Genomic DNA, 57,671 nt, shown 5'->3' on the forward strand with positions numbered 1-57,671 from the left:
TTCACGGTGCGAGCTATCGACAACATGAAGAATTAAATCAGCCTCAGCAAGCTCTTCTAGTGTAGACCTGAAGGCTGCCACTAATGCGGTAGGAAGATCACGAATAAATCCTACAGTATCTGATAAAATGACATTGAGACCTGACGGCAACCGCAAATGCCTTGTTGTTGGATCAAGCGTCGCAAACAGCATATCTTCTTCTAATATATCTGCCTCCGTCAACCGATTTAATAATGTTGATTTTCCTGCATTCGTATAGCCAACTAATGCCAGCTGAGTCACGTGATTATCTTTTCGGCGTTCCCGGTACCGCTTGCGATGCTCAACGACTGTTTTTAATTGGCGCTCGATGTCTGTCATTCGTCTTTTAATATGTCGACGATCGGTTTCAAGCTGCGTTTCACCAGGGCCTTTACTTCCAATTCCTCCACCTTGTCTTGAAAGAGCAAGGCCTTGTCCCGCTAGACGAGGAAGCAAGTAACTAAGCTGAGCAAGCTCAACCTGTAGCTTTCCCTCTCTGGAATTTGCGCGCGTAGCAAAGATGTCTAGGATCAACTGAGTCCGATCAATCACTGTTACATCTGTTTCTCTATGGACATTACGAACTTGACCAGTAGTCAATTCATCATTAAAGACAATAAGATCTGCCTCAAGTTCCTCTGCAAGTGCTGCTAGCTCTTCCACTTTACCTGCTCCAATATAAGTAGAAGGCTCTACTTTTTTACGACTCTGCGTTAATGTCCCTATGACTTCTCCATCAACAGAACGAACAAGTCCAGCAAGTTCTGTCATTGATTGCTCAAATCGTTCTTCATTTCCATCAAACTGGCATCCTACCAGAATGACTCGTTCTTTCTTCTTGTTTGCTGACAATTGCATTCTTCCTTCCTGACACGCCTAAGAAGCAGAATCTTTGTTCTGCTTCACTTTACACTCTCAAGTTAAAGTTTATCATGACTTTCACTAAATTTAAAATCCTCAGCTACCAAAGTGATAAGGGCTTGTCGTTCATACTGGTGAAACTTCATTAGTCTAACAGCCTGCTGACGAATCGCACGCTCAATAAGATTACGAATATATCGTCCATTACTAAATGTCGCTTCATGTTCATTTCTGTGAAGCTTAATGTGCTCTCTGACTATAAGATCAGCATCTCTTGAGAGCTGATAATCACGATCCTTTGCCATGGTGTGAATCATTTCCATCAATTCCTGAGTGGTATAATTAGGGAAGGATATCGTAATCGGAAAACGCGAAGGAAGCCCGGGATTTAACGACAAAAAATGATCCATTTCTTTTGAATACCCAGCTAAAATCAACACAAAATCGTGTAGTTTGTCTTCCATTCCTTTTACTAATGTATCAATGGCTTCCTTCCCAAAATCCTTTTCGCCACCTCGGGCAAGGGAGTAGGCTTCATCTACAAACAGTACGCCTCCATTTGCCTGCTTGATTAAATCTCTTGTTTTCTGAGCCGTATGTCCAATGTATTCTCCAACTAGATCTGCTCGTTCTGCCTCAATAAAATGGCCCTTTGATAATACATTCATATCATGAAAGAAGCGCGCAATGATTCGAGCTACCGTCGTTTTTCCGGTCCCTGGATTTCCCTTAAAGATCATGTGTAGAACTTGTTTATTCGCCTTTAAACCTTGTTGCTCTCTACGTTGATTCATGTATAACCAAGCATAAATTTCCTTTACAAGTCGCTTGACCTCATCTAAGCCTACAAATTGTTTAAGTTGATCCTCAAATCGTACGAGAATATCATGAGTTTGTTTCTCCTCGTCCGTTTGTAGCCATTCCTCAGTAGAAGGCTGATGGGTCTGCTGATTTAACACAACATTGATTCGAGCATTTTTCTTCACATTAGTTGGGTGATTCATCACACATCCCCCTTATCAATCTCTTCAGTTCGAAACTGTGTACCCTACTATACGCAAAGGATGAAAAAGCGTGACAATTGCCTAATTTTTAACTTGATTCAGTTGGGTGTATTGATATACTTAACAGAAAAGAGAGGGACTAACTAATGTCTGATTTGTATACACATCCTTCATTTGTTACTAATTTTTTAGATTCATTAGCTGAAAAAGGGCGTGCTGAATCAACAATCAAACGCTACAGCTACGACCTTGAAGATTTTTTTAAATGGATGACGAATAATCAAAAAAAAGATGCTTTTACCGTTTGGTCTTCATTAACCCACGAAGAGCTTGATACGTTTTTCTTATATCTTATGGAGAAAAGAGCATACAAAGTACGTACAATTAGAAGAATTATTTCTGTGACAAAGCAGCTGGCTAAATTCTCTATTACAAATGGCTTGATTAGTAAACATCCAGCCACTGTCTATGAACCTCCTAAACTAACGGTTACCCCTTTGACAAGAGAGGAGTGGCTTTCAGTTGAGGAAGTGGATACACTCTATGCTTCTGTTTCGTCTGATCAGGGACTAACAGAGAATCAATTGCTCGCTCGTCCTATGCTCACAACTCGAAATACGTGGCTGCTAACATTATTTCTTTCATATGGCCTTACATTACAGGAAGTTACTCGTGTCACAATGTTTGATATATTGTTTGCTCAAAATCAATTACGGATTCCCACTTCTCAAGATCCTGCGAAGCCGAGAATGATTTCACTTTCAGAAGAAGATAAGGTGAAAGCATATGCGTATTACGAACACATCCCAGAGCCTGTAAGACCTAGACTACATAGCAAAGATCCGTTTCATATCGCCTTTGACTTTCAACGAAAAACGTATCACTGGTCATATGAGCAGGATCATCCAAAGGCCTTAACAGAGATTGCCATACAGAAAATGATTCGTACAGAAGTCAAGCGTGCAGGCTTACGAAAAGGTACCTCTGCTCAGCATTTAAGACATACGTATATTTTAAGACAACTGTGCTTTGGAACCCCCGTTGAAGAAGTACAAAGGTATTTAGGTTTCTCTAGTGCCCTATCGCTCGACCGCTGTTTGTTAACACTTGATCACTTATCTGACTCTGAGCGTTTGTTGTTGATTCCTTAATCTTAAATCGACAAAAGACTGATGATTCATAGAATCATCAGTCTTTATACGTGATATTCGCTTCTTATTACTCGTCTGCTTCAGTTTTTAATTGCACATTACGTTGTGGTGCAAATGTAGAGATCGCATGCTTGTACACAAGTTGCTGCTTTCCTTCGGTTTCAACAATCACTGTAAAGTTATCAAACCCTTTTATAAGACCACGCAATTGAAATCCATTCAGTAAAAAGACTGTAATTGGAATTGAATCTTTACGTAGTTGATTGAGAAATTGATCTTGAATATTTATGCCTTGTTTCATGTGTATAGACCTCCTCTATTTATCTTTATATATTTTCGGCACTCACACTTGATTTCCTTCAATGAAATTCTTAATTTGACGAAAAAGTACATCTTTCTCTTCTATTCCTGCATCAAACCAATTAATGTCCATTTTATTACGGAACCATGTTAGTTGGCGCTTGGCATAACGCCTTGAATTTTGCTTAAGTTGATCAATCGCTTCCTCCTTGGAACACTCCCCCGATACATGCGATATGATTTCCTTATATCCAATGGCTTGTGCTGCCGGTTGATTGCGCAGGCCCTCACCCATTAAGGAACGTACCTCATCAACTAAACCTTGCTCAACCATGAGATCGACTCGTTTATTAATACGCTTGTAGAGGCGATCGCGTTCAAGATCAAGCCCAATCCCTAGAAAGGGACGTGTTGGCTTTTGAACCTGTTGCTTTGAAAAAGGTTCCCCCGTTACATGAAACACTTCTAATGCGCGAATCACTCGCCTCACATTATTAGGATGGATCTCTTTTGCGGCTTCAGGATCAACCTCGTATAGTTTTTGATGTACGTATTCGTTTCCTTTTTGTGATGCTTGTTCTTCTAATTCTTTTCTAAACGTCACATCTTCCGGCTTATCTACAAATTGGTAGCCATGAGTGATGGAATGAATATATAAGCCTGTACCCCCAACAAGAATGGGTTGTTTGTTGCGTTGTTCTAAGTCTAGGAGAATATGTGAACATCTCTCTTGAAACTCAGCAACCGAAAATGGTTCATCAAATGTTTTAATATCAATTAAATGATGTGGGACACCCGCCATCTCTTCTTTTGTTACTTTTGCTGTTCCAATATCCATCTTTTTGTACACTTGCATGGAATCTCCGCTAATCACTTCTCCATCAAGCTCTTTTGCAAGCCTGATTCCTAAATCTGACTTTCCAACAGCGGTTGGCCCTGCTATAACAAGTAGTTTTTTCAATGCGATTGCCTCACTTCTTCTCGTCATTCACTTCGATTAGTCGAATACCATATTGAAATTCAACAGGTCGTTTTCGGCTTATGATAAAGCCTAACTCACTGAAACGACTGCTTGTCCAGTGGTCTTTTAAAACCACTCGTTTTCTTGCAACACGCATGGCTTGTTGGATCGTTTGCTGCGTGAGTGTCTCATAATGTGCAAAGGATTTTAACGCTTCGAGCCCTGATGATTGGATCGTTTGCTCAAACATCGGATCAAAATAAACAACATCATAGGAGCAATTCGGCAAATTCTTTAAGACCTCATAGTGATGTCCGGTTAATACTTCAACAGCTTGCATCGCAGTAAGTAGCGTGGGATGGGCATCTGTCCACGTTCGTAGACCTTTTCTTACAATATAAGCCATGACCGGATTCTGTTCGATTCCTGTCACATGACCAGACTGCCCAATTGCAAGTTGCGCCATCACCGCATCTGCGCCTAAGCCAAGCGTACAATCAAGAAAACGATCTCCCACCTGCAGGTCACAGGCTTCAATCAAGGCATCATACCCACTTGCTAAAAATGACTTTGCCCGTATCTGAGCCGCATTCGGATGATAAAAAAATGGAGCCTCTTGTCCTTGCCGGTACAGACTAAGTCGACTACTTGCAACAACTAAAAGATTTGCTTGCTTTTCCTCTAAAAGTTCGTTTACCGAGCGATCATTTCGTTTTTGATAAGGTACATGTAATTCATCAGCTACCACACGCGCAAGCGGCTCTAGTTTATCTGCTCGCTTTCTTGCCGTTGTCACTACAACTTTCACGACTGTTCCTTCTTTCTACATAACCCGTTTAAACATTTTTTCCATTTCATAGGTTGTAAATTGAATAATTACCGGTCGACCATGAGGACATGTAAATGGATCTTCACATAAACGCAATGTATCAAGCAATGCTTGGATTTCATCATCACGCAAGTGTCTATTTGCTTTAATTGCTGCCTTACATGCCATTAAAATCGCAGCATCTTCTCGTAACTTCCCAATATCAATTCGTGCATTTTCAAGCAATTGGTCAAGTAATTCTCGAATCGTTTCTTCCTCTAAACCGTCTGGAAACCAAACGGGATGAGATCGTACTCGGTACGTTTGCTGACCAAACGAATCGAGGAATACACCAACAGCTTCAAGTTTTTCTAAATTTGTATCAATGAGTGCCGCTTCCTGAGCGGTACACTCGATTGTAAAGGGTGTTAAAAGCTCTTGAACATGAGGCGTTTGCTCCGCTACTTTCTCACGGAAAAATTCATAGTTAATCCGTTCCTGAGCCGCATGCTGATCAATTAAATATAAGCCTAGCTCGTTTTGAGCAAGAATATACGTACCATGCATTTGGCCAATCGGATAGAGCGCAGGGATTAGGTCCGTTTTGTCAGTCACTTCTGACTCAATTAATGGTTGATTCGAGGACTCAACGCTTTCTGATGGATCCTGTTCCTGTGGCTCTTGTGTTACCGGTGGCTCTTCTTTTTGGATAGGTTGAGTATCTATAAACGTTTCTCGTACTTGGGTAGCAGGTTCTGTTACTTGTTCGTTAAACGTATTGGTTTGAGGCTTCGGCTTTTTTTCTTCAAAGCTTAAAGAAAGCTGAGTCGAATCCGGTACCAAAGTACTCTTCTTAGGCTGTTGTTGCTCCGGTATTAACTGCGTTTGCTGAAAGGCCTTTTTAATCGACGAACTGATTAAAGCACCTAATTCTTGCTCCTTACTCAACCTAACCTCCATTTTTGAAGGGTGTACGTTCACATCAATGAGTGTAGGGTTCATCTCAATTTGAATGACAGCAATAGGAAAGCGACCAATTGGAAGTAAGGTGTGATATCCCTGCATAATCGCCCCGGCGATTGCGTAATTTCGAATGTAACGCCCATTGATATAAACGGACAAGTATTGCCTCGAGGAACGATTTACTTCTGGACGGCACACATATCCTTTTACTTGATAATCAAGCGATGATTCCTCAAATGAAACAAGCTTTGTGGCAACAGATCGTCCGTATATTTGAGCGATAACCTGACGAATATCTCCATTTCCTGAGGTTTTTAATACTTGCTTTTCATTATGAATATATTCAAATGCCACAGACGGATTAGACATAGCCAAACGGTTCATGACATCACTTGTGTGACCTGCTTCAGTATGGGATGTTTTTAAGTATTTTAGCCTGGCAGGAGTATTGTAAAAAAGGTTGGTAATCAACAGCTCTGTACCTTTTCTTGTTGGAGATGCCGTTCGACCTACAATCTTTCCCCCTTCAAGTTGAAGCTCGACTCCTGCTCCTGTTCCCGTGCTTGTTTTCATCGTTAGATAAGAAACAGAGGCGATACTCGGGAGGGCTTCTCCGCGAAACCCTAGCGTGTGAATATTAAATAAGTCACGATCAGTTTGAATTTTACTTGTTGCATGACGTAAAAAGGCTGTCTCTACATCCTCAGCAGGAATTCCACTTCCGTTGTCAACAACTCGAATGGAGTTGAGACCTGCATCTTCTAATTCAACGAGGATTGAGGTACTCCCTGCATCAAGCGCATTTTCAACTAATTCCTTCACTATGGAGGCAGGGCGTTCCACAACCTCACCTGCTGCTATTTTGTTTGAAAGCGCATCATCTAGCTGCTTAATAGTGGGCATGATCACCCTCTCCTTCCTACTCTATTTCTTCACTTTTTGCTGCCATGTATGAATAAGCTGCATTGCCTCAAAAGGCGATAGATGCATAAGGTCAACCGCACTAATTTCTTGGAGTAATGCTTCTTGATGTTTATTTACCGCGTTAACTTGCTTTGTAGGAGCTTCATCAACAGCAAATAATGATAATTGTTGGTCCTCATCCTTAACGTCGGGACCAGGCTCTTGAACCTGGATGGTGTCTGCTTTTGCAGCCGCTGTTTCAACTTGTCCACCTTCGAGCTCTGTGAGTAACATTTCCGCCCGTTCAGTCACTACACTCGGTAATCCAGCAAGTTCCGCCACGTAAATTCCATAGCTTCGATCAGCAGGACCATCAATGACCTTGTGTAAAAAGACAACATGTCCATCTTGTTCAGCTGCTGACACGTGAATGTTCTGAAGCTGACGTAACGACTGCTCCATGGTTGTTAGTTCATGGTAATGTGTTGAAAACATCGTTTTAGCTTGAATACGCTCATGAATAAACTCCATGATTGCTTGAGCTAATGCCATCCCGTCATACGTAGAAGTTCCTCTACCGATTTCATCTAAAAGCAATAAGCTATCCTGCGTTGCTTTTGTTAACGCATGTTTTGTTTCAAGCATTTCAACCATAAATGTACTTTGACCGCTTGCTAAATCATCCGCCGCTCCAATACGTGTAAAGATTTGATCAAATACAGGGAGTTCCGCTTCGTCTGCTGGTACATAGCAGCCAATTTGAGCCATCACAGCTGTAAGCGCCAATTGTCTCATATACGTACTCTTACCACCCATATTTGGACCCGTTAGAAGGAGCATTCCTCTACCGTCTCCCATCGTGACATCATTCGGAACATACTGCCCTCTAGGGATAACGGTCTCCACAACAGGATGGCGGTTATTTCGAAGATGGATGTCGCGATTCTCTGAAAACATCGGTTTTACATACGTTCTCTGCTCACTAACAGTCGCAAAGCTAGCATAGACATCTAACTCACTCATTTGACTGGCAAGGCTCTGTAGCTCAGGTACGAATTGCTTCACTTGCTCACGAATTTGAACAAAAAGCTCGTATTCTAGCTTTTCTGTTTGATCATTGGCTTCTAAAATTAAGGCTTCCTTTTCCTTTAATTCTGGTGTTACAAATCGCTCCGCATTCGTTAATGTTTGCTTTCGTTCGTAACGTCCTTCCGGGATGGACGAAGCATTAGCGCGGGTAATCTCGATGTAATAACCAAACACACGGTTATAGCCGACTTTTAACGTCCGTATGCCCGTAACTTCTCTCTCTTTAGCCTCAAGCTCAGCAATCCACTGCTTTCCGTTTGTACTCGCATCCCGGTATTTATCTAGTTCCTCTGAATAGCCTGACTGGATGATCCCACCTTCTTTTAAGGAAATAGGTGCATCTTCAATTAGGCTTGTCTCAAGTAACGTAGCCAGTCCCTCAAACGTATCTAACTCTTTAAACCAGTTCTGTGCAAATTCTGCTTGCATCGTAGATAGAAGATGCATAATCGCAGGTACACGCTGTAACGATTTCTTTAATTGCACAAGCTCTCTTGGACTCACACTGCCGTAGGCCACTCTAGCAGCAAGGCGCTCGAGGTCATAGACTGCTTTTAATTCATCACGTAGCTCCTCACGCTCAAAAAAGTGAGTTAAAAATGTCTCCACTGCACGTTGCCGCGAGATGATATGTTCCTTATTCACAAGCGGTCTTTCTATCCATTGTCTAAGCATTCTGCCACCCATTGCAGTGACCGTATGATCAATAATAGAAAGTAGAGATCCTTGTTTTCTTTTTTCGCGTAGGGTCTCCGTCAACTCAAGATTCCGTTTTGTATGCTGGTCCATCTTTAAATAAGAACTTGATGTATAATACGTCACTGGTTGTAAGTGAGATAACGATCGTTTCTGCGTACGAACGAGGTATTGCACTAACCTCGCGTATGTTTTTTCGAGTTTATCTTGCTTTAAATGTTGATAAACAGCTGCATAATCGTCTTGTGCATCAAACTCATCTTCATATGAAATCGTGAGTTGTTTTTGTTCAGCTAATCGATTCATCAATGCAGGGTTTGCGGTACTTGCAACAATCACTTCTTTGGAATTGGCTGTAACAATTTCTTGAATGGCATCCTCTAGCTCATCACCTGTGATTGTCACACGTCCTTCTCCAGTTGACAGATCGACAAAGCCTACACCGTAAGAACCATCCGCGCATTCATGAATTGTAGCCAAGTAATTGTTTTCTTTCTCTTGTATAAAGTGATCACTCATCATCGTTCCAGGGGTAAGAAGCTTTACAACTTCTCGCTTCACTACACCTTTTGCCGTCTCAGGATCTTCAACCTGTTCACAAATGGCAACCTTATACCCTTTTTCAACCAACCGTGTCATATACATATCCGCTGAGTGATGAGGAACACCACACATTGGAATTCGAGTTTCTCCTTGTCCTCTTCCAGTAAGGGTAATTTCAAGTTCACGTGATGCTTGAACCGCATCATCCTGGAAAAGCTCATAAAAATCACCTAAACGAAAAAATAAAAAAGCATCCTGGTACTGTGCTTTTATCTCTAAATATTGCTTCATCATTGGGGTTACCTGTGCCATACTTTCCTCCAACCGTACATTCATCTTTGCTCATATTATAGCATAGTGAATCACACCCCTGCACTTGGAATGAACAAGAAAAAAAGAGCGATGCATCGCATCACTCTCATACCTACTTATCTAGTTCTTCATGTAAAAAATGCGGATCAAGATTTTCTAATTCTTCATCTGTGACCTGATCAACATAATCTGCAATTGGGTATTCATTGATAATTCCTTGTGGATTCACGGCAACTGCGACCTTTGTCTCCCCAATACACTCAACAATAAACTCTCGTTCCACTTGCACATCAACGGTTGTTCCATTGTCTGAGATAATCGCTTCTAATGTATTTGGTTGTTGGACCGCACGAGCCACAACATCTAAGTCTTCCGTTAACACGTTTTCATCCTTCATTGATAAAGGAACAATGTCTGTGTAAGTCACCGTTTGTGTTGCGACATCTGTTTTTGTGTTATTTGTGTACGAAAACCAGACGTTAATATCATAAGAACCTTGCACCTCAACGGTATCCCCACGCTTTTCTGCATCGTAGGTATGATTAATAATCCAGCACCCTAAAATACTTGTTGGTCGATGAGCCGGCGTGATGTGGTGCGTGGCTTCAGAAAACTTCCTTCCCTTTCCACAAACCGCTTTCGTGATAATTTCTCGGTAACTCATTTCATTTTCAGCCATTTGCTGACCCTCCTATTCTCATATCCTGGCTGGATAATGTGTCGGCTCCTGCCTACCGTTCCGCCTAATCACCCTCATCCTATGCAGAGAGTAAAACGGATGTGATTGAAGATTAGGTAGGGCAAACCGTTTCTATAAAGGATATGAAGCGAGAAATTGGATTAGTACAGCAATCTTTATTCTAAGGTTCTTCCAATTCATCAATGTTAGATGGGAATTGATCAAACAAACTTGGTGAAAAAATGCCGCTTCGGGAGAATACTCGCTGATCCCATAAAATTAAAAAGGTGGAGGGGACATTACGTTAATGTAGTTAGCAAAAACGAACATAGCACAATATCCGCTACAGGAGAATCCCTCGCACCTGCGGGAACGGCCTCAGCCACCTCCGCGGGAAAAGCACCGCTACAGTGTCTTCACCGCGTTCTGTTCCGTAGGAGTCTCGGGTTCTCCTTCCACTCGTCATTCTAATATATGAAAAACACGAATGGCGAATGATTCAATCGTAGAATCATTCGCCATTTTTTAGTTATATCCAGTTTTGTTCCAGTCTCTCATAATTATTCGTATTGCACTAGCTTTAATATTAAAACGGGCTTTTAACTGTGCGTCCTTTTAATAGATCTCCATCAGTTGAGATGATAATTTCATCTGTCACGGTTTTGGAAATTGTATTTGTGATCATCTGTAGCAAGTAATTTACTTCTACTTGACTTCTTTTAAACTCTTGTACAAGCGGGATTTCGTCAATTTCGTTATGAAGGGAGTCAATTTTCTCTTCCACTTGTTTAAGAGCTTCTGTTTTGCCATAGTGCTTTAAGTTGACAGCTTCTTTTTGTTGCTTTTTAATTTGAGCAATCAGTTCTTGAATTCGGAGATGGTCGTTGACTTGCTTTTCTGCGCGTTTATAGAAGTCTACTTCTTCTGTTCCGGCAACCATTTTTGCAAGTTCTCTAGCTTTCTCTCTGACATCTTCCTTTGAATAAAGATTTGTCATTGTCGATTAGACCTCCACTGTTTCTGTTATTTCACCATTTAGTGACCACGTCTTTGCCTCTGTGATCTTCACATGAACAATTGTTCCTATGATTGATTCAGAGCCTTTAAAATTAACCATGCGGTTCGTGCGTGTACGTCCAGCTAACACATTCGGATCTTTTTTACTTTGACCTTGTACAAGAACTTCAACGACTTTGTCTTGATATTCAAGATTTTTCTTCGCCGAAATGTCATTCACAAGTGCATTCAAGCGCGCTAAACGTTCTTTCTTCACTTCCATCGGCACATTATCTTGCATCTTAGCAGCCGGTGTACCTTCGCGTGGAGAATAAATGTACGTGTATGCACTATCAAATTCAACCTCTCTCATAAGGGAAAGAGTTTCCTCAAACTGTTCATCCGTTTCATTTGGGAATCCAACGATAATATCCGTTGTAAACGATGCGTTAGGAATGGCTTGTTTGATTTTGTGAGCAAGCTCCAAATAACTCTCACGTGTGTACTTTCTGGCCATTAGCTTTAGGATGGCTGAGCTTCCATGCTGAACAGGTAAATGAATATGTTCTACAAGGTTTCCTCCTTGAGCGAGCACCTCAATTAAACGATCATCAAAATCACGAGGATGGCTTGTCGTAAATCTTACACGAGGGATATCAATCTTATGAATCTCGTCCATCAAATCACCAAGACCGTACTTCATATCAAGATCTTTACCGTAGGCATTTACATTTTGTCCAAGCAGAGTGACTTCTTTGTAGCCTTGGCGAGCAAGGTCACGAACTTCGGCAATAATGTCCTCTGGCATACGGCTACGTTCTTTTCCGCGCGTATAAGGAACAATACAATACGTGCAGAACTTATCACAGCCATACATGATGTTAACCCAGGCTTGTGTCTTACCTTCACGCTTACGAGGCATGTTTTCAACAATGTCGCCTTCCTTAGACCAAACCTCAACGACCATTTCTTTACCAAAAATCGCATCACGTAACAGGTGTGGCAAACGATGAATATTGTGGGTTCCAAAAACAAGATCAATGTGTTGATGTTTTTGGAGAATGCGATTGACGACGCTTTCTTCTTGCGACATACAGCCACACACGCCGATGATTAACTCCGGCTTTTCAAGCTTAAGAGGTTTTAAGTGACCGATTTCTCCAAATACCTTATTCTCCGCATTCTCTCGAATGGCACAGGTATTCAATAAGATCACATCAGCCTCTTCCGTTACATCTGTTGATTCAAAGCCCATTTCAGTTAAGAGTCCAGCCATATTTTCTGAATCATGAGTGTTCATTTGACAGCCATATGTACGGATGAGAAACTTCTTGCCTGCACCAAGTTGTGTTAACTCAAGTGGAATCACATGGTCAGGTCTAATTACTTGAGTCGTTTCCTTCCCGCGGCGTTTACCCTGCTTGTAATCAGGCTGTTCGTGAATCGTGATGTCCCGACCATTGATACGCATCACTTTTTTGTTTTCATCTTCTGAGATAATCTTTGCTTTTGAAAAATCAAAGTATTGACTGTAGTCTTTTTTAGGTTCCTGCTGTTGATTCTTTTTTATATGGGTATTCCCTTGTTGTCCTAATCGTTGTTCTTCGTTCATAGTAAAGCAAACCCCTTCCAAAACATACCGTTCTACTAATCGTATATTATACGTGCGAATGGTCATAAACACAATCCATGTGTGATGATGAATCCAAAGAAAAAAAGTGTTTATCTGTTCTTTGAGCAACAGATAAACACTTTTCTTTGACTTGCGTTAACGAGGTTCAATGATTAACTTAATAGCAGTACGCTCTTCTCCATCAATCTCAATATCAGTGAAAGCTGGGATGCAAACTAGATCTATTCCGCTAGGTGCTACAAATCCTCTGGCAATCGCAACGGCTTTAATCGATTGATTTAATGCTCCTGCTCCAATGGCCTGAATCTCTGCTGAACCATGTTCTCGAATGACCCCAGCTAAGGCACCAGCTACAGAATTTGGGGTAGATTTTGCTGAGACTTTTAAGACATCCATTTTTTTAGAACCTCCTCTGTGCATGAGTCATTAGCGTGTTACAAGTGAGTATAAAATGGGTGACAAGCACAACTCACAACAAACCGATTAAATGGCCCAACCGTTAACGCTCTATATACGGATGGTCCTCATTAATAAGTATGCGCTTAATCGATTTAGCCTGTCCTGATTTATCGTCCACATCAATAATCACACCACTCAACTGTTCCCTGCCTGATGCGACTTCAAACCTTACAGGAAGATTTGTCAAAAATTTATGCAACACCGGTTCTTTTTCCACACCTAAAATCCCATCATAAGGTCCGGTCATCCCAACATCTGAGATATAAGCTGTTCCTTTTGGAAGAATTCGCTCATCGGCTGTTTGTACATGCGTGTGCGTTCCAACAACTGCCATCACTCGTCCATCTAGATACCAGCCCATCGCGATCTTCTCACTCGTCACTTCCGCATGAAAATCAACAAAAATGTATGGAGTTCGTTTTTTTGCTTCTGCAATTAACTCATCTGCTTTTTTAAACGGACAATCATTGGCTGGAAGGAATGTGCGGCCCATTAAATTAATAACGGCAATTTCTATTTGATTAATCGTTACAAAAACCATGCCGACTCCAGGCGTTCCTTCAGGATAGTTAGCTGGCCTGACAAGCCATTTAGCTGTATCAATAAAATCAAAGATCTCTCGTTTTGCCCACGCATGATTTCCTAAAGTGACAGCTTGTGCGCCTGCATCGAGTAAGCCTTTATAAATCTTTTCATTAATTCCTTTTCCAGCCGCCGCATTTTCTCCATTAATTACAGTGAGCGTTGGTTTGTAATCTTTCTTCAATCGCTTCACATATTCCTCTACCATTGCCCGTCCAGGGGAGCCTACAACATCTCCAATAAATAAAATCTTCATGAAACATAACCTCTTTCTTTTTCATAGAAACAAAATAAAGCGGCATCAGCCGCTTTATTTCGCATACTCAACTGCCCGTGTTTCTCGAATAACGGTTACTCGAATATGTCCTGGGTAGTCAAGCTCGTCTTCAATTCGTTTGGTGATGTCACGCGCCAGCTTATGGGCAAGTGTATCATCAACAAGATCTGGTCGAACCATGATGCGAATTTCTCGGCCGGCTTGAATGGCGTACGTTTTTTCGACTCCTTCAAACGACTCTGAAATTTCTTCTAGCTTTTCTAAGCGACGGATGTACGTCTCAAGTGTTTCTCTACGTGCTCCTGGACGGGCTGCAGATAATGCGTCGGCCGCGGCCACAAGTGTAGAAATCACTGATGTGGACTCCGTATCACCATGGTGAGAGGCAATGGCATTAACAACAACAGGATGTTCCTTGTACTTTGTTGCCAGTTCTACACCAATTTCAACATGACTTCCTTCAACTTCATGGTCAATTGCTTTACCGATGTCGTGCAGGAGACCAGCTCGTTTAGCCAGCTTCACATCTTCACCAAGTTCAGCAGCCATCAATCCACTTAGATGGGCAACTTCAATGGAATGTTTAAGAACATTTTGCCCATAACTTGTACGAAATTTTAGACGACCTAAAATTTTGATTAAGTCAGGGTGAAGTCCATGAATGCCCATTTCAAATGATGTTTGCTCACCATATTCGCGAATTGCTTCATCAACTTCACGACGAGATTTATCAACCATCTCTTCGATCCGCGCCGGATGAATTCTCCCGTCTTGAACTAACTTCTCAAGGGCGGTACGCGCAATTTCACGGCGAATTGGATCAAATCCAGAGAGGATAACAGCTTCAGGTGTATCATCAATAATGAGATCAATTCCTGTTAAGGTTTCAAGCGCACGAATATTACGGCCTTCACGCCCAATAATTCGACCCTTCATTTCATCGTTAGGTAAGTTCACTACTGAAACCGTAGTTTCAGCTACGTGATCGGCTGAACAACGTTGCACAGCAAGAGAAAGAATTTCCTTCGCTTTCTTATCAGCTTCTTCTTTCGCTTGAGCTAAACGCTCTTTTGCAAGTAGAGCTGTCTCGTGTGCAATCTCTTCTTCCACTTCAGCTCGAACAGATAGTCTCGCTTCCTCACGACTCATACCAGATATGCGCTCCAACTCATGCTGTTGCTTCGCTATGAGCTCATCCACTTTACTGTTCATCTCTTCAATTTGTCGTTGTTTTTTGGTGAGAGATTCCTCCCTTTTTTCCAAAGACTCTTCTTTTTTATCAAAGGTTTCGCTTTTTCGGTCTAGAATCTCTTCTTTTTGTACCAAACGATGCTCTTGTTTTTGAATCTCATTTCTACGTTCACGAACTTCACGCTCTGCTTCTGTACGAAGGGTATGAACTTCATCCTTTGCTTCAAGGATAACTTCCTTCCGATTCGCTTCCGCATTACGTTTTGCATCTTCTACGATTTGATTCGCAGCATGCTCCGCGCTTACGATCTTCGCTTCTGCAATGGATTTTCGAACAAGATATCCAACAACTGCAGCTACTGCAGAGACAACAAGTATAATGAGGATGAGCATATACAATGGTATATCCATATTTTCACCTCCTCTTGCTATCTAATTGTTGGTTCCATAACTCTGTTTTGCATAGATCTTTTTTATAGTAATCTTAAGTTCCATACATGAAAGCGGAGTAAAAAAGGAAAAATAAAAGCCGCTTCACCTTTTAATTGTAAAGTCACCAACCGTTGATGTCAAGCTGTGGAAATGGGTGTGACTTCGCTTATTCCGTCGCGAATGGAAACCTCAAACGCTTGATCTGCAGACTCTGTTAAATGATGATTATGTGTAACCATGATAATTTGTCTACCAAACATCGTGCTTAATGATTTCAAAAACTCATATAAGTAGTAAACATACTCATTCGATACGTGTTTTCCAGGTTCATCTAATATTAAAGGTCCGCTTACTTTTGGTTGTACCGTTTCCATTAACGCTACTCGTAATGCAAGTGTCACAATATCAACTACACCACCACCACGTGAATCCTGAGGTTTGGTTTTCACTTGAACACCCTCATACTCCGTTGTTACATAAAACTCAGCAACCGTCCGATTCCCATGGTCTTCTATTTCAATCTGGAACTGAAACAAAGGTCCAAATACGTATTGAAGTGCATTGGTTACCAGTGTCTCCATTTGTTGACGGGCTTGCTCGCGTGCATACTCAGCTGATTGCTGCAGAAGAACGCGCGCTTTTTCATAGACATCAATTGTATCTAAGTATTCATTAAGCTTTGCTTCCGCTTGTTCTAATTGATCAACTAGCACTTGACGCCTGGCATCCAGTCTTGTCCATGTATCGCGCGCGTGCTTAATGGTTTCTTCGAGCTTAACTAGTTCCTCACGCATCATTCTTAATCAGCTCTTTTGGTATAAGCGACCATGTCTCACTCATCGCTTGCTCAACTTCTGATTCCAGTTTTTTAATTTCACTTTCTAACTCATCTGGACCAACGCCTAGCTCCTCTAACTCTTTTAAAATACGATCGCGTTGATTTTGTAGCTCCTCAAGCTTTGCTTCTGCCCGGTACCTCATATCTCTCGCCTGATCAATCGCTTGCTTCATCTTTGTTAAATCTTGCTCAATTGTACTCATTTGCACGCACTCCTTTCGTATTTACCCGTGGTTATGACTAGCCTGTATAACTTGACCACAGGTCGGACAAATGCCGTCTTTCTTAGCTAGCTCCTCATACTGAAGAGTTAAGCGTTTAAGCTCTTTCTTCTTCATTTCGATAAATTGTTTTCCATCATTCATTCGCTTAAGAACTTCTGTATATTCTTGTTTCTTTTCAAGCATACGCAGGTATCGGTTATATGTCTCGTTTATCGACTGTACTTTAGAGGTTACATTCTCTATTTGCGCTACACTCTCTAATTGTTTTTCTTGTTTTATGCGTTGGTTCTCTAAAGCCACATATTGATCGTTAAGAGAAGTCAATCGCTTTATCCGTTGTCCCGTTTGTTTAATTGATTCTTCCCAGTTAGAAGAAATGTGAGTAACAAACGTTGTCTTTTCAATCACTTGAGAGGCTTTTTGCTCAATCACTAATAACTGAGTGTATTGATCGTGTAATTTGACTAATTGAGCACGTTTTTGTTCAAGAGCCTCTGCGCGCCTTTCCGTTTCGGCTGCCTCTTCAATAGACTCCGTAAGTCGTAAAAATCTCTCGACTTTTATCAGCTGACCCATATAGGTTTGTTGCTGTTCATAAAGCTTTTTTAGCATGCTTTGTCGTTGGATCTTTAATTCAAGCTGATACACCATCGATTCAATGTTAGGTAATTCTTTTAGAGAATCTATCTTACCTTGGGCTTGATCCATCAGCTGTTTGTTTGTTTGTAAATCTCGATGACTCGCTTGCAAGCTTTCAAGCCTCGATTGCTTACCCTTTATCTCTTCAAACAGTCGAGATGCCCTCTCAAGCTGTACACCTGATTGAATCACTTTTTCGTAAGGCTCAAGATCTTTCTTTAACTGTTCTGTTTGCTCCTCGCTCCATCTTTTACTTTGATTAAGCGAATGAAGGTCTCTTGAAGTGTCTCGAATGGCCGCATCTAAATAATGCGCCCCACTAATGCGTCCGATTGTTTTTGCACGCATGGATCCGGGTTGTTCAAGCAAAAAAGGTCCATCTAGCTGTTGCGCAAGATGAATCGTTAATTCATGATCCCGGTCAATACGTAACGGTCGCATCCCGTGTAGATCGAGTACCTCTTGGGGAACATGCTGACCAAAGCTCTCAAAAACTTGTTGATCTTGTCCATTTTTCTTTATGATGTACCGGTTCTTTGAAGCCGTTCGCTCACGTATCAATCTGTCTCCACTTTCAAATTGAATCGTTACCCTTACAAAGTCACTGCCCGCACGAATAAAATCTGTACCCCGCGGCTGGTTAAATAGAGCCCAGCGAATTCCACGAATTACAGCTGTTTTCCCGCTATCAGATTGACCAATTAAGACATTAAGGCCATCTGCAAACGTAAATTGAGAGTCAAGATGAGATTGAAAGTTTTCCAGTCTTACGTCTAGGATGTTATTCATCTACCTCACCTCCCCAGCTTTCCTCTACTTGGGTCATTCTCCGAAGCGCTTCCTGCTTTACGCGTTCTTCTACTTCTGATAATGATGCAAGTTCGCGAATGATATCATTCATGTGTAAATTCTTGAAATCACTTTGAGCCTTCACTTGCTGGACAAATTCGTGTAGCTTCTCTTCTTGATGGACCGCTTTTTCTACATAGGTTCGATCGAGCACTTCCTCACCCTTTTGAGCAGTTTCAAGCACTTGTTCTCTTAAAGTAATGCCTGATTTAGTAACCTCACCAATCACAACCTTAGGCATCCTGTTAAGCTCCATCCAGTGATTATTAATGCGAGAAAGGGCACCGGGATTGCAAATAAACTTCCCGTCCTGCTCCTTAATTCCAAAACCACCATGAAAATGACCGGTTAAAACCACATCAGCAGGTGTTGTCCAAATATGATCGACAAGTGTATGAGGAATTCCCTCTGGCAGTGCCTTTTCAACTAACATACTGTGTACAAGGTGAATCATATAATCTGCTTGGTGCTGATTTATAGGATAATAATCTAGTTTCACATCTCGTTGATCTAAATCATAATGATAAGGTTGTCCAGAAATTTGAACAGACACATCTTCTTTTTTAATAAGCAGAGGTTCGTCAGGATGTATGATAGTCATGATTCCAAACGAATCTAATAAGCCTAGCATCGTCCTAGAAATGGTATCAGGATTATGACCGAACGTGTCATGGTTTCCGGATATTGCATAAATAGGGATATTCGTTTCACGAAAGAGCTTGGCAAATTGTCCAACCACATTTGGAGATAAGTCCGGCCGATCAAATACGTCTCCTCCATGAAGCATCAAATCTACCTTTTCTGTTTCCGCTATTTGCATCACTTCTGTTAGTTTACGTTTGATCGTCTCTGAAAAGGAATCTAATCTGTTTTTTGGAGTCGTCCCTCGAATATGCGTATCTGTAAAATACAGAAATTTAATCACTGTAATCACCTCAAACTGAAAAGAATAAGCACCATACGGCGCTTATTCAGCTACGATTTTATTTAAGATCTAATGGAACGTCTTCAAATTCTTTTTCATCTGGTACTGGTACCTCTACTTGACCATCTAAGCCATGATGTGCACGAATTAGTCCTTCAATTTCAGCCATCATTTCAGGATGCTCTTTCAAGAAAATCTTAGAGTTCTCACGTCCTTGACCGATCCGCTCTTCTTTAAAGGAATACCAAGCTCCACTTTTCAAAACAATATCCAAATCTGCCGCAATATCAAGAACAGATCCTTGTTTTGAAATTCCTTCTCCGTACATAATATCCACTTCAGCTTGTTTAAACGGTGGTGCTACTTTATTCTTCACAACTTTAATTCGCGTTTTGTTCCCAACCATGTCGTTCCCTTGTTTTAATGTTTCGGCACGACGTACTTCAAGGCGAACAGAAGAATAGAATTTAAGCGCACGGCCACCTGGTGTCGTCTCAGGGTTTCCGAACATTACACCGATTTTCTCACGAATTTGGTTAATAAATAATGCAATCGTTTTTGATTTGCTGATGGCACCGGAAAGCTTACGAAGTGCTTGAGACATTAGGCGAGCCTGAAGTCCTACGTGACTATCACCCATGTCACCCTCGATCTCTGCTTTTGGTACAAGTGCAGCAACACTGTCCACTACAATAATATCAACTGCTCCACTTCGTACAAGTGCTTCAGCAATCTCAAGTGCCTGCTCTCCTGTATCTGGTTGAGACAATAATAACTCTTCTACATTTACACCTAGTTTTTGAGCGTAAACTGGATCAAGTGCGTGCTCGGCATCGATAAAAGCAGCTGTTCCACCATTAGCTTGTACTTCTGCAATGGCATGAAGGGAAACGGTTGTTTTACCAGAAGACTCTGGTCCGTATACTTCGATGATACGGCCGCGAGGATACCCGCCTACTCCTAGTGCAATATCTAGTGCAAGAGATCCACTTGAGATCGTAGCGATACGCTGATCTGTTTGATCTCCTAGTTTCATAATTGAACCTTTACCGAATTGCTTTTCAATTTGGCGAAGTGCCATATCTAGTGCTGCTTTACGATCGCTCATTTAAATCTCTCCTCTATTTTAATACTCAATGTATAGTAAACGTAACGTTTTGGTTCGTTGTTTCTACTGTTCTATCATAACTTGTTTTTTGAGATTTGCCAAGAGAAAACCGAACATTTATTCGCATTTTTTTAAGGCAGCAAAGTGGGGGGAGGTTAGCATATGGAAATCGTTTAAAAAAAGAGGAGTAATAGGATAAAGAAATGCAGCAGTACGTGTATACGCTGCATTTCCTTCATTATGAGGTCGTACCACGTTTAGGGCGTTTAGGACGTGGTTTAGCGGGTTCAAGATTTACCCTCGCACCGTTTATACGTGAGTGACGAAGGGCTTCGTACACAAATGGAGCTGACTCTTCAGGGACATCTACAAATGTAAAGTTATCAAAGATATCCATTCGGCCTATGCTTGATGCTTGAATCCCTACGAGTCTAGAAATCTCTTCAGAGAGAATCTTAGGAGTCAAATTCACATTACGGCCCACATTAATAAAGAAGCGAATCATACCTGCTGCCCCGCCTGTTTCTCCAAATTGGTACCCTGAATCATCAGAGGTTGAATCCGTTGAAAATTGAAGGGTTAGTAATGCCTGCACAACTTCTTCAGCCGTGTAATCAGATAAAAGTTCTTGTACAAGAGGTTCAAACAGATCCGATCTCGCAACATCAGTATCAATTGTATCTGAAACAAGCTTTTTCCATGTACTTTGTTGTTTCAAAACAACTTCTTCAAGAGTTGGTACAGAATAAGCAGGAATGGACATTTTAATTTCTTGTTCAATTGAACGAAGGTGTTTCATTTCTCTAGGCGTAACGAGTGTCAAAGCAAGACCTGTGCGTCCGGCTCGACCTGTGCGTCCGATGCGGTGAACATAGCTTTCAGGATCTTGTGGGATATCATAGTTAATGACATGACTGACGTTCTGAACGTCAATCCCGCGAGCCGCTACGTCTGTTGCTATCAAAAAATCAATCGTTGCATCTCTAAACTTTTTCATCACGACATCTCGTTGTGGCTGAGACAGGTCCCCGTGCAAGCCATCTGCTAAGTAGCCACGAGCTTGCAAGGCCTCGGTTAATTCAGCCACCCCTTTTTTGGTACGGCAAAATAAAATCCCAAGTTCTACATGATCACTGTCGATAATCCGGCATAAAGAATCAATCTTATTTCGTTCGAGCACCTTGTAATAACGTTGCTCAACAAGAGGTGCTGTTACTTCACCTTTATTAATAGTTACCATAGATGGTTCGTTCATGTACTTCTTAGATAGCTTACGGATGGCATACGGCATCGTAGCTGAAAATAACAATGTTTGTCTTGTATCGTTTACATGGCTAAGAATGGTTTCAATATCCTCAACAAATCCCATATCAAGCATTTCGTCTGCTTCATCAAGCACAACGGTATGCACACGATCGAGCTTTAATGTTTGACGTCTGATGTGATCGAGTACTCTCCCCGGCGTCCCAATGACAACATGAACACCTTGCTTAAGCGCTCGAATCTGATGGCCAATGGACTGTCCACCATAGATAGGTAATGTGCGAATTTGCTTGTAGACAGACAGCTTTTGTAATTCACCCGATACTTGAATAGCCAGTTCTCTAGTTGGAGTTAAAATAAGCGCTTGAACGTGCTGTTCATTTGTTACCTTATTTACAACTGGTATACCAAATGCTGCTGTTTTCCCTGTTCCAGTCTGTGCCTGACCAATGACATCTCCACCACGGAGAATGGGTGGAATGGCTTTTTCTTGAATGGGAGAGGGCTCCTCAAAACCCATATCCCGAATGGCTTGTTTAACCGGATCAGATAAGTCAAAATCGGTAAAATAAGTCATGTTGTTGCATGCCACCTTTTTAATTCATTCAATAAGTAGAAGCAGCAATACTTTACAGCGCGTTCACGAATCGCTTGACGGTTTCCGCTCAGGCTAAGTGGATACACGGTCACATTTGAATCTGGACCACTTATTCCAATGAATATAGTACCTGGTTCTTTTCCTTCTTGCGGATCCGGACCAGCAACTCCTGTAAATGACACTCCGATGTCTGATTTAAACATCTTACGAACAGAGCTCGCCATCTCACTTGCACATGGTTCGCTTACTACCCCACTTTGCTTAATCGTATCATTCGACACTTGCAGGATATCTTCCTTCACATTTGAAGAATATGCTGAAATTCCTCCAACAAAAATCGACGATGCCCCTTTGTAAGAGGTTAAACCTGAAGTGAAAAGTCCACCTGTAAAGCTTTCAGCTGCAGAGAGGGTTAACTTGGCTTCTTTTAATTGGATGGATAATTGCTCCATCAACCCAATTTCACCATAGCCATAGAAGTATTCTCCTACCCGTTTTTGAATGGCAGCTTCCGTTTCATCTAAAAGACGTTCTGCTTCCGTTTCATCCGAATGCTTCACGGTTAAGCGTAGCTTCACTTCCCCGTTACCTGCGAGTGGCGCAATCGTTGGGTTTGTCTGTGCATCGATTAAGTCTTCAAGATCTGTTTCAAGCTGTGATTCACCAATCCCAAAGTAACGAAGAACTCTAGATGTGATGGCTGTACCAGATCCATCTATCAGGAGCGGCTTTAACTCAAGCTCAAACATTGGCTGTAACTCTCTTGGAGGTCCTGGCATAAGGACAAGCTTACATTTGTCTGATTCTACATACATTCCTGGAGCCATTCCTGTATGGTTTTTTAGAACCGTCGAGCCTTCAATCACAAGTGCTTGCTTTCGATTATTCGGTGTCATTTGTCGATTACGTTTTTCAAAATACGATTCAATAGAGCGCAAAGCCGCTTCATCATGGACTAATGTACGACCACAGAACGTTGCCGCCGTTTCTTTTGTTAAATCATCTTTTGTTGGACCAAGACCACCTGTTAAGATTACAAGGTCGGCTCTGTTCGCAGCGAGCTCCAACGACTCCGTTAACCGTTTCTCATTATCTCCAACCACGGTATGTACGTAGACATCTATTCCAAGCTCAGCAAGCTGTTTGGATAGATATTGAGCGTTCGTGTTTAAAATTTGACCTAACAATAATTCAGAACCAACTGCAAGAATTTCTGCGTTCATGTTTCATTCCCCCATATTATTTTGATTTTAGAATGACATGCTTACTCTTTATGAAATAGTCCACACCTGAGATAATCGTTAAGATCGTCGCAATCCAGATCATGATTTGATCAAACGGAATGGATAATGCAGCAAACGGAACATTATGTAACAAACAAGCAGCAATCGCAATGATCTGTGCAGTTGTTTTCCATTTAGCCAACTGACTTGCTGCAATGACATCCCCATCTGCAGCTGCCACTAAACGTATCCCTGTTACAGCAAATTCCCTACTTAGTATAATAATAACCATCCATGCTGCAACAGCTCCTGATTCAACAAGTCCGATCAGTGCAGCCGTTACGAGTAGCTTATCTGCTAGCGGGTCAAGAAACTTCCCGAAATTAGTGATTAGATTAAGCTTTCTTGCAAAATAACCATCCAGCCAATCAGTAGCAGAAGCAAAAATAAAAATGAGCGCGGCTATAAGGTCTGAAATAGCAAGCTCCGTTCCGTAAAACGAAAGCACTCCAAATGGCCAATCAACTAAAAGGAAAAGCATAAAAATCGGAATTAATAAAATGCGTGAGATTGTAATCTTATTTGGCAGATTCAACTTAGCCCCTTCTTTCTTAAACAATTTCTGGTCTTCATCCTTTAATTCTTATCACTTAAGGGGTAACCGTTTCATTATTGTATCATAACCTTTCTGCAAAGGTTAAAACATAGCCTTTTCAGCAAACGAAAAAAATCGTTTTTGCCATCATGACAAAAACGATTTTTTCTTATGGCTGATATGAGATCTCAAGCTTTTGATGTACCACATCAAGTGGAAGCTCTACTTCTTCATCATTAATGAACACAGTTGCATTTTGAGAAGCACCAAGGTTGATTAGAATGGATTCTTCATCACTATAGTCTTCTGTAATATCATCACCATCTTGAAATAGAGAAGAAGCAATCAGGAACTCACCATTACCATCTTTGATGTCTGCATATGAATCACCAGCAAACTCAATTCGAACGTTCATTGTATCCGCTTCGAGTGTAAAGAAAGATGTATTACCAGTGCTTTCATCAAGCGTTAGCTCGCTAACTGATTCTTCTGGCTCCGCCTCTTCTTCTTCGGCGTCTACAGATCCTTGATTCTCATCTTCTGCTTGTTCTTCTTCTGACGGTTCCTCGTTTTCAGACTCATCTTCTGATTCAACAGGATCTCCGTATTCTGCATCAATTGGATTGTTATCCGTTTCTACAGGATCATTATTGCCACTCAAGTTGGATTGAATTAAGAATATTGCTGCTACAATCACAATGACAAAGACAATAATAGAAATGAGTGGAATAAACGAGACAGCACGTGATTTTTTAGCAGGTGCTTCCGCGACTGTTTTCCGTCGCTCTGATCTCGATGGAATACTTTCCTCACTTTTACTTGGCTTAGGCAATTCATTCTTGTGGGTTTCTAATAATTCTGTAGAATCAAGCCCTACAGCATCTGCATACGTCTTAACAAACGCTCTTGCATAAAACATACCTGGTAGAGAGTCAAAACGCCCCTCTTCAATAGCGACTAAATATCTTTTTTGAATCTTTGTTGTACGTTGTAGATCTTCTAGAGATAGCTCCTTATCCACACGTGCTTGCTTTAATTCGTTTCCGAGTTCTGACATTCTTACACCCACCTACACCTTTAGCTAATATCAAAGGAAGAGAATCCTGGTTCGACTACATCATAGGTGATCTTTTCATTTTCATCATTACGCAGTTCAATAATGCAGTCAAAATCCTCAAGTTCATATTCCGTTTCCCGAACAAAAATGTCCGGATGCTCCACAACTTTTACAACAGGCTGTCTCATGACTTCTGATACTAAGGTTCTATGTTTTTCTGTAGACCTCATCGTAGAGACAATTCCATCAATAATAAAGATATGATCTCCACTTAATTCATCATCAGCCAATTGGCTGCGTACTGTTTGTCTAAGTAACGTAGAAGAGATAAAAGACCAGCGTTTATTTGCACACACACTTGCGGCAACCACTGACTCCGTTTTTCCAACACGAGGCATTCCACGAATTCCAACTAAGTAATGCCCATCACGTTTGTAAAGCTCTGCCATAAAATCAACCAATAGACCTAGCTCACGACGAATAAATCTGAACGTCTTACGCTCTGCGGCATCTCTCTCAATATAACGCCCGTGTCTGATCGCTAATCGATCACGAACCCTCGGCTCACGAAATTTCGTTACAGACACACTGCCAATCGTATGTAAAATCGACTTAAATCGCTCTACTTGGTCATCGCTTTCACTACTAAGTAGCATTCCTCGCCGACTATCATCAATACCATTAATGGTCATAATGTTAATTGAAAGCATCCCAAGCAATGAGGAAATATCTCCAAGAATCCCAGGCCTGTTTTCTAATAACTGGTATTCGAAGTACCATTCTTTCATATACGACACCGCCTTGTCCAACAAAATGTTATGGAGCATGGTTCTGACAAATTCAGCTAAAAATTTCACTACTTTTTTTAATGATAATGGATTTTACACTCAATTGAAAGGATTTTTATAGTTGTCGTATATATTATTCGGTTTCCACCCACATATTCATGAAAAAGGCACCGCTTCAATTGAAGTGGTGCCCACACATTATTTGTGGTCGACTAGCTTTACCATCATATTGGCAATAGCGTGTTGCTCTTCTTCACTTGCTACTTTCCATAAATCAGCAAGCACACGTTCTTGATCATTCTTTGGCTCAACTTGGCCAGCTAGATATTCGCCAACCTGGTAAGCCACATCTGATACCACTCCATCAGACAAGCCTTTATCTTGAGCTTCGTCTAAACGAGAATTTAAAAACTCTTTCCAGTGATCCCAATTATCTACTACAGACATTGTTCATTCCTCCCTTAAATTGTACTGCATGATTAGGTTTTGTCATTCGTACAATTTTATGCAGGGAAAATGAAAGTCTTAATGCCAGGCTCCATTTATTTCAATGATCTGCCCGTTAATATAATTTGATTGATCACTCACTAAAAACGAAACCGCATCAGCTATTTCGTCTGGCTTGCCAAGTCTTCCGGCTGGAATGTCATCTTTAATCTGTTGTAGCTCATCTGGTTCATACCCGGACATCATGTTTGTTTCAATCGCACCAGGTGCAACCGCATTTACTTGAATGCCACTTGGAGCCACTTCTTTTGCAAGTGCTTTAACAAAGCTGTTTAATCCACCTTTAGCAGAAGAATAAGCCACCTCGTACGAAGCACCCGTCACTCCCCAGATAGAAGAAATGAGGAGTATTTTACCCGCTTTTCTTGAGATCATATGGGGCAAAAGTGCTCTTGTTAGCTTAATGGGAGATAAAAGATGAACCGTCATCACATCCATTAATTCGGGATCTGTCAGATCTGTGACTAGCCCTTGTAATGAATGACCAGCAGTATTTACAAGTACGTCTACAGGCATGACTAACTGCTCTACAAGCTTATCTACACCAGCAGAAGAACGAAGATCACTTTGAACAAAATACACATCTGAACCACGTTGTTCACACATTTGTCGAACGTATTCTGCTTTGTCTTTATTTGAATGATAATGGATACTTAATAAAACATCTGGAGAAGCCAGTGCAACCGCTATAGCCGCACCAATTCCTCCAGTAGCTCCTGTAATTAAGATGTGTTTCTTCCCACTCATTCTTCTGGTCGTACCTGACAGACCGTAGACCTGGACAGATCAAAATGGTCACGCATAATCGTTTCAAGATCTTCTTTTGTTAAAGACTCAAGCATTGGAACCACATCAAATAAATTCATGTCATTAAACTCATATCGCGTAAACTGAGTGGCTATAAATTCTGGTGAATTTAATGAACGCATAAACGATCCAATTTTCTTTTTAATCGCTCGGTCCATATTTGTTGAGTCAATTTCACCCGCTACAAATTCTTGGATCATGGACTTTAACGTATCAGCTAGTTTATCAGGATCCTCTGAGTCTCCTCCAACAATGGTAAAACCAAAACCACGTTCACCTGTGTAGTCATAAGAGAACGTATCATCAATTAATCCAGAATCATATAACGTTTGATAATGCTTGGAGCTTTGACCAAACATAAGATCAAGGATAACTTTAATAGCCAGCTCTCTTTTTAATAAATCATTTCCTGTGCGATCCGTTCCGGTTTCTTTAATACCAACCAAGCATTTAGCAGCTTGAACCGGCATATGGATCACGCTTTTTTCTTTCGCTACCTGATCCGGTTCTTCTTCAAAAAAGCGTTGAATATCCTCAGGTGGTGCAAATGATTTACCAGCTTGGTTCGCTTTAATTTGCTGCATAACCTCGGTTGGTTCGACCGCACCTACAACAAATAAGAGCATATTACTCGGGTGATAAAAGGTGTGATAGCACGTGTACAGCCAGTCAGAGGTTATATGGGAAATGGATTCGATGGTACCAGCAATATCAATTCGAACAGGGTGGTTTTTATACATGTTTTCAATTACTCCGAAGTACAATCGCCAGTCTGGATTGTCATCATACATGGTAATTTCCTGATTAATGATCCCTTTTTCCTTTTCTACACTCTCAGGTGTAAAATATGGGTGCTGAACAAAATCCACTAATGTCTCAAGATTTTTTTCGACATTTGATGTACTTGAGAATAAGTAGGCAGTGCTTGTAAAGCTAGTAAACGCATTAGCAGAAGCTCCTTGCTTACTAAACTCATGAAACACGTCTCCTTCTTCACTCTCAAACATTTTGTGCTCTAAAAAATGGGCAATTCCGTCTGGAACTAAACGCTCTTCTGACTCATTTAACGGAACAAAGCGATTATCGATCGATCCGTACTTTGTTGTAAATGTCGCAAATGTTTTATTAAACCCTTCCTTTGGAAGGATATAAACATGAAGGCCATTTTCAAGTATTTCTTGATAAAGGGTTTCGTTTAGTTGGTTAAATGGAACTTGTTTCATGTTCGTCTTCTCCCTTCAAAAAGAAAATCGTATCAAGCTGACATTTGTTTGCACACGCTTGTATGTCTTCTTTTGTCACCTGTTTAATTTGCTCAATTAACGCTTCAACCGATTGTTTGGCTTGGCTTAATTGTTCACGGTAATGGAGTTCAATCTGCCCTGAAGCGGAATCAGCGGTTTCCAGAAGCTGATTAATGAGCATGGATTTTGTCTGTTCAATCTCATCCTCCGTGAAGTCACCCTGACCCATACCTGCAAACTGTTCTTTGATAATCTCAACTGCGCGTTCGTATTTATCGAACTCAATTCCAGCCATAACCATCAGAATCCCTTTATGACTCTCCAGTCTGGAGGCCGCATAATACGCTAAGCTTTCTTTCTCACGTACATTAATAAATAATTTGGAGTGTGCAAACCCACCATACAACCCATTAAATACTTGCATCGCTGCGTAATCTTGATCTCCGTAAAAAGTGTGAGTACGGAATCCCATATTTAGCTTACCTTGCTTGATTTTTTGTTTTTCTGAGAGGACCTTTACTTCCTTTACAGAAGGAGTCTCAACACGAACGCTTGCCTCGTGAGGTGTAGTTTTTGGCAAAGTGAAGGCTTGATGAATGGAGTTTGACACTTCATCCTCATCTACATCTCCTACTACATAAAGATCAATTTGATCTGATTGGAGCATCGTCTTGTAATAGGTGTATAGAGTTTCGGCTGTGATCGCTTCTACTCCTTCTATATCACCAAATGCCGGGATTGCATATGGCTCTCCCTCACACATTAATTCGGTTGCTCTCATATTTGCATAACGCATTTTATCATCATACACCGATTCAATTCGTTGTTTTAATGTTCTTTTTTCCCTCTCGACCACATCACTCATAAACGCTCCATTTTCAGTCACAGGGTTAATGAGTACATCAGCTAAAACGTCCAAGGCTTGTTGAAGTAAAGGTTCTGAGTCTTTTAAATAACGTTCATTGGCCACGTCCATAAAAAAGGTCATCACATGTTGCTCCCCACTTTTACGAACATCCCCGCTAAGTCTAGCTCCGTATAAGTCATCTAAATGCACACGAAGCTTTTGTCTTGTAGGCCATTTTTCAGTTCCGCCTTGAAGAACGTGAGGCAAAAGCGCACGCAATGAGACGGTTTCCTTTGATAAAGGCGCACGAAGCATAACCATAAACGTAGTTGTTTTAAATTTGTCCGATTTCATCACATGTACATTCATACCTTGATGTGTAAATTGCTGTTCTGATTGTTCCATCGTTGGGACTCATTCCTTTCTATATGTCACTTCATTTAGCCACTAGCATATCATTCTAGTATACCATAATTAGGAATCATTCATGCCTCGGGACGCTTGATTTTAATTAAAATAGTAGACCATTAAGAGTTCCTCTACAACAAAAACGGCAAAATGATCCTGTTACTGAATCACTTTGCCGCTTTTGATTTGTTATTTTTAATGATTATGACATATACCTCTTCCGCAAGACATGGAACTTAAATTTATCTGCTCGAAAATAATTTTGAGAATATAATATAGGTTGATCATTTTGATCATAATGTGTTTGGTTAAGTAGAAGTAAGGCTGATCCAGCATCCGATTCAAGTAATTCTGATACTTTTTCATGATATCCAATGGGTTCAATGTAGGTTACAGCATGCGTAATAATCTTTCCGATGTCCGTTAAAAATTGAAAAAGTGATTTTGTTTCAAGAACGGAATGATTGCTAAGTAACTCATACGGTACCCGGTCCAAACAATACACTACGGGTACGTCATCAGCTGTACGAAGTCGTTCAATTTGAAACACTTGATCTAGTTTTGGTAATCCAAATAGCTCTTGATCCTCTTCCGTCGCTTCTAGCACGGAATCAGATAAAAAGATCGTACCAGGCTCCATGTTCGCCTTACGGATCATATCTGTTACGCTAGATAACTCTTCAATGCCTGCAGTGAGCATTGGTTTTGCATTCACAAAGGTTCCCACTCCATGTCTACGAACGACCAATCCTTCATCTTCTAAAAGTCGTAGGGCTTCTCGTAAGGTTGCACGACTGACACCTAACTGTTTCGCTAGCTCAAATTCTGATGGAAGCTGTTTTCCTTCGTCATATTTCTCTATATCTTGCCGCAACCTGTCAATCACTTGTAAATACAGTGGTCTGTAATCTGTTTTGATCACAGTCTCTCCCCCCATTCTCTTCTTAACAGCTTATGAGGAAGATGCTTCATCCTCAGGTTTTGCAGAAATTAATACTTCACGCGGTTTGCTTCCTTCATATTTTCCAACAATTCCTCGCAGCTCCATCTCATCAATTAACCTTGCTGCCCGAGTATATCCAATTCTAAATCGACGCTGAAGCATTGAAACAGAAGCGGTATTCATTTCAACTACTAAATCAACCGCTGATAAATACAACTCATCTTGCACTTCTTCTTTTGGTGCTTCTGCTTCTTCTGTAGGTGTCATTTCTTCTTGATATTGTGCCTTTTGTTGAGAGATGACAAAGTTTACAATTTCCTCTACCTCTTCATCCGATAAAAACGCACCTTGAATTCGAGTAGGCTTGTTTGCGCCAACCGGCAGATAGAGCATGTCTCCACGTCCAAGTAACTTTTCGGCTCCACCGGAATCGAGAATAGTTCTTGAATCCGTTTGCGATGATACACCAAATGCGATACGAGAAGGAATGTTTGCTTTAATTACACCCGTTATAACGTCAACAGATGGACGCTGTGTCGCTATAATCATATGAATACCTGAAGCTCTGGCCATTTGTGCCAAACGAGCAATGGAATCCTCTACATCTCCAGAGGCAACCATCATTAAGTCGGCAAGCTCATCGACAATAACTACAATGTAAGGTAAGAACGGTTGCTTAGCATCTCCAGTTTCATTTTGCTTTCTAATTAATTCGTTATAGCCTTCTAAGTTCCTTGTTCCACTATGTGAGAAAAGGTCATACCTTCTTTCCATTTCTGCAACGACTTTCTTAAGAGCCTGTGACGCTCTCTTCGGCTCAGTTACAACAGGTGTTAATAGATGTGGAATTCCATTATATACATTTAACTCAACCATTTTAGGGTCAATCATCATTAGCTTTACTTCATGAGGCTTAGCTTTCATTAAGATACTAGTAATGATTCCATTAATACATACACTTTTTCCGCTTCCCGTCGCTCCGGCTACAAGCAAATGCGGCATTTTATTAAGTGGAGCAAGGACAGGTTCACCAGAAATATCGCGCCCAAGTCCAACAGATAACACATGCTCGTCAGCCTTTGAAGCTGTTGAATCCAAAACTTCTCTTAATGAAACGATCGCCACTTCTTTGTTTGGAACCTCTATCCCTATGGCCGACTTGCCCGGAATAGGTGCTTCAATTCGAATATCCTTTGCAGCAAGTGCTAAGGCAAGGTCGTCCGCTAAATTGACGATCTTACTCACTTTCACCCCGATGTTCGGATTTACTTCATATTTAGTAACAGCTGGCCCTAAATGTACCTTGGTCACTCGTGCTTTTACACCAAAGCTATCTAACGTTTGCTCAAGCTTCCTAGCATTTGATGTAAGTAATTGCTTTTCTTGATGCTGTCCTGGTGAAGAAGCTGCTTTTAATAGTTCGTAAGAAGGTAATATGTATGATTCGTTTGTTTCCCCTGCTGTGACAAGCGAACCTGTAGTAGATTCTTCTTCCGTAGAGTCTTCACTCTTACTTATGTCATCTTCTGCTTTTACAGGATCTTTTGTTGTCTTACGCTCAACTGGCTGTTCTTGATACGCATTTTGAGAAAAGTCCACAATTTCAGGGATTTCAGCTTGTCCTGATTCTTCTGTCACTTCCTCAGTCACTTTACGTGACGTTCGAGTTGGACGGATTTGTTCAGGTGTAGCTTCTTGTTTCTGTTGTTCTTTTTTCTTTTCTTCTCTTTTTGCGCGTTCTTCTTTCATCTTTTCTTTAGACTGTTTACTCCACTGCATGCCTTCTTTAAATAAAGAGCTCACAAAGTCGATAAAGCCAAGATACGTTTTTCTAAATCCTTTTCCAAGTAATTCAGCAACGGAACGGCCAGTGATAAGAATAACTCCAATAATCATTAGGATTATACATAAAAATACCGTCCCACCACTTGCAAAAAGGAAATGGCTCACCGCAAAGGCAACGGCTCCAATCATTCCTCCGCCGAGCTCTCCGCCCGTTTGGTTACCACTTGCTTCAAGCCAAAAGAGGTGCCATGTATTTCGTATGACTGATGTATCAGAAAACCCACTTTGTGCTCCAAGAGATTGAAATAAACTCCAATGTCCAAGTAATGCTAGAGAAAGCACAATAATATAAAATCCTGCCATCCTCCTTGACCAAAACGCTGGCTTCGCTCGCTTAAACATGATATACAATGAAACAACAAGTAGCCCGATGGCCAAGAGAAAGAACCATTCTCCTAGAAAAAAACGAAACAAACGAACAAAAGCCTCGCCTACACTGCCTAACCTCGCCAGTGTTACTACGGCTACTACGAGTAAACTCAGGCCCACAATTTCGTAGGTCAGCTGCGACTTCCAATTAGTCTTCTTTCGTTTTTTGCGTCTTGCCATAATACGGTCACCCTTTTATTCATTCATCTAACCTCATATGAATAAGCAGCCCTAAGGCTGCTTTTCATGTATTCGATGGCTATTATTATAGCATAATCCGTTCGACGTACGAGCAATTAAATTAGATGATTTGCGTCAATTATTGCTCCAGGTGTAAATTGATCTTGCAGATAGAGACCGACGTCACCTGCAACAAGACGAACTACCCTATATCGTCCGTCTTGAAGTGGTTCCACAACAAGCTGCCCCCCTTGAATCGGGATGGTTTGTTGCTGAGTAAAATCCTGATTGGTTGGTGGAAAAATCTCATCATATGGAGTCATTGTGTATAGGATCATTGCACAATCTCTCCTTGTTTATTTTCCTCAATTAATTGATTTAGCTTTTTCATCGCCTTCCCAATACCACCTACTTCATTGATCAGACCATATTCTACCGCATCCGTTCCAATCACATTTGTTCCAATATCTCTTGTTAAATTTCCTTTAGAAAACATAAGCTCTTTGAATTTCTCTTCAGTAATATTTGAATGTGCGGTTACAAACTTAATCACACGTTCTTGCATTTTGTCTAAGTATTCAAAGGTCTGTGGTACACCAATAACCATTCCTGTTAAACGGATAGGATGGATCGTCATCGTCGCTGTTTCGGCTATATAAGAGAAGTTAGAAGCGGTAGCAATTGGAACACCGATGGAATGTCCTCCACCAAGAACTAATGTCACAGAAGGCTTCGACATGGATGCAATCATCTCTGAAATGGCCAGTCCAGCTTCAACGTCGCCTCCAACAGTATTTAAAATAATGAGTAATCCCTCAATCTTAGAATTTTGCTCCGCCGCAACAAGTTGTGGAATGATATGCTCATATTTTGTTGTTTTATTTTGAGGAGGTAATTGCATATGTCCCTCTATTTGTCCGATGACTACAAGACAATGAATATTGGACGCTTCCATCTCGGGAACATTTGTCTGTCCTAGCTCTTGAATCTTTTCAACTAATGACGATTTCTTTTCTCCTTGCTCACTTGGCTGTTGTTCAGATCTGTTGTTCATAACATCCACTCTCCTTATTCTTCACATAAACGTAGTATGTTCCCAAGAGAGAATGCTCATGCGCTTACGATTGGTAAAAGAAAAGGCAAATGATCCGATGCGAATCATTTGCCTCTCTTAGTACCTTATTTAACTATACCATTACACTTCCATAATAATCGGAAGGATCATTGGACGTCTTTTGGTTTTCTCGTATAAGTGTCTGCTTAACCCTTCTCTAACGTTACTTTTCAGAGAAGACCATTCACTTACTTTTTCAGACATACATTTCTTAAGGATATCACTTACAAGTTCATTTGCATCTTCAAGTAACTGTTCGGATTCTCTTACATAAACAAATCCTCTAGAAATAATGTTTGGACCAGATTCAATGGTACCTGTTTTCTTATTTAATGTAACAACGACAACAAGAATTCCATCTTTTGATAGTAGTCGACGATCGCGCAGAACGATGTTTCCAACATCCCCAACCCCTAGGCCATCAATTAAAACGTTTCCTGAAGGAATTTTGCTTGCGCGACGTGCTTGTTTGTTCGTAAATTCAATCACTTCACCTTTTTCAATGATAAAGATGTTCTCTTCAGGAATACCTACACCTAGACCTAATTGGCGGTGAGCATGTTGCATTCTGATTTCTCCATGAACAGGTAGGAAGTATTTTGGCTTCATCAGGTTTAACATCAGCTTTAGTTCTTCCTGACTACCATGACCTGACGCATGAACTTTTGATGAACCATACACTACGTCCGCTCCAATGCGGTGTAGTTTATCGATGACAGCTGAAACGGATTTCTCATTACCAGGAATCGCAGAAGCAGCAATGATAACTGTATCATACGCATTGATGGTAATTTGACGATGAGCTCCTTTTGCCATACGCGTTAGCGCAGACATTGTTTCTCCTTGACTACCTGTTGTTAAGATAACAATTTGTTCAGGCTTGTACTTGTTAACTTCATCTAATTCAATAATTAAATCCTTTGGAGGACTTAGGTACCCTAAACGAGTAGCAATCGAAATCACTCGAATCATACTTTTACCAACGATCGCAAGCTTACGGTTCGCTTTTGAAGTGGCTTCAATGATTTGTTGGATTCTGTGTACGTTTGATGCAAATGAAGTTACAATTAAACGTCCTGTTGTTTTTTGGAATACTTCCGTAATTCCAGCACCAACTTCTGACTCTGATTTTGTTGTACCTGGACGCTCTGCATTTGTACTATCTGAAAGAAGGCAAAGTACACCCTTATGACCGATATTGGCCATTTTCCCGATATCAGCTTGTTTTCCATCAACCGGCGTTTGATCAAATTTAAAGTCACCAGTATGTACAATCGCACCTTGTGATGTTTCTACGCATACGCCTACGCAGTCCGGGATACTGTGGCTTGTCCGGAAAAAGGATACGGATGTTGATCCCACTTTGATTCTGGACTTAGCATCAATGGTTTTTAATTTTACAGAACGTAAGATTCCTGCTTCTTTTAACTTTTCTTCAACAAGTCCAAGCGTTAGTTTTGTTCCATATACGGGTACGTTTACTTTTTTAAGTACGTATGACAATCCGCCAATATGGTCCTCATGGCCGTGTGTTAAGATAATTCCCTTCACTCGATCCGCTTGTTCTGTTAGGTAAGAGATGTCAGGAATCACAATGTCTACACCCAGCATATCATCATCTGGGAACATTAAACCTGCATCAATTATAATAATGTCTTCGTCTACTTCTACCCCGTACATATTCTTTCCGATTTCGCCTACGCCGCCAAGGGCAAATACGCGAATTTTCTCATTAATCTGCTTCGACAATGGTCTTTCCTCCTATACATATATACACATCAATAATTCAAGTCAATATCGGCTTCCTCGATAGGTCGCCTGGTCGATTCCGTTCCCCTGTTTTTATTATTCATCTTACACTTATCAATCCATGATAAGCACCCGAACGCATCACTTAGAATCAGTATACCTTATTTTTCTAATGAAAGACAAGATGGAACCATAACAAACAAAAAACCCGACTACTTTGAGTCGGGTTAAACAAGTTACTTGAAAAAGGAATCAACCTTTGCCTGTTCTTCTGATGTGAGAGGCACCAATGGTAGTCTAGTTTCTCCGGTATGAACTCCAATTTGTGAGAGTCTATGTTTCACACAAACAGGATTAGGAGTCAGGAATAATGCTTTCATCTGTGGTAAAAGCTTCAGATGGAGCGCTGCTGCTCGCTTTGTATCCCCAGATGTAAAAGCATGAACCATTTCTTTTAACTCATTCCCTATTACATGTGACGCAACCGATACGACTCCATTTGCCCCAATTGAAAGAGCAGGTAAGGTAAGCGAATCGTCTCCACTATAAACGGTAAATGATGCATGCGTTCCATCTATAATAGATGCCATTTGCTCTAGGTCGCCACTTGCTTCCTTTATCGACACAATGTTCTCGATTTTAGAAAGAGTAATTGCTGTTGTATCAAGCATATGGGCACCTGTACGATGCGGAACATTATACAGCATAATAGGTAGAGAAGTATTCGCTGCTAGTTCACTGAAGTGTGCAATCATTCCCGCTTGATTTGGACGATTGTAATAAGGGACTACGGCCATAATTGCATCGGCTCCTAGTCTCTCAGCATGCTTTGAGAGCTCAATTGAAGATGCCGTGTCATTCGTTCCGGTTCCAAGTATTACGGGAATTCTTTTGTTTGTGTACCCGATAACAAATTCAAACAGCTTTAGCTTTTCATTTGTTGTAAGTGTAGGAGATTCTCCTGTTGTTCCAGCTACAACGAGTGATTCTGTACCCGTGGCAATCAAGTGGTCGATTAGTTCGGCACTGGCTCCTAAATCAAGCTCTCCTTTATCATTAAAAGGAGTAACCATGGCAGTTACAATCTGACCGAAGTCCATCTGTTCACTCTCCTTCAGTTCCGGATAACAATTCTTGTCCGAGTCCTGCTTCTTCAAGTTGAAACATATGATGAAGTGCATTAACTGCTTTGCTCATATCTTCATTTTTAACTAAAACCCAAATCGTTGTATGAGAATCTGCAGACTGTAGGATTTGAATATTCTCAGAAGATAGTGCGCTAACAATCTTCGCTGTTACACCAGGAACTCCAGTCATTCCTGCTCCAACAGCAGAAACCTTTGAACAATTCCGTTGCACTTCTGGTTTAAACCCTAATTTAGTTAACGTTTCAATGGCTCGATCAGCTGCCGTATCCATTACTGTGTAAACAACTCCACTTGGAGAGATGTTAATAAAGTCTACACTGATTTTTGCCATTGCCATTGATTTAAACACTTTTTCTTGTACATCGTACTGGCCTTCGTGTGCAGCAACTTTAATCTGTGTCACATTCGCCAAGTGAGCAATTCCTGTAATCAGCTGCTCCTGAACATCACTTCCCGCTCCACTTGCATTCATCGTTGTGATTAACGTACCTTTTTTGTCTGAATACGTTGAACGAATATGAATGGGGATTTTCGCTTGCATGGCTATTTCCACTGCACGCGGATGAATGACCTTGGCACCTTGATAAGCCATATTACAAATTTCATTGTATGTCATTACTTCAAGAGGTCTTGCTTTTTCTACAATACGGGGATCTGCCGTCATAACCCCTTCAACATCTGTAAAAATATCAACCCACTCTGCGTTCACTGCCGCAGCTAATGCAGTTGCTGATGTATCACTTCCACCACGACCAAGTGTTGTAGTTTCACCTGTTTTTGACTGCCCTTGAAAGCCTGCAACAACTAACACATCATGTTGAGCTAGTAATCCACGTAGGTGGTCAGATTTCATATCAAGTATTTTGGCATTGGAGAATTCATCATTGGTTCTAAAACCTGCCTGCGCACCTGTCATCGCTCGAGATTTTAATCCATACGATTTTAATAGATCGCTAAATACGACGGATGAGATCACTTCTCCACATGAAACTAAAAGGTCTTGCTCACGCTTTTCAAGATCAGTGCTCGCTAAGCCAAGCAATGTATCTGTCGCATAGGGGTCGCCAGAGCGCCCCATAGCCGACACAACGACAATAACCTTAAGTCCATCCTCAACTGCTTTTCGAACATGATTTGCTGCGAGTTTTCTTGTTTGATCATCTTTAACGGAAGTTCCTCCGAATTTTTGAACGATTAATTTCATAGCTCACACTCTTCTTATGATAATAGGTCTTGCTGAATAAGAGATTCAGCAATTTGAACTGAATTTAATGCTGCACCTTTTAGAAGGTTATCGGAAACAACCCAGAAGTGGTACCCATTCGCACGATCTAAGTCACGACGGATACGACCAACAAACACATCGTCTTTACCTACTGCGTGCGCAGCCATTGGATATACTTGGTTTGCTGTATCATCTTGAAGAGTCACACCAGGTGCTGATGCAAGTAACTCTTTTAAATCTGCTACAGTCAGTCCTTCTTGTTCAGTCTCAATGTATACAGACTCTGAATGCCCTGTTTCAATTGGGAGACGAACGCATGTAGCAGCAACTTCAAGATCAGCCATATTCATAATTTTTTTCGTTTCATTCATCATTTTCATTTCTTCAAATGTATAACCATTTTCTTGGAACACATCAATTTGCGGAATGGCGTTAAAGGCAATTTGATAGTGCTTTTTATCTCCACCAACTGGAAGAATCTCTGGTTTCGCTTCTTTTCCAGCAAGTAGATCAGCTGTTTGTGTTTTTAATTCATCAACTGCTTCAAGGCCTGCGCCAGATACAGCTTGATACGTTGAAACAACGACTTTCTTTAAGCCGACTTTTTGACGAATAGGTTCAAGAGCTGCAACCATCTGGATCGTTGAGCAATTTGGATTTGCTATGATGCCTTTATTCCACTCAAGATCTTTTGGATTAACCTCAGGTACAACCAATGGTACTTCTGTATCCATACGGAAAGCGCTCGTATTATCAATCACAATTGCCCCACGCTTGACTGCTTCTGGAGCTAATGCTTTCGAAACAGAACCCCCTGCACTAAATAAAGCAATTTGAACGCCTTCAAACGATTCAGGAGTTGCTTCTTCCACCGTATACGTTGTTCCTTTGAAAGAGAGCTCTTTTCCTGCCGAACGCTTTGAAGACAATAATTTTAAACTTGCAATAGGAAATGCTCTTTTCTCAAGAGTTGCTAGCATTTGTTGTCCTACTGCACCTGTTGCTCCAACTACTGCGATATGATAACCATTATTTGACATGAATCTTTCTCCCTTCCCATCCAACAAGTTCATATTCTCTTTGGCATAATGCCTATACTCTATTAAACTTTACGGGAAAAAGGATTTTTGTGCAACCTCCGCTGACTAATCTCGATATTTTTCAACAATGACAGGCTGGATTTGCTTTGATTCAAGTGCTGCTTCAACTGTAGCTGGGAGAGCTTCCATTCTCGCAACCATTGATGTTGGCTTCTTGTCAGGAGCATCTTGACCAAATGGAATAAAGTAAATATGTTTAGCTCCCATTAACTTCATAATATTCATCCCGTTTAATCCCAGTGCATCATTTGTAGAGATTCCAAGAACAACAGGTTTCCCATTTCTGAGTGTCGCTTTAGCTCCCATTAAAACCGGATTATCGGTTAATGCGTTAGCAAACTTGCTAGCTGAATTCCCAGTCAAAGGGGCAATAACCATACAATCAAGTGGAGTTGTTGGACCAAATGGTTCGGCTTTGACGATTGAATTAACTAATGGTTCTGGTGTGATCTCTGCAATCTGTCTTAACCAGTCTTCACTTTCTCCGAATTTCGTATCTGTTGTTTCTACTGTATAGCTTGCAAATGGTGTAACCTTTGCACCAAGTTCTACAAGCTTCTTCATTTGCGGAAGTACTTCACTATACGTACAATGTGAGCCCGTTAATCCAAATCCAATATGTTTTCCTTTTAAATTCATGATGCGTCCTCCTCGTCGTCACTCTTCAGTTGATCAGCAAGAATGGTAGCTAGTATTTTTCCAGCTGTTTTAGGTGCAACAATTCCCGGCATCCCGGGAACCAGCATGGCTTTCATTCCTCGTTTCTCCGCATATCTAAAATCGGTGCCGCCTGGCTTAGAGGCCAGGTCAATAATAAAGGCATGAAGTGGCATCTCGGCGAGTACACGTGCCGTGATCATGCGAGAAGGGATCGTGTTAATACAAATATCAACATCTTTTAATTCCGTTAAGATATGTTTTGTATGAAATGGCTTTAAGCCCATTTCACTAATTCGCGCAAGTAACGCAGAATCATGAGCTCCTACTTTTACATTGGCTCCTATCGCATCAAAACTTCTGGCAATTGTCATACCAATTCTGCCCAAACCTAAAACGGCCACATTTGCACCGTGAATGGTGAAGTCAGTATGTTGAATAGCCATCATGAGTGCCCCTTCAGCGGTAGGGATAGAATTGAAGATCGCTACATCGTCACGCTCCATTAACCGGACAAGGGGCCGCTTGGCTTTATGGTGAAGCTGATCTAAAAAGTCATTGCTAATACCTGTGTAAATCGTACAATGCGTTGGCGTTTGTTCAAGTTGAGCAAGTGTTAGGGAAAGAGTCTCATTCGAAAAGACAGTTTCAATCCATCCATCAGCACTCATGCCGCTAACAGGCAAAATGATCGCATCCACTGTTGTCCAATCAACATCATCTAAAGTGATTTTTGAAGCGCCTATAAACCCATCATCCAACTGTTCAAAGCCAGCGAGTGAAATTTTTGCGTCTAATGTAGATAAGGTGCGAATAATCTCTAAATGTCTGGCATCTCCGCCAATTAATAAAATATGTTTATCCGTTAACACACAAACCCTCCTTTATACTGAATGCCACCAGTCTCTATGAGAGCTCATACAGACTTATGTCTAGTTCGGTTATCTGCATTTATCATATGTAGGGAGTGATAATCAGTGAATCCTTCTCTAAATGAAAACATGTGTCATCCGGGGAGCCTCCCAAATGACACATGTTCTTTAACGTATACCTTATGTTGAGACGGATCCTACATCGATAATAATCATATCTTCTCCAATCTTTTTAATCTGCTGCCAATAGACGGTCACAACCTGATCCTTTTTTCCAAACTGGAACCACCTAGAAGTAGGTATGATAAAAGCTGTAATCTCACCTGTTTCCTCGTTAATTAAAAGATCTGTTTGCCCTAATACACCTAATCGTTCCCCTTTTTGATAATCTACAATTTCCTTACTTGAAATTTCACTTAGCCTCATGTTCCCCTCTCCTCTCACATCGTTTCTTTGTATACCCTATGATTTTTCAAACAAAAAAAGACCAGTCCAACTATGGACTGATCTCTGTTGTTACCCCTTTAAAGCTTGTGGCCATTCACCTGTTGTACTAACAAGAGATACGGCAGGCTTTGAAGTTAAGATGCGCTCCGCCAACTCATTTACAGAATCGAGAGTGACGCGGTTAATTTCATCTAGCATTTCATCAAGGGATTTATGTTTTTCAAGCATGAGCTCGTTTTTTCCATTCCGGCTCATTCGACTGTTTGTACTTTCCAAGCTAAGCATTAAGCTGCCTTTAAGCTGTTCTTTCCCATTTTTTAATTCTTTGGCTGACATTCCACCAGAGGCCATTTCCCCTGTCGTGTGGTGTATAGCATCTACAAGCTCGTCTAACTGAGAAATGCCAGTGCCAGCATAAACAGTTAACATTCCACTATCAGAGAAGGAAGAGTGATAGGAGAAGACAGAATAACATAATCCTCTCTTTTCACGGATCTCTTGAAACAATCGACTACTCATACTTCCACCAAATGTATTATTTAAAAGAACCAATGAATAAATAGATGGATCTTCAATGGATAAACCGTTATATCCAATACATAAATGCGCTTGCTCCGCATCCTTTGCACGAATTCTATTTTCTTGTACAAATTGAGGGATCGTTAAGATCGTACTCTCTTTAAGGAGAGAATCTGTCGGCTTTACTTTAGCGAATGTTGTTTTTAATTGTTCAATTAGTTCATCATTCACATTGCCAGCAACAGAAATCACAACATAATCCCCTGTGTAATAACGATCCATATACGAACGCAAATCATCTGATGTGAATGAAGCGAGTCGTTCTTCGGTACCTAAAATTGGGTATGCCAATGGGTGATTTCCGTAACATGCCTCACTAAGTAATTCATGTACAAGGTCATCCGGTGTATCCTCAACCATACGAATCTCTTCTAAAATGACATTTTTCTCTTTTTCAAGTTCAACCTCATCAAAGGTCGAATTGAAAAACATATCCTGTAACACATCTAAAGCTATGCCTGCATGTTCATCAAGCACCTTTGCATAGTAACATGTATATTCTTTAGAGGTAAAAGCATTCACCTGACCACCGATTTGGTCAAATGCCTCCGCGATATCATGTGGTGTTCTTGATTCTGTTCCTTTAAACAACATATGCTCAAGCAAGTGAGACAAGCCATTCTCTTTTTCTGTTTCATGTCTCGAACCCGCTCCAACCCAAATGCCCATAGAAACCGATCGAACGGTTGAGATTGGCTCTACAATCATTCGAACGCCATTTGGTAAATCAATCTTCTGTATCAATCTCTGACCCCCTACTTTTGTCCGTTGGTTTCGGAAACTCTGTTCGCGTTTCTGCTAACAAGTCGGACACCGTACCAATTTCAAAACCTTTTTCTTTTATGCCTGCAAGTAGCTGTTCTAACCCTCTAGCAGACGAATCTGTCGGATGCATCAAGACCATCGCTCCAGGATGCACCTTGCCGAGCACTCGCTGAACCATTTCCTGTGGTTGTGGTTTTCGCCAATCAACCGTATCAACAGACCATAAAATGGTGTGCATCTCTTGTTTTGCTGCTTCTTGTACAACTGTATCTGAAAAGCTTCCACTTGGTGGCGCAAACCACTTGGGCGTCACACCCAGCGTGGCATCAATAACATCATTTGTTCGCTCAAGCTGATCAACAATTTCTGCTTTTGAAATGGTCTGCATATCTGGATGAGAGTATGCATGACTCCCTATTTCATGACCTTCTTCATAGATCATTTTGGCAACGTTCGGGTTATTGTGAACCCACGAACCGTCGAGGAAAAAGGTGGACTTCACATCGTACCGTTTCATTGTTTTTAAAATATCAGGAATGTATTCATTTCCCCAAGCAACGTTTACTAGTAAGCTCACCATTTGCTTTTGATCGTTACCTCGGTAGATGGGAGAGGGAGGAAGGTCATCTAAATGCACTTCAGGCTCAACTTCTTTAAACACAAGCAAACTTGCGTTAAATTCTCCAAGTTCCTTCATCTTATCATACGATTTTTGAACGTCAACCTGTACACCGTTTAAACCAGGAACCGCCTTCCACACTTTATCTACTCGCGCATCCTCGGGAGGGATTAAATACGCCTTTGCTTGTTCTATTATCTCTTGATAAAGAGCATCCTCTTTGGTAGAGACGGCTTCTGCCTGTGTTTGCCTAATTGCATCAACATATGAAAGTGAAAATGGATTTTGTAGTGCTCCAGCTGTTAATAGAATCAACACTAAGACTAAACCACAATGCATCATACCCTTTTTCATAACAAAACCTCCTCAACACCGAATGTATGCAAGAGGAGGACAAGGTAGAACGATGAAAACACGAAAAAGACTGGCACTAATCCAGTCCTTCTTGTCTTGTTTCTTATTGTTTTGCTTCAGCTTGTTTCTCTTTCTCTTCCTTTAAAATCACTTTACGAGAAAGGTTCACGCGCCCTTGATTATCAATTTCTGTCACACGTACAAAGATTTCATCACCAATTTTCACAACATCCTCTACTTTGCCAACTCGTTCTTCAGCAAGTTGAGAGATGTGAACTAAGCCGTCTTTTCCTTTGAATAATTCAACAAAGGCACCGAATTTTTCAATTCGTTTTACTTTACCAAGATACGTTTCGCCAAGCTGTACTTCACGTACGATATCTTCAATAATTTTACGTGCTTTATCGTTCATCTCTTTTTCAGTAGATGAGATGTAAACTGTACCATCTTGCTCGATATCAATCTTCACGCCTGTTTCTTCAATGATTTGATTAATGACCTTACCACTTGGTCCAATCACGTCACGAATCTTATCAGGATTGATTTTCAACGTCATGATCTTAGGAGCGTAGTTAGATAAGTCTGAACGATGCTCACCGATTGCTGACAACATATTTTCAAGGATAATCATGCGACCGCGTTTAGCTTGAGCAAGCGCTTCTTCTAAAATCGTACGATCAATTCCTGAAATCTTAATATCCATTTGCAAGGCAGTGATTCCGTCTTTCGTACCTGCTACCTTAAAGTCCATGTCTCCAAGTGCATCTTCCATACCTTGAATATCTGTTAGAACACTTACATGCTCTTCGTGTTTTACTAGACCCATGGCAATTCCAGCTACAGGAGCTTTAATCGGAACCCCAGCATCCATCATTGCAAGTGTGCTTGCGCAAATACTTGCTTGTGAAGTGGATCCGTTTGATTCAAGTACTTCAGATACTAAACGAATCGTGTACGGGAAGTCTTCCTCAGAAGGAATAACGGCTTCAAGTGCACGCTCACCTAATGCTCCGTGTCCAATCTCACGACGGCCAGGCGCACGAATTGGACCTGTTTCACCAACGCTAAATTGAGGGAAATTATAGTGATGCATGAATCGTTTCGATTCTTCTAAACCAAGACCATCAAGAATTTGCACATCTCCTAGTGCACCCAACGTACAAATACTTAGTGCTTGCGTTTGTCCACGAGTAAACAACCCAGAACCGTGTGTTCTTGTTAAGTAATCAACCTCTGAAGAAAGGGGACGAATTTCATCGATAGCTCGTCCATCTGGACGTACTTTTTCTACAGTGATTAAGCGTCTTACTTCTTCTTTTACAAACTTTTGAAGAATCTCTTTTACTTCAGATACAGACACTTCTTCGTCTTCTTCAAACGGTTCAATTGTCTTTTTAATCACTGCGTCAATTGCTTCTTGACGAGCATGTTTTTCTTGAACTTGAACAGCTTGCTTTAGTTCAGCCTCAGCTAATTCGCGAATTTTCGCTTCAAGTTCTGCATCCGTTGTACGTAAAACGACTTCTTTTTTCTCTTTTCCTACTTCGGCAACGATTTTTTCTTGGAAAGCAATAAGCTTTTTGATCTCATCATGACCAAACATGATGGCTTCAAGCATTAATTCCTCAGAAAGCTCCTGTGCTCCTGCTTCTACCATGTTAATTGCTTCTTTAGTACCTGCAACCACTAGGTTTAAATCACTTTTGGCTAATTGATCTGTTGAAGGATTAATAATAAATTCTTCGTCAATTCGGCCAATCGTTACACCCGCAATTGGACCCGCAAAAGGAATATCAGAGATTGATAATGCCATTGAAGAACCGATCATAGCAGCCATCTCAGATGATGCATTTAAATCTGAACTCATAACAATACTGATAACTTGTACTTCATTACGGAATCCATCTGGAAATAACGGTCTGATTGGACGGTCAATTAAGCGACTTGTTAAAATAGCACGCTCACTTGGACGACCTTCTCGTTTAATAAATCCACCAGGGATTTTTCCAGCTGCATATAAGCGTTCCTCATAGTTCACAGTAAGTGGAAAGAAAGGAAGATCCTTTGGTTCCTTTGACGCTGTAGCTGTAGATAGTACGGCAGTGTCTCCATAACGGACAAGTACAGCACCGTTTGCTTGCTTAGCAAGTTGACCTGTTTCAACTGTCAAAGTGCGTCCTGCCCATTCCATTGAAAATTCTTGTTTACCTTGTTCCATTTGCGCGTACTCCTCTCTTGCACAGAATAAATGACGCTCATCCTAGTATGACCAGCATTGGTGATGAGCATAATTATGAATTTACAAATTAACATCTAACCAAGAAAAAAGCGGGAACAAGTCCCCGCTTTTTGTCATGTTTATCGGCGTAAGCCAAGCTTGTCAACTAGATCACGGTAGCGCGTTACGTCTTTATTACGTAGGTACGTTAATAAGTTACGACGCGAACCAACCATTTTCAAAAGACCACGTCTTGAATGGTGATCCTTTTTATGAGTACGTAAATGCTCATTAAGTGTGTTGATTTGCTCTGTAAGGATAGCCACTTGAACCTCTGGAGAACCAGTGTCCGTGTCATGCGTTTTAAATGTAGCAATTAGCTCATTTTTACGCTCTTGTGATAATGCCATCCTATTCACCTCCTTTAGATTATATCCGGATTCCTAGCAGACGTTGGTGAAGCGTCCTGCCAAGAAACGGCTTTGTACATAAGTACATCAATTACTATACATGGCTTCACCTTAGATTGCAAGGGTAAAGGGTAAGAACTAACGATCAATTGTCCGTGCAATCTCTTCCGTTTGCTTTTTGTCTAAGGCAAGCTGTGCTTTTAACTCATCAATTCCATTAAACTTCACTTCGTCACGGATGCGTTGGATCCAAGTGATCGTAAGGGTTTCACCATAAATTTGCTCATTGAAATCAAGCAAATGTACTTCAATTGATGGCGTATCGGGCTTCTTATTATGGAATGTTGGCTTATATCCAACATTACACATTCCAAAAAGAATGTTGTCCTGTAACTCTACTTTGACCACGTATACACCTGTTTTGGGTATAATATAACGCTGATTTACCTTCACATTAGCTGTAGGGTATCCAATCGTACGGCCACGTTTTTCACCGTCTTCAACGATTCCTTTTATTTGATAAGGTTCACCTAATAATTCGCTAATATCACTAACCTTACCCGCCTGTAATAACTCTCGTAATGCAGTTGAGCTCACTTTTATCCCTTCTCTTTCTACCTTAGATACGGCTAGGCTACTGAATCTTCCCTGTGCATGGTCAGGCATGGTATCCATCGTTCCTTTGCCTTTTTTTCCATAGGTAAAATCAAAGCCAGCCACAACATGCTTAGCACCTAAAGCCAATAAGTAGTGGTCGACAAATTCCTGTGGCAACAGGTTTGCAAATGATTGATTAAATTCTACCACATACGTGCGATCAACACCTAGTTCGGCAATTCGTTCGAGTTTATCAGGAAGTGGTGTTAAAAAATGCATTGGTTGCTCAAGCTGCATTAACACTTCTTTGGGGTGAGGATGAAAGGTCATCACTGCGCTTTCCATACCATTCTCTTTAGCGTACGATACCGCTTGACGAATGACATGCTGATGACCTTTATGGACTCCATCAAAGTATCCAAGAGCAAACACTGTAGGCACAATAAGGGGTACTGAATGATCAATAGGATGACTTAGATAAATGGTTTTCATCATTCCTTATCCTTTCTGGCTGTTTGCTCCTCTGGCTCAAACAAAATCTTCTCCGGCTTCATTTTTCCAGGCTTCTCCGGATGCGGTTTATAGATTGCTAGGAGTTCATTTGACTTTGAATAAACCACAACACGCTCAGATACTGTTAGTTCATCCATTGATAAAACAGCGCCATTACGAATTCTCGCTTCGATTGGGGCAGAGACTTGAATTGTTTTCCATCCTTCAAGTGCTCGCTCAAAAGGTACAAGTTGATGTAATCTTTTGTCCATCTCCATTTCCCCAAGATCTTCTAAGCTTACACACTCAGACAGTGTAAAAGGCCCTGACTCGGTGCGCATAAGCTTCGACATATGGGCAGGATAACCTAATGCTTCTCCAATGGAAACCGCAAGCGTCCTGATATACGTTCCTTTACTACACGTTACTGTAAAACGAATAGAATATGTATCTTCATGAAGCTTAGTTGCACTGTCAAATTCAATGGAATGAACCGTAATTTTTCGTTTCGGACGTTCAACCGTTTGATTTGCCCTTGCGTATTCATATAACCGTTTTCCATTTACTTTTACAGCTGAATACATTGGAGGAATTTGAATTTGTTCACCTAAAAAAGAAGATAGCGTTTCTTTTAGTTGATCTTCTGTCCACGTGTCGGTGACAGGCTTCTGTTCAACCATCTCACCTTCTGCATCCTCTGTTGTTGTGGAAAAACCAAGTGTCACTTCAGCTTCGTACGTTTTCCCGAAATCTGACATATATTCAGCTACCTTTGTAGCTCTGCCGATACAGATAGGCAAAACTCCGGTTACAGCAGGGTCTAATGTCCCAGTATGCCCGACTTTCTTTGTTTGATACAGCTTGCGAATACGATACACACAATCGTGTGACGTCATTCCTGCTGGTTTAATAAGTGGTAGAATTCCTGTTGGTACCATTCGCATTCGCGCTCCTTGTCATACAATGTTGACTGCAAAAAAAGGATAGGAAGCATTATGCTCCGCTATCCTTCCACTTAGTTAGAATCGTTATTTCGATTCAAGTCTGACAGCAACGATTCAATTCGGTTACCGTACTCAATCGACGAATCAATTTCAAATTCTAATTCAGGCGTTTTACGCAGGCGGATTCGTTTCCCAACCTCTGAACGTAAAAATCCTTTTGCTTTGTTTAACCCTTTTAAGGTTGCTTCTTTTTCTTCTTCACTTCCAAGAACGGTGATAAACACTTTTGCTTGTTGTAGGTCACCTGTTACATCAACTCCAGTAACGGTCACAAACTTCACTCGTGGATCTTTTAACCCACGAAGCATGATATCACTTAATTCTTTTTTCATTTGTTCTGCTACTTTGTTTGCACGAACTTTACTCATAAGTCACCTCATTGTCGGCTATAGCCATTCCATTTCTGTTAGGGTTCGTTCTGAATCGGGATCTGCATCAATTAAGGCTAATGCTTTTTGTAGTTCTTGCTCACACCGTTTTTTGGTAGTGGACACAACTACAAGGCCAATTTCGGAACGCTGCCACAAATCGTGATAGTCCGTTTCGGAAACAGAAAGATTGTATCGCTGTCCTAAGCGAGTCAGCAAACTTTTAATCACTGCTCGCTTGGCTTTTAATGAACCTGACTCATATATGAAAAGTTCACATCGGACAGCACCAATAATCATTTCCGTACGATTTCTTCCATTACGTAGGCTTCAATTTGGTCGCCTTCTTTGATGTCGTTAAAGTTCTCAAGCGTGATTCCACATTCGTAACCAGCTGCAACTTCTTTTACGTCATCCTTAAAGCGTTTTAATGCATTGATTGCACCCTCGTAAATAACGATACCATCACGAATTAAACGGACCGTAGAGTTGCGAGAGATCTTACCCTCTGTTACATAAGAACCGGCAATCATACCGATTTTAGATACTTTAAAAGTTGTGCGGATTTCAACTTGACCGATTACTTTTTCTTCGTATTCTGGATCAAGCATACCTTTCATTGCTGACTCAATTTCGTCAATTGCATTATAAATAACACGGTGAAGACGAACATCTACTTTCTCTACTTCAGCTGTACGTTTTGCATTAACATCTGGACGAACGTTAAAACCAATAACAATCGCATTCGATGCAGAAGCTAAGATAATATCTGACTCAGCAATTGCGCCAACACCTGTGTGAATAATGTTTACTTTCACACCTTCAACTTCAATCTTCTCAAGAGATCCTCGCATTGCCTCTACTGATCCTTGAACATCACCTTTAATAATGATGTTTATATCTTTAACTTCCCCTTGTTGGATCTGGTTAAACAAGTCGTCTAAAGATACACGAGATGTTTCTGTACGTGTTTCATCACGATGACGTGCATTTCTAGCTTCTCCAATTTGACGAGCTTTTTTCTCGTCTTTAAATGCTTGGAATTGATCTCCAGCAAGTGGAACATCGTTAAGTCCAGTGATTTCAACAGGAGTAGATGGTCCTACTGACTTCACACGACGACCCACATCATTTACAAGTGCACGAACACGACCAAACGTGTTACCTACAACAAGTGGATCTCCTACATTTAATGTACCTGCTTGAACAAGAAGGGTCGCAACCGGTCCACGGCCTTTATCAAGCTGTGCTTCAACAACAGAACCAACAGCCAATTTATCAGGGTTTGCTTTTAATTCTTCTACTTCAGACACAAGTAAAATCATTTCAAGAAGCTCATCAATTCCAGTGCCATTTATAGCAGAGACATTAACAAAGATGGTTTCTCCACCCCACGCCTCAGGAACTAACTCATACTCAGTTAATTCTTGCATTACACGGTCTGGATTCGCTGCTTCTTTATCCACTTTATTCACTGCAACGATGATTGGTACTCCAGCAGCTTTCGCATGGCTAATCGCTTCTTTTGTTTGAGGCATCACACCATCATCTGCTGCTACAACAAGAATTGTGATGTCCGTTACTTGAGCACCACGTGCACGCATGGTTGTAAATGCAGCGTGACCTGGAGTATCAAGGAACGTCACTTTTTTACCGTTTGTCTCAACTTGGTATGCACCGATATGCTGAGTGATTCCACCCGCTTCTCCAGCCGTTACCTTTGTATTACGAATCGAGTCAAGAAGTGTTGTTTTACCATGGTCAACGTGACCCATAATTGTTACAACTGGCGGACGCTCTTGCAGCTCTTCTGAAGTATCTTCGGCATTGTAGTTATCAATGTCTAGTTCATCCACTGGAATGATTTCTTCCGCTTCCACACCGTAGTCTGTTGCAATCAATTCAATTGTATCTTTATCAAGCTCTTGGTTAATGGTTGCCATGACACCAAGGCCCATTAGCTTTTTGATAATTTCAGACGCTTCACGGTGAAGCTCTTTTGCAAGTTCACTAACAGATAACGAACCTGTAAATGTAATTTTTTCCGGTAGTGGCATCTGTTTAACAGGCTGCTGACTACGGTTACGTTGGTTGTTATTGCGATTACGATTACGGTTGTTATTGTTGTTACGGTTTTGAGGTTGATTGCGGTTTTGATTGTTTGGACGTTGACCGCCACCTTGTTTCTTAGCGGCTGGTTTATTTTGTGACTGTCCACCCTTATTATCTTGGTTTGGACGGTTTTGTTGCTTAGGCGCTGAATCCGCCGATTTTGATTGTGCTCCTTGGTTAGAGGCTTTTTTTAATGTATCTTCGTCAACAACAGACATATGATTTGTTACCTCCACACCCATACCTTTTAATTGATCAATTAATTGTTTGCTTTGTAGATTATGTTCTTTGGCATATTCATATATTCTCATTTTTTTCATATACTTACCTCCACATTCATTGGTCCAATAGTTCGGTTATTTTTGCAGCAAATCCCCTGTTCTTAATACCAATGACTACGCGCTCTGCTTTTCCTATAGCTGAACCGAGAGTGGTTCGGTCTGCCACTTGTTTGACTGGAATATGATAATGGCTACATTTATCTTTTACTTTTTTAGCCGTTGATTCTGATGCATCAGCGGCAAGTAATACGAGACACACGCGTTTTTTACGTACATCTTGTAAAACCATCTCTTCGCCAGTTACAATCTCTCTTGCTCTTGCAGCAAGTCCAAGGAGAGAGATCCATCTTTGCTGTTGATTGCTCATATTCCGCTTTTCCCTTTAGGACGTGAAGCAAGCAGTTCATCGTAGATTTCAGGGGTTACGGTCACATTTAAATGTCTCGAGAGAACATCTTTTTTCTTAGCAAGTAAAAAGATCTCTTCTTCATTCGTTAAATATGCTCCGCGGCCATTCTTCTTACCAGTAGGGTCAAGAGAGACGTCCCCTTCTTTTGAGCGAACAATACGGATGAGCTCACTCTTCGGCTTCATCTCATTAGATACTACACATTTTCTAAGAGGAATCTTACGCTGACTCAAAAGTCCATCTCCTTCTTAACTCTTATTCCCGTTCATCAGAAGTATAATCAGTTGATTCTAAAAACGTATTTTCATCACGTTCTGGAACCGGCTCAAAGGTTTTCTGTTCAAGTAAACCTGACTCTTCAGCCTCTGATTCACTCTTAATGTCAATTTTCCATCCTGTTAGTTTAGCGGCTAAACGAGCGTTTTGTCCGCGCTTCCCGATCGCAAGTGACAATTGGTAATCAGGTACAATCACCTGAGTCATTTTGTCTGCTTCGTTGACGTTTACACGAACAACTTTAGACGGGCTAAGGGCATTTGCTACATATTCAACAGGATCCTCAGACCATTTAACGATATCAATCTTTTCGCCTTTTAGTTCATTAACAATGGTTTGTACACGTTGACCACGAGGCCCTACACATGCTCCAACCGGATCTACTTCTGGGTTATCAGAATGAACAGCAATCTTAGAACGATCGCCGGCTTCACGAGAAACGGATTTAATTTCAACTGTACCATCGTAGATTTCAGGAACTTCAAGTTCAAACAAACGCTTTAATAAACCAGGGTGCGTTCTTGAAATAAGGATCTGTGGTCCCTTTGTTGTTTTTTCAACCTTAGTAATAAATGCCTTCATACGGTCGTTATGCTTATAAGACTCATTTGGCATTTGTTCATTAAGTGGTAGAAGCGCCTCCACTTTTCCAAGATCCACATAGATAAAGCGATGATCTTGACGTTGAACAATCCCCGTCATAATATCTTCTTCGCGGTCAATAAAATCAGAGTAAATAATTCCGCGCTCTGCTTCACGTACGCGTTGCGTAACAACCTGCTTTGCGGTTTGCGCAGCAATTCGTCCAAAATCCTTTGGAGTGACTTCAATTTCAATGATGTCATCTAGGTCATAATTCGGATTCATTTGATGTGCCTCATCTAAAGTAATTTCTAAACGTGCATCAAATACTTCCTCAACAACTACTTTTCTCGCAAACACACGAATGCTACCGTTGTCACGATTTACGTCAACTCGTACATTCTGCGCTTGATTAAAATTACGTTTATATCCAGAAATGAGAGCAGCTTCAATGGCCTCAATAATAATGTCTTTTTTGATACCTTTGTCGTGCTCCAGCGTAGATAATGCTTCCATAAATTCAGTATTCATGGATTATTCCCCCTTTCAAACTTGGGCCTTTCTTTAGAACTGAATGGCTAAACGCGCGTTAGCGACTTTTTTATATGGGATTTCATACACTTTTTTTCTTGTTTTAATGGTTACTTCAATGACGATTGTCTCCCCATCAAACGATTGTAAAGTGCCTTCAAACCCTTTTTGTCCTTCAACCGGTTCATAGGTTGAGATTGCAATGTATTTTCCAACTGCTTTTTGTAAGTCAGACGCTTTCTTTAATGGCCGTTCTGCACCAGGTGAGGATACTTCTAAAAAGTACGCCTCCACAATCGGATCCGTACGGTCTAACTCTTCACTTAAACGCTCACTCACAGTTCCGCAATCATCCAAATCAATGCCTGAATCGGAATCTATAAACACACGTAAAAACCAATTAGGCCCCTCTTTCTTGTACTCGATATCAACGAGTTCAAGATTGAGTTCAGCTAAAATTGGTGTCACTAGGCTTTCTGTAATAGATGTGACATTCTTGCTCAAGCTTTACCCTCCTAACGTTCTATCTATTGAATCATTCGTTTCGTTTTATAAATGAGGCTGCACAAAAATGAAAGAGTGGGTTGCCCCACTCTCCTCCGAACGTATTCTAAGTATTACCATATCAAGATTAGCATACTCATGGTGCTTTTGCAACCGAAGAGAAGGCTCTCTCTAGAAGAGAGAGAGCTGATTTGAATCAGGTAGTCCCTCAAGACAGCCATGTTCATCTAGGTTCTCAACCACTGTTTTTGTCAGCTTCCCACGTTGCTGTAGGTCTTCCTTAGATAGGAATTCTCTTTCTCCTCTTGCTCGCACAATATTATGTGCAGCGTTGGTTCCAACTCCTGTTAAAGAATTAAAAGGAGGAAGCAAGCTCATGCCATCAACTATAAATTCATCTGCTGATGAGCGATATAGATCTGCTTTCTGGAAAGAGAAGCCTCTCTCACACATTTCAAGTGCCAGCTCTAAAACAGTTAATACTGCTTTTTCTTTTGGGGCTGCATCAAGACCTTTTTTATTTATTTCTTCGATCTGTGCACGGATCGCCGTAGACCCCTTAATCATCGTATCCATATCAAAGTCATCCGCACGTACAGTAAAGTAAGATGCGTAATATAGAATGGGATGGTGGACTTTAAAGTAAGCAATGCGAACAGCCATAAGGACATAGGCTGCGGCGTGTGCTTTAGGGAACATGTATTTAATCTTCAGGCAGGATTGGATATACCAGTCAGGTACGTTGTTCTTTTTCATTTCTTCAATCCATTCAGGCTGAAGCCCTTTCCCTTTACGAACAAACTCCATAATCTTAAAGGCCAATGAGGAATCAAGTCCCTTATAAATTAAATAAACCATAATGTCATCTCGACAGCCGATTACGTCTTTTAATTCACATGTGCCGTTATAAATCAGTTCATTGGCATTGTTTAACCAAACATCCGTACCGTGAGATAATCCTGAGATCTGAACCAGCTCAGAAAATGTACTTGGTTTCGTTTCTTCAAGCATTTGTCGTACAAACCGTGTTCCAAACTCCGGTATTCCAAGCGTCCCCGTCTTACACATAATTTGTTCTTCGTCCACACCTAGTACATCTGGTCCACTAAATATTTTCATCACTTCAGGATCATCTGTCGGAATTGTTTTTGGATCAATTCCACTTAAGTCCTGAAGCATACGAATCACAGTTGGATCATCGTGTCCTAGAATATCGAGTTTTAGCAAATTATCGTGAATTGAGTGGAAATCAAAATGAGTCGTTTTCCATTCAGAATTCTTATCATCAGCTGGGAATTGAATTGGACTGAAATCATGGATGTCCATGTAATCAGGTACAACAATAATTCCACCTGGGTGCTGACCCGTTGTTCGTTTAACACCCGTTGTACCGGATACTAAACGATCTATTTCAGCTCCACGCATCATTAAATCATGATCGCTTTGATAACCTTTTACATAACCGTATGCTGTTTTTTCAGCTACCGTACCAATCGTTCCTGCTCTATATACATATTCTTCACCGAATAGCTCTTTAGTATATTGGTGAGCTCGCGGCTGATAGCTACCAGAAAAGTTTAAGTCAATATCGGGAACCTTATCCCCTTTAAATCCTAAGAACGTTTCGAACGGAATATCTTGTCCATCCTTTACGTAAGGCACGGCGCAGTGAGGACAATCCTTATCCTTCAAGTCAAAGCCAGATGCGACACTACCATCATCAAAAAACTCAGAATGACAGCAGGACGGACATACATAATGCGGAGGTAAGGGATTAACCTCAGTAATCTCTGTCATCGTCGCTACAAGTGAAGATCCAACTGACCCCCTTGAACCAACAAGGTACCCATCAATCAGTGATTTTTTCACGAGTTTGTGCGAGATTAAGTAGATGACGGCAAATCCATGGCCAATGATACTTTTTAGCTCTTTCTCCAGTCTTGCTGTAACAATTTCAGGAAGCTCTTCCCCGTATATGCTTTTCGCCATGTCGTAACTCATCTGTCTGATCTCTTCATCTGCTCCTTCAATTTTAGGCGCATATAAATCATCAGGAACGGGTTGAATACCATCTTCCACTAAATCAGCGATAGCGTTTGTCTGAGTGACAACAATGTCTTTAGCTGTTTCTTCACCTAAAAAGGAGAATAGTTTAAGCATTTCGTCCGTTGTTCTGAAGTGAACCTCCGGCAGTTCTTGACGATTTAACGGATTCGCACCACCCTGAGAGGCAATGAGAATTTTACGGTTAATATAATCTTCCTTCTGCAAGTAATGAACATTTCCAGTTGCAACAACTGGCTTACCTAGTTTTTCACCCAGGTCAACAATGTTCTTAATAATTTCGTGAAGCGCGTCTTCATTTTTAACAAGCTCACGTTCAATGAGATGCGCATAATTAGACGGTGGTTGCACTTCTAAGTAATCATAGAAGGCCGCAATGCTTTCAACTTCATCCGCCGACTTTTGCATCATCCCTTCAAAAACCTCACCCTTGTCACATGCTGAACCAATGATTAAACCTTCCCGATGCTTTGTTAGCTGAGAACGTGGAATGCGTGGATTTCTAAAGAAATAATTAACGTGTGAAATACTAATGAGTTTGTAGAGATTCTTTAACCCTTCCTGGGAGGTAACAAGAATTGTGCAATGAAACGGTCTTTGACGGTGGAAATTCCCTTGTCCCATGTGCTGGTTAATCTCATCGTGAGAATAGATCTCTTTTTCACGCGCATCTTTTATCATCTTCCAAAGTAAGTAGCCTGTTGCTTCAGCATCATAAATGGCACGGTGATGACTGACCAGCTCGATATCAAACTTCTTACACAATGTATTCAAACGATGGTTTTTAAGATCAGGATAAAGGAATCTACCTAACTCCAAAGTATCAATGACTGGATGCTGGACTTCACCCATACCTAACTTCTTATAGCCGACATTTAAGAAACCAATGTCAAAGCTTGCGTTATGGGCTACGAGCACAGAGCCTTTAGCAAACTCATAAAAATCTTTTAGTACATCTTCTACCTCAGGCTGTCCACGTACCATATCATCGGTAATGCCAGTTAAATTCATAATTGTATTGCTTAGGGGCTCATGTGGATCGGCAAATGATTCAAAGCGATCAATGATTTCCCCATCTTTTATTTTTACAGCTGCCAGTTCAATAATCGTGTTGTAAACCGCTGACAAACCGGTAGTCTCTACGTCAAACACAACATATTCAGCTGTTTCAAGGTCTAGCTTTTGCTCGTTGTAAGCGATTGGGACACCATCATCAACAAGATTTGCTTCAAGACCAAATAACACTTTTACACCGTGTTTTTTACTAGCTGAATACGCCTCTGGAAAGGCCTGTGCCACACCGTGATCTGTAATAGCCATTGCTTTATGACCCCATGCCGCGGCTTGTTCTACGTACCTACCTACAGATGTCATTCCGTCCATTTGACTCATTGATGAATGCAGATGAAGCTCTACTCTTTTTTCTTCTGCTTGATCCACAACTAGATCAGGCTGAATTTGGTTAATATCGTTTGCAATCATGACAAGATCACGAACAAAGGTATCGTTTTGAATGCCTCCACGAACCTTTAACCACATGCCTTTTTTCACAGCTCCGAGTAGAGGAAGGTCTTCTTTGTCTCGGGAGAAGATTTTTACGAGTATCGAATCCGTATAATCCGTAATTTTAAAGGTTAGTAGAGAACGTCCACTGCGCAGTTCACGGATTTCAGAGGCAAACACATACCCTTGAACGGTAATTCGACGCTCTTCATCAACAATTCCTTCAATTGGAGTCGCATCGTCTTTAATTGGATATCCAAGCATAAGTGGTTTACCTTGAAGATCATTCGCCACTTGTTCCTCTGCTTTTTTCTTCTCAATCATCGCTTCAACTACTTTAGAATGATCCTCTTCTTCACGATTTTTAACAAATTGTTCAAATGCTTTTGTCGATTCTTGATAGGTTGCTTCTAGTAATACATTTGGCAACCCGAATCGACCTAAGCATTCATTTAGGGGATCCGCCAGCTTTCGCTTTAGTGCAGTAGCCTCTGTTTCATTTCTCACCTGAATCGTTACAGTCCGTCCGTCATAATTTGGTGTTTGGTTTTTAAGTAAGTTTCGCAAGGCATC

53 protein-coding genes (2 of these 53 only partly in view) are annotated in these 57,671 nt (G+C 41.0%); 1 reads left to right on the forward strand and 52 read right to left on the reverse strand.

All coding sequences use genetic code 11. The features are described from left to right. A protein-coding gene (gene hflX / locus NSQ54_11110) for a GTPase HflX (GenBank protein WYP24884.1) crosses the window boundary here: on the reverse strand, nt 1-873 show its 5' portion. Its footprint begins 393 nt before the window's first position; 873 of the gene's 1,266 nt are visible here — the first part of the coding sequence; the start codon lies at nt 871-873; its stop codon lies off the left edge, out of view. 68 nt (nt 874-941) lie between these two features. Then, a complete protein-coding gene (gene spoVK / locus NSQ54_11115) occupies nt 942-1,886 on the reverse strand; it encodes a stage V sporulation protein K (protein WYP24885.1) in 945 nt (314 codons plus the stop codon). 146 nt (nt 1,887-2,032) lie between these two features. On the opposite strand from spoVK, the gene NSQ54_11120 reads away from it, so the two are divergent. After that, a complete protein-coding gene (locus NSQ54_11120) occupies nt 2,033-3,037 on the forward strand; it encodes a site-specific integrase (GenBank protein ID WYP24886.1) in 1,005 nt (334 codons plus the stop codon). A 67-nt stretch (nt 3,038-3,104) separates the two neighbouring features. Here NSQ54_11120 and hfq read toward each other — a convergent pair whose 3' ends face one another. The 50 genes from hfq to NSQ54_11370 all read right to left on the reverse strand — a co-directional run. Then, nucleotides 3,105-3,338, reverse strand: coding sequence for an RNA chaperone Hfq (gene hfq, locus NSQ54_11125; GenBank protein ID WYP24887.1), 234 nt, complete (start codon nt 3,336-3,338; stop codon nt 3,105-3,107). A gap of 42 nt (nt 3,339-3,380) precedes the next feature. Continuing rightward, nucleotides 3,381-4,298 (reverse strand): tRNA (adenosine(37)-N6)-dimethylallyltransferase MiaA, encoded by a 918-nt coding sequence (miaA, locus tag NSQ54_11130; GenBank protein ID WYP24888.1) that lies wholly within the window; start codon nt 4,296-4,298, stop codon nt 3,381-3,383. A 10-nt stretch (nt 4,299-4,308) separates the two neighbouring features. Next, nucleotides 4,309-5,106 carry a class I SAM-dependent methyltransferase gene (locus NSQ54_11135; protein ID WYP24889.1) on the reverse strand — a complete coding sequence of 266 codons (798 nt, stop codon included), beginning with the start codon at nt 5,104-5,106 and terminating at the stop codon, nt 4,309-4,311. Nucleotides 5,107-5,121: 15 nt separating this feature from the next. Further along, the gene (gene mutL / locus NSQ54_11140; protein ID WYP24890.1) at nt 5,122-6,972 is read right to left on the reverse strand and encodes a DNA mismatch repair endonuclease MutL; all 1,851 of its coding nucleotides are present in this window, start codon (nt 6,970-6,972) and stop codon (nt 5,122-5,124) included. A 21-nt stretch (nt 6,973-6,993) separates the two neighbouring features. Then, a complete protein-coding gene (gene mutS / locus NSQ54_11145; GenBank protein ID WYP24891.1) occupies nt 6,994-9,612 on the reverse strand; it encodes a DNA mismatch repair protein MutS in 2,619 nt (872 codons plus the stop codon). A 112-nt stretch (nt 9,613-9,724) separates the two neighbouring features. After that, on the reverse strand, nt 9,725-10,291 hold the full coding sequence (locus NSQ54_11150; GenBank protein WYP24892.1) for an outer spore coat protein CotE: 567 nt from the start codon (nt 10,289-10,291) through the stop codon (nt 9,725-9,727). Between the two features lie 586 nt (nt 10,292-10,877). Beyond that, a complete protein-coding gene (locus NSQ54_11155) occupies nt 10,878-11,288 on the reverse strand; it encodes a RicAFT regulatory complex protein RicA family protein (protein WYP24893.1) in 411 nt (136 codons plus the stop codon). Nucleotides 11,289-11,294: 6 nt separating this feature from the next. Then, on the reverse strand, nt 11,295-12,899 hold the full coding sequence (miaB, locus tag NSQ54_11160) for a tRNA (N6-isopentenyl adenosine(37)-C2)-methylthiotransferase MiaB (protein WYP24894.1): 1,605 nt from the start codon (nt 12,897-12,899) through the stop codon (nt 11,295-11,297). A gap of 156 nt (nt 12,900-13,055) precedes the next feature. Continuing rightward, nucleotides 13,056-13,316 (reverse strand): stage V sporulation protein S, encoded by a 261-nt coding sequence (locus tag NSQ54_11165; GenBank protein ID WYP24895.1) that lies wholly within the window; start codon nt 13,314-13,316, stop codon nt 13,056-13,058. Nucleotides 13,317-13,419: 103 nt separating this feature from the next. After that, nucleotides 13,420-14,217 (reverse strand): TIGR00282 family metallophosphoesterase, encoded by a 798-nt coding sequence (locus NSQ54_11170; GenBank protein ID WYP24896.1) that lies wholly within the window; start codon nt 14,215-14,217, stop codon nt 13,420-13,422. A 54-nt stretch (nt 14,218-14,271) separates the two neighbouring features. Further along, complete coding sequence (gene rny, locus NSQ54_11175) at nt 14,272-15,840, reverse strand: ribonuclease Y (protein ID WYP24897.1); 1,569 nt, start codon at nt 15,838-15,840, stop codon at nt 14,272-14,274. Between the two features lie 158 nt (nt 15,841-15,998). After that, nucleotides 15,999-16,658 carry an ATP-binding protein gene (locus NSQ54_11180; protein ID WYP24898.1) on the reverse strand — a complete coding sequence of 220 codons (660 nt, stop codon included), beginning with the start codon at nt 16,656-16,658 and terminating at the stop codon, nt 15,999-16,001. Beyond that, entirely contained in the window at nt 16,648-16,902 is a 255-nt protein-coding gene (locus NSQ54_11185) for a hypothetical protein (protein ID WYP24899.1), read from the reverse strand. The genes NSQ54_11180 and NSQ54_11185 overlap by 11 nt, the downstream gene beginning before the upstream one ends. Before the next feature lie 21 nt (nt 16,903-16,923). After that, nucleotides 16,924-18,351 carry an AAA family ATPase gene (locus tag NSQ54_11190; protein ID WYP24900.1) on the reverse strand — a complete coding sequence of 476 codons (1,428 nt, stop codon included), beginning with the start codon at nt 18,349-18,351 and terminating at the stop codon, nt 16,924-16,926. Then, nucleotides 18,344-19,336, reverse strand: coding sequence for an exonuclease SbcCD subunit D (locus tag NSQ54_11195; protein WYP24901.1), 993 nt, complete (start codon nt 19,334-19,336; stop codon nt 18,344-18,346). Before NSQ54_11195 ends, NSQ54_11190 begins: the two co-directional genes overlap by 8 nt. A 58-nt stretch (nt 19,337-19,394) precedes the next feature. Then, nucleotides 19,395-20,444, reverse strand: a complete 1,050-nt coding sequence (gene recA / locus NSQ54_11200) for a recombinase RecA (GenBank protein ID WYP24902.1) — start codon at nt 20,442-20,444, stop codon at nt 19,395-19,397. A 238-nt stretch (nt 20,445-20,682) separates the two neighbouring features. After that, nucleotides 20,683-22,284: a DEAD/DEAH box helicase gene (locus NSQ54_11205; protein WYP24903.1), complete on the reverse strand. Its 1,602-nt coding sequence runs from the start codon at nt 22,282-22,284 to the stop codon at nt 20,683-20,685. Continuing rightward, nucleotides 22,281-23,528, reverse strand: a complete 1,248-nt coding sequence (locus NSQ54_11210) for a competence/damage-inducible protein A (GenBank protein ID WYP24904.1) — start codon at nt 23,526-23,528, stop codon at nt 22,281-22,283. The genes NSQ54_11205 and NSQ54_11210 overlap by 4 nt, the downstream gene beginning before the upstream one ends. A gap of 16 nt (nt 23,529-23,544) precedes the next feature. Next, a complete protein-coding gene (gene pgsA, locus NSQ54_11215) occupies nt 23,545-24,123 on the reverse strand; it encodes a CDP-diacylglycerol--glycerol-3-phosphate 3-phosphatidyltransferase (GenBank protein ID WYP28542.1) in 579 nt (192 codons plus the stop codon). 169 nt (nt 24,124-24,292) lie between these two features. Further along, nucleotides 24,293-25,180 (reverse strand): helix-turn-helix domain-containing protein, encoded by an 888-nt coding sequence (locus NSQ54_11220; GenBank protein WYP24905.1) that lies wholly within the window; start codon nt 25,178-25,180, stop codon nt 24,293-24,295. 20 nt (nt 25,181-25,200) lie between these two features. Continuing rightward, nucleotides 25,201-25,968 carry a DUF3388 domain-containing protein gene (locus tag NSQ54_11225; protein ID WYP24906.1) on the reverse strand — a complete coding sequence of 256 codons (768 nt, stop codon included), beginning with the start codon at nt 25,966-25,968 and terminating at the stop codon, nt 25,201-25,203. Between the two features lie 198 nt (nt 25,969-26,166). After that, nucleotides 26,167-26,415 (reverse strand): DUF3243 domain-containing protein, encoded by a 249-nt coding sequence (locus NSQ54_11230; GenBank protein WYP24907.1) that lies wholly within the window; start codon nt 26,413-26,415, stop codon nt 26,167-26,169. 78 nt (nt 26,416-26,493) lie between these two features. Beyond that, nucleotides 26,494-27,222: an SDR family oxidoreductase gene (locus NSQ54_11235; GenBank protein WYP24908.1), complete on the reverse strand. Its 729-nt coding sequence runs from the start codon at nt 27,220-27,222 to the stop codon at nt 26,494-26,496. Next, nucleotides 27,219-28,505 carry a pitrilysin family protein gene (locus NSQ54_11240; GenBank protein WYP24909.1) on the reverse strand — a complete coding sequence of 429 codons (1,287 nt, stop codon included), beginning with the start codon at nt 28,503-28,505 and terminating at the stop codon, nt 27,219-27,221. Before NSQ54_11240 ends, NSQ54_11235 begins: the two co-directional genes overlap by 4 nt. Next, nucleotides 28,486-29,778: a pitrilysin family protein gene (locus tag NSQ54_11245; GenBank protein WYP24910.1), complete on the reverse strand. Its 1,293-nt coding sequence runs from the start codon at nt 29,776-29,778 to the stop codon at nt 28,486-28,488. Before NSQ54_11245 ends, NSQ54_11240 begins: the two co-directional genes overlap by 20 nt. Nucleotides 29,779-29,983: 205 nt before the next feature. Further along, nucleotides 29,984-30,703: a GntR family transcriptional regulator gene (locus NSQ54_11250; protein ID WYP24911.1), complete on the reverse strand. Its 720-nt coding sequence runs from the start codon at nt 30,701-30,703 to the stop codon at nt 29,984-29,986. A 30-nt stretch (nt 30,704-30,733) separates the two neighbouring features. Further along, the gene (locus tag NSQ54_11255) at nt 30,734-33,118 is read right to left on the reverse strand and encodes a DNA translocase FtsK (GenBank protein WYP24912.1); all 2,385 of its coding nucleotides are present in this window, start codon (nt 33,116-33,118) and stop codon (nt 30,734-30,736) included. 116 nt (nt 33,119-33,234) lie between these two features. Then, on the reverse strand, nt 33,235-33,456 hold the full coding sequence (locus NSQ54_11260) for a YlzJ-like family protein (GenBank protein ID WYP24913.1): 222 nt from the start codon (nt 33,454-33,456) through the stop codon (nt 33,235-33,237). Beyond that, nucleotides 33,453-34,172: a ClpP family protease gene (locus tag NSQ54_11265; protein ID WYP24914.1), complete on the reverse strand. Its 720-nt coding sequence runs from the start codon at nt 34,170-34,172 to the stop codon at nt 33,453-33,455. Before NSQ54_11265 ends, NSQ54_11260 begins: the two co-directional genes overlap by 4 nt. Before the next feature lie 141 nt (nt 34,173-34,313). Beyond that, on the reverse strand, nt 34,314-35,981 hold the full coding sequence (locus NSQ54_11270) for a ribonuclease J (protein WYP24915.1): 1,668 nt from the start codon (nt 35,979-35,981) through the stop codon (nt 34,314-34,316). Between the two features lie 236 nt (nt 35,982-36,217). Then, nucleotides 36,218-37,081 carry a 4-hydroxy-tetrahydrodipicolinate synthase gene (gene dapA, locus NSQ54_11275; protein ID WYP24916.1) on the reverse strand — a complete coding sequence of 288 codons (864 nt, stop codon included), beginning with the start codon at nt 37,079-37,081 and terminating at the stop codon, nt 36,218-36,220. Nucleotides 37,082-37,085: 4 nt separating this feature from the next. After that, the gene (gene dapG / locus NSQ54_11280; protein WYP24917.1) at nt 37,086-38,333 is read right to left on the reverse strand and encodes an aspartate kinase; all 1,248 of its coding nucleotides are present in this window, start codon (nt 38,331-38,333) and stop codon (nt 37,086-37,088) included. Between the two features lie 14 nt (nt 38,334-38,347). Next, nucleotides 38,348-39,394 (reverse strand): aspartate-semialdehyde dehydrogenase, encoded by a 1,047-nt coding sequence (gene asd, locus NSQ54_11285; GenBank protein ID WYP24918.1) that lies wholly within the window; start codon nt 39,392-39,394, stop codon nt 38,348-38,350. A gap of 105 nt (nt 39,395-39,499) precedes the next feature. Continuing rightward, on the reverse strand, nt 39,500-40,093 hold the full coding sequence (locus NSQ54_11290; protein WYP24919.1) for a dipicolinate synthase subunit B: 594 nt from the start codon (nt 40,091-40,093) through the stop codon (nt 39,500-39,502). Then, nucleotides 40,090-40,983, reverse strand: coding sequence for a dipicolinic acid synthetase subunit A (gene dpaA / locus NSQ54_11295; GenBank protein ID WYP24920.1), 894 nt, complete (start codon nt 40,981-40,983; stop codon nt 40,090-40,092). The genes NSQ54_11290 and dpaA overlap by 4 nt, the downstream gene beginning before the upstream one ends. Before the next feature lie 180 nt (nt 40,984-41,163). Then, complete coding sequence (locus tag NSQ54_11300; GenBank protein WYP24921.1) at nt 41,164-41,409, reverse strand: YlmC/YmxH family sporulation protein; 246 nt, start codon at nt 41,407-41,409, stop codon at nt 41,164-41,166. A 90-nt stretch (nt 41,410-41,499) separates the two neighbouring features. Continuing rightward, nucleotides 41,500-42,717: a pitrilysin family protein gene (locus NSQ54_11305; protein WYP28543.1), complete on the reverse strand. Its 1,218-nt coding sequence runs from the start codon at nt 42,715-42,717 to the stop codon at nt 41,500-41,502. 19 nt (nt 42,718-42,736) lie between these two features. Continuing rightward, nucleotides 42,737-43,747, reverse strand: a complete 1,011-nt coding sequence (locus NSQ54_11310; GenBank protein WYP24922.1) for a polysaccharide deacetylase family protein — start codon at nt 43,745-43,747, stop codon at nt 42,737-42,739. Nucleotides 43,748-43,850: 103 nt separating this feature from the next. Next, a complete protein-coding gene (gene pnp, locus NSQ54_11315; GenBank protein ID WYP24923.1) occupies nt 43,851-45,965 on the reverse strand; it encodes a polyribonucleotide nucleotidyltransferase in 2,115 nt (704 codons plus the stop codon). A 140-nt stretch (nt 45,966-46,105) separates the two neighbouring features. Next, on the reverse strand, nt 46,106-46,375 hold the full coding sequence (rpsO, locus tag NSQ54_11320; protein ID WYP24924.1) for a 30S ribosomal protein S15: 270 nt from the start codon (nt 46,373-46,375) through the stop codon (nt 46,106-46,108). 138 nt (nt 46,376-46,513) lie between these two features. Continuing rightward, nucleotides 46,514-47,464 carry a riboflavin biosynthesis protein RibF gene (ribF, locus tag NSQ54_11325; GenBank protein WYP24925.1) on the reverse strand — a complete coding sequence of 317 codons (951 nt, stop codon included), beginning with the start codon at nt 47,462-47,464 and terminating at the stop codon, nt 46,514-46,516. Continuing rightward, on the reverse strand, nt 47,464-48,402 hold the full coding sequence (gene truB, locus NSQ54_11330; GenBank protein WYP24926.1) for a tRNA pseudouridine(55) synthase TruB: 939 nt from the start codon (nt 48,400-48,402) through the stop codon (nt 47,464-47,466). The genes ribF and truB overlap by 1 nt, the downstream gene beginning before the upstream one ends. Nucleotides 48,403-48,479: 77 nt before the next feature. Further along, nucleotides 48,480-48,836: a 30S ribosome-binding factor RbfA gene (gene rbfA, locus NSQ54_11335; GenBank protein WYP24927.1), complete on the reverse strand. Its 357-nt coding sequence runs from the start codon at nt 48,834-48,836 to the stop codon at nt 48,480-48,482. 18 nt (nt 48,837-48,854) lie between these two features. Then, nucleotides 48,855-49,136, reverse strand: a complete 282-nt coding sequence (locus tag NSQ54_11340; GenBank protein WYP24928.1) for a DUF503 family protein — start codon at nt 49,134-49,136, stop codon at nt 48,855-48,857. Further along, a complete protein-coding gene (gene infB, locus NSQ54_11345) occupies nt 49,133-51,268 on the reverse strand; it encodes a translation initiation factor IF-2 (GenBank protein WYP24929.1) in 2,136 nt (711 codons plus the stop codon). The genes NSQ54_11340 and infB overlap by 4 nt, the downstream gene beginning before the upstream one ends. A 16-nt stretch (nt 51,269-51,284) precedes the next feature. Beyond that, complete coding sequence (locus NSQ54_11350) at nt 51,285-51,596, reverse strand: YlxQ family RNA-binding protein (GenBank protein ID WYP24930.1); 312 nt, start codon at nt 51,594-51,596, stop codon at nt 51,285-51,287. Next, nucleotides 51,593-51,823: a YlxR family protein gene (locus tag NSQ54_11355; protein ID WYP28544.1), complete on the reverse strand. Its 231-nt coding sequence runs from the start codon at nt 51,821-51,823 to the stop codon at nt 51,593-51,595. Before NSQ54_11355 ends, NSQ54_11350 begins: the two co-directional genes overlap by 4 nt. Nucleotides 51,824-51,893: 70 nt before the next feature. Beyond that, a complete protein-coding gene (nusA, locus tag NSQ54_11360) occupies nt 51,894-53,027 on the reverse strand; it encodes a transcription termination factor NusA (GenBank protein ID WYP24931.1) in 1,134 nt (377 codons plus the stop codon). A 33-nt stretch (nt 53,028-53,060) separates the two neighbouring features. Then, nucleotides 53,061-53,531 (reverse strand): ribosome maturation factor RimP, encoded by a 471-nt coding sequence (gene rimP / locus NSQ54_11365; protein WYP24932.1) that lies wholly within the window; start codon nt 53,529-53,531, stop codon nt 53,061-53,063. A gap of 171 nt (nt 53,532-53,702) precedes the next feature. After that, nucleotides 53,703-57,671, reverse strand: the 3' portion of a protein-coding gene (locus NSQ54_11370; protein WYP28545.1) for a PolC-type DNA polymerase III. 330 nt of this gene lie beyond the right edge of the window; only the last 3,969 of its 4,299 coding nucleotides appear in the window; its start codon lies beyond the right edge, outside the window; it ends in the stop codon at nt 53,703-53,705.

It is taken from the genome of Alkalihalobacillus sp. FSL W8-0930 (genome assembly GCA_037965595.1).
Classification (GTDB): Bacteria; Bacillota; Bacilli; order Bacillales; family Bacillaceae_D; genus Alkalicoccobacillus.

Excerpts from the sequence above, each read along its gene's own strand:
- NSQ54_11165 (WYP24895.1), bottom strand. The coding sequence starts at position 13,316 with ATGGATGTCTTAAAAGTCTCAGCAAAATCTACCCCAAATTCTGTAGCT.
- NSQ54_11290 (WYP24919.1), bottom strand. The coding sequence starts at position 40,093 with ATGAATTTAAAAGGAAAACATATTGGATTTGGATTAACGGGCTCACAT.
- truB (WYP24926.1), bottom strand. The coding sequence starts at position 48,402 with ATGGTACCAACAGGAATTCTACCACTTATTAAACCAGCAGGAATGACG.
- mutS (WYP24891.1), bottom strand. The coding sequence starts at position 9,612 with ATGGCACAGGTAACCCCAATGATGAAGCAATATTTAGAGATAAAAGCA.
- mutL (WYP24890.1), bottom strand. The coding sequence starts at position 6,972 with ATGCCCACTATTAAGCAGCTAGATGATGCGCTTTCAAACAAAATAGCA.
- NSQ54_11230 (WYP24907.1), bottom strand. The coding sequence starts at position 26,415 with ATGTCTGTAGTAGATAATTGGGATCACTGGAAAGAGTTTTTAAATTCT.
- NSQ54_11180 (WYP24898.1), bottom strand. The coding sequence starts at position 16,658 with ATGATGCGTGAGGAACTAGTTAAGCTCGAAGAAACCATTAAGCACGCG.
- NSQ54_11240 (WYP24909.1), bottom strand. The coding sequence starts at position 28,505 with ATGAAACAAGTTCCATTTAACCAACTAAACGAAACCCTTTATCAAGAA.
- NSQ54_11185 (WYP24899.1), bottom strand. The coding sequence starts at position 16,902 with ATGAGTACAATTGAGCAAGATTTAACAAAGATGAAGCAAGCGATTGAT.
- NSQ54_11150 (WYP24892.1), bottom strand. The coding sequence starts at position 10,291 with ATGGCTGAAAATGAAATGAGTTACCGAGAAATTATCACGAAAGCGGTT.
- recA (WYP24902.1), bottom strand. The coding sequence starts at position 20,444 with ATGAGCGATCGTAAAGCAGCACTAGATATGGCACTTCGCCAAATTGAA.
- NSQ54_11225 (WYP24906.1), bottom strand. The coding sequence starts at position 25,968 with ATGAAAGAATGGTACTTCGAATACCAGTTATTAGAAAACAGGCCTGGG.
- NSQ54_11190 (WYP24900.1), bottom strand. The coding sequence starts at position 18,351 with ATGAATAACATCCTAGACGTAAGACTGGAAAACTTTCAATCTCATCTT.
- NSQ54_11245 (WYP24910.1), bottom strand. The coding sequence starts at position 29,778 with ATGGAACAATCAGAACAGCAATTTACACATCAAGGTATGAATGTACAT.
- NSQ54_11220 (WYP24905.1), bottom strand. The coding sequence starts at position 25,180 with ATGTCAGAACTCGGAAACGAATTAAAGCAAGCACGTGTGGATAAGGAG.
- NSQ54_11120 (WYP24886.1), top strand. The coding sequence starts at position 2,033 with ATGTCTGATTTGTATACACATCCTTCATTTGTTACTAATTTTTTAGAT.
- NSQ54_11355 (WYP28544.1), bottom strand. The coding sequence starts at position 51,823 with ATGAAGCCGAAGAGTGAGCTCATCCGTATTGTTCGCTCAAAAGAAGGG.
- NSQ54_11305 (WYP28543.1), bottom strand. The coding sequence starts at position 42,717 with ATGATTGTAGAGCCAATCTCAACCGTTCGATCGGTTTCTATGGGCATT.
- NSQ54_11255 (WYP24912.1), bottom strand. The coding sequence starts at position 33,118 with ATGGCAAGACGCAAAAAACGAAAGAAGACTAATTGGAAGTCGCAGCTG.
- NSQ54_11340 (WYP24928.1), bottom strand. The coding sequence starts at position 49,136 with ATGATTATTGGTGCTGTCCGATGTGAACTTTTCATATATGAGTCAGGT.
- NSQ54_11210 (WYP24904.1), bottom strand. The coding sequence starts at position 23,528 with ATGAACGCAGAAATTCTTGCAGTTGGTTCTGAATTATTGTTAGGTCAA.
- dapG (WYP24917.1), bottom strand. The coding sequence starts at position 38,333 with ATGAAATTAATCGTTCAAAAATTCGGAGGAACTTCCGTTAAAGATGAT.
- miaB (WYP24894.1), bottom strand. The coding sequence starts at position 12,899 with ATGAACGAAGAACAACGATTAGGACAACAAGGGAATACCCATATAAAA.
- nusA (WYP24931.1), bottom strand. The coding sequence starts at position 53,027 with ATGAATACTGAATTTATGGAAGCATTATCTACGCTGGAGCACGACAAA.
- NSQ54_11260 (WYP24913.1), bottom strand. The coding sequence starts at position 33,456 with ATGATCCTATACACAATGACTCCATATGATGAGATTTTTCCACCAACC.
- NSQ54_11155 (WYP24893.1), bottom strand. The coding sequence starts at position 11,288 with ATGACAAATCTTTATTCAAAGGAAGATGTCAGAGAGAAAGCTAGAGAA.
- NSQ54_11350 (WYP24930.1), bottom strand. The coding sequence starts at position 51,596 with ATGAGCAATCAACAGCAAAGATGGATCTCTCTCCTTGGACTTGCTGCA.
- rny (WYP24897.1), bottom strand. The coding sequence starts at position 15,840 with ATGGATATACCATTGTATATGCTCATCCTCATTATACTTGTTGTCTCT.
- rbfA (WYP24927.1), bottom strand. The coding sequence starts at position 48,836 with ATGAGTAAAGTTCGTGCAAACAAAGTAGCAGAACAAATGAAAAAAGAA.
- rpsO (WYP24924.1), bottom strand. The coding sequence starts at position 46,375 with ATGGCATTATCACAAGAGCGTAAAAATGAGCTAATTGCTACATTTAAA.
- NSQ54_11205 (WYP24903.1), bottom strand. The coding sequence starts at position 22,284 with ATGACTTATTTTACCGATTTTGACTTATCTGATCCGGTTAAACAAGCC.
- NSQ54_11265 (WYP24914.1), bottom strand. The coding sequence starts at position 34,172 with ATGAACAACAGATCTGAACAACAGCCAAGTGAGCAAGGAGAAAAGAAA.
- NSQ54_11235 (WYP24908.1), bottom strand. The coding sequence starts at position 27,222 with ATGAGTGGGAAGAAACACATCTTAATTACAGGAGCTACTGGAGGAATT.
- pnp (WYP24923.1), bottom strand. The coding sequence starts at position 45,965 with ATGGAACAAGGTAAACAAGAATTTTCAATGGAATGGGCAGGACGCACT.
- spoVK (WYP24885.1), bottom strand. The coding sequence starts at position 1,886 with ATGAATCACCCAACTAATGTGAAGAAAAATGCTCGAATCAATGTTGTG.
- infB (WYP24929.1), bottom strand. The coding sequence starts at position 51,268 with ATGAAAAAAATGAGAATATATGAATATGCCAAAGAACATAATCTACAA.
- asd (WYP24918.1), bottom strand. The coding sequence starts at position 39,394 with ATGTCAAATAATGGTTATCATATCGCAGTAGTTGGAGCAACAGGTGCA.
- NSQ54_11300 (WYP24921.1), bottom strand. The coding sequence starts at position 41,409 with ATGAGGCTAAGTGAAATTTCAAGTAAGGAAATTGTAGATTATCAAAAA.
- dapA (WYP24916.1), bottom strand. The coding sequence starts at position 37,081 with ATGGACTTCGGTCAGATTGTAACTGCCATGGTTACTCCTTTTAATGAT.
- hfq (WYP24887.1), bottom strand. The coding sequence starts at position 3,338 with ATGAAACAAGGCATAAATATTCAAGATCAATTTCTCAATCAACTACGT.
- NSQ54_11170 (WYP24896.1), bottom strand. The coding sequence starts at position 14,217 with ATGAAGATTTTATTTATTGGAGATGTTGTAGGCTCCCCTGGACGGGCA.
- NSQ54_11310 (WYP24922.1), bottom strand. The coding sequence starts at position 43,747 with ATGAAAAAGGGTATGATGCATTGTGGTTTAGTCTTAGTGTTGATTCTA.
- ribF (WYP24925.1), bottom strand. The coding sequence starts at position 47,464 with ATGAAAACCATTTATCTAAGTCATCCTATTGATCATTCAGTACCCCTT.